Here is a 57,671-nt window from a genome sequence, read left to right as displayed (position 1 = left end):
CGTTATCAGCATTTTCCTGAGACCAGCACCCTATCAATTTTAACTTCAGGTTTGTTAGGCGAGCAGTTTTTGGGGTTAACCCCTGGTTTTATGGATGACGATATTGAGCTGTTAGCCGATGGTGATCGTATTGAAGATACCCATTCTGCCTTAGTGCTGGAAGAGTTGATTGGCCAGTTCCTTTATAGCATGGGCAAAAAGGATTAGCCTTTTAGAATAAGTAGTTGGAGTATTTTAAGATGTTTAAAGGTTTTTATCGCAGCGTAATGTTAGCCATGATAGCACTGCTTAGTGTTAATTTGAGTGTTAGTGCTCATGCAGAGGCAAGTATTGATATCGACCAGAGTAACCCTTTTACTATGGTTGAAGAGGTTGCTAACAAGACCTTTGCCCGCTTTCATCAAGATGAGAAGCTGATTGCAACGGATCCTGATCATTTAAAGGTGATCGTGACCGAAGAGTTGATGCCTTATGTTGATTATAAGTATGCCTCTTATAAGGTATTAGGTCAGTATCTACGTGATACCACTAAAGACCAGCGCGAGCGCTTTGTTGAAGCATTTAAAGGATATCTGATTTCGACTTATGCCCAAGCATTTACTGAGTATACTGACCAAACAGTAGAATATGGCAGAGCCGAAGACTTTGCCGGTGAGAAGTTTGTCAGCGTCAATATTCAGGTTGTCGAGCAGGGTCGCCCTGCGATTAAGTTACAGTTCAAGGCGCGTCGCTTAAAAGATGGCACTTGGAAAGCATTTGACTTAATTGCCGAAGGCGTTAGCTTGTTATCATCGAAGCAATCGGAGATCACCAACCTTGTGCGTCAGCAAGGGATCGAATCAGTGATTAACTTGCTGAAAGAGAAGACAAATCAGCATATTGATTTGGACGCTAACGAGAAAAAAAGCTAGTGGCCACATTTAAACAGCAAGGGGATAATTGCAGCGTATCGGGTCGTTTAGATCAGGATGCGGTGATCCGGCTGTGGAGTGGTCGAAGCAATATTTTGGAGCCAGATACCGCATGTTTGCAACTCTCTGGTATTGAATATTGCGACAGTGCTGGTGTGGCGTTTTTACTGGAGTTAGTCAGTATATTTGCCGCCAAAGGGGCGACTTTGAAGTTAATATCGCCTTCAGAGCAGCTTAAGAAATTTATTATATTATATGATTTAAACGACTTCTTTATTGAAGAAGCTAAGTAAGGTGAATAGTTCCATGGAATGCAAAGAAATTGAAACCATCCTTTTAGACGCGCTTTCTTTAGAGGAAGTTAAAGTGACCCAAGAGGGGACACACTACAAGATTGTTGCTGTAGGTGAGTGCTTTGACGGCATGGGACGAGTGAAGCAACAACAGACAATTTACGGCCCATTAATGGATCGCATTACTAGCGGTGAGTTACACGCTATTACGATTAACGCATTCACGCCAACACAATGGAAGCGTGAAAAAGTCTTTAATATGTAATCGCGGATTTAGAGAGTTAAAGTGGATAAATTAAAAATTGAAGCAAGTGGTGCACTTGCTGGAAACGTGGTTATCTCTGGCGCTAAAAATGCTGCCTTGCCAATTTTAATGGCGGGCGTGCTGGCCGAGACTGACTTCAATGTTTCTAACGTACCAAACCTAAGAGATGTGAACACCAGCTGTGAGCTACTGCGCTGCTTGGGTGCTGAAGTAACCCGTTCTGGCACTGATAAAGTGTGTATCTCTACCACCAATCTAAATGAATTTTGTGCGCCGTATGAGTTGGTAAAAACCATGCGCGCATCGATTCTTATTCTAGGCCCTCTACTTGCACGCTACGGTACTGCCGATGTGTCTCTGCCGGGTGGCTGCGCCATTGGTGCACGTCCTGTTAACTTGCACTTGCAAGGTCTTGAGCAGATGGGCGCCAAGATTGAGGTTAAAGAAGGCTATATCAAAGCACGTGTTGACGGTCGTTTGAAAGGCGCGCATATCTTTATGGATATGATCAGCGTTGGCGCGACGGAGAACTTGCTAATGGCTGCAGCACTGGCCGATGGTGAAACCATTATCGAAAATGCTGCCCGTGAGCCTGAGGTCGTAGATTTGGCTAACTGCCTAATCGCAATGGGTGCCAAGATTGAAGGTGCGGGTACCGATACCGTGCGTATTCAGGGCGTGGAGTCACTGCAAGGCTGTGACTACCAAGTGATGCCTGACCGCATCGAAACCGGAAGTTTCTTGGTCGCTGCGGCTGTGACGCGCGGTAAAATCCGTTGCACTAAGGCTGATCCTAAAACCCTTGAGTCTGTGCTGGCTAAGCTTGAAGACGCTGGCGCATCGATCACAACGGGTGATGATTGGATTGAGCTTGATATGCAGGGTAAACGTCCTAAAGCGGTAAACATCAAGACTGTAGCTTACCCAGGTTTCCCAACCGATATGCAGGCGCAATTCTGTGTGCTTAACGCACTCGCCGAAGGCACCGCAACCATTACCGAAACCATTTTCGAAAACCGCTTTATGCATGTTCCTGAGCTTAGCCGCATGGGCGCAACCATGGAGCTTGAAGGTAATACCTGTATCATCCATGGCATCGAGAAGCTTAACGGTGCGCAGGTGATGGCAACGGATCTACGTGCGTCAGCAAGCCTTGTGATTGCAGGTCTTGTGGCTGAAGGAACGACGATTGTTGATCGTATCTATCACTTAGACCGTGGTTATGAGCATATTGAAGATAAGTTTAAAGGCTTAGGCGGACACGTCGAGCGTGTTAAGTCGTAACGTTTAAGCTGTTTTAATGAAGAGCCATTTGAGTTTTAAACTTAAATGGCTTTTTTGTTTTATGAGCTAGCGCAAGTTACAGCCTAACAAAATAGGAAGCAGATCAAATCATAGCTCGGAGCCAGATGTTATGTTGGCGATATGCCTGTTTTTGTGACTTTCAATATCTACCTTTTTTACGGCCTCGTGTTTTTTTCGATGGGCTGCGTAGTGGTATTTCGAAATTTTCGCTACAGTCAATTAAAAGTAGCCCCAACGCTTTGGGCGCTCGCGGTGTTTGGTTTCTCCCATGCTTTTCATGAGTGGTCTGAGCTATATGTACTCATTTTTACAGACCATATCACCCCCCAATATCGCCTGCTGACCCAGTGGCTCTGTTTAGCCAAGTTATTTTTATCTTATGCCGCCTTAATGGTATTTGCCTGGCAGATTTTAACCATCACCAATAAGCGTCTAGCGCATATCGGTCACGGTGTAATTATCACTCTGTTACTGTGCTATGCCTACCTAGTGATCCCCGATCTTCATCACCTCGCGGTTAATCAAACCGGTTTCGAAGAGGCCAGTCAGTTCACTCGGATATTGATAGGGTTTGGCAGCGCGATGCTAGCTGGAGTGGGAATGGTGGTCTACGGCAACAGCTTGCGCCAAGAAGAGCATAGCTACGGACTTTACTTTGCTCTCAGCGGTGTCGGTCTAATGGTTTATGGCGTGCTTTCTGGGCTAGTGCCGACAGAGTACCACTATAGCGTACCAATCTATCGAACATTGGCTGGTGGAGTCATTTTAGTTGCTCTATTTAAGGCGCTTAAAGTATTTGATCTAGAGAAGGAGCAAAAGACTGCCGCTAAACTGAAACGTGCTATCGAGGCAGATAAGTACAAGGCGATAGGCCAGTTAGCAATGGGAGTCGCTCATGAGATCAATAACCCTCTAGCATCGTCCACTTTAGCGCTGGATCTGTGGGAGCGAAAACATCCTCAGCTGTCGGATTCAGAAGCAAACTACCTAAGCCGCGTTCGCTTGGGGATTGAACGCGCATCATCGATTAGTAAAGAGCTACTCAGTTACGCAAGGCCCGCTTCGGGTAAGCGCTGTTTTGTTGCTCTGAGAGAGGTTTTAGACTCCGGTGTGAAGTTACTGTCACACCGCACTAAGCAGTATAATATTCAGTTGGATTGCAGTGAAAATATCGTCTTATATGCCGAGAGAATCAAACTAGAAGAGTTGTTCATCAATCTTCTGTGTAATGCTATTGATGCATCACCGACGAATAGTTCGATTATCGTGAGTGCGACTCAGGATGAGCATAAAGTCAGTGTGTCTATAGAGGACTCTGGTTGTGGTATGAGCCAAGTAGAGTTATCTCGCGCAACAGAATTGTTTTATTCGACTAAGGCTGTCGGTCAAGGTACGGGGCTGGGTTTGGCGATTTGTGAACAGATAGTCACACTACATAATGGCAAGATGCATATTACGAGTAGTAAAGAGAAGGGCACTCGTGTGGAACTCACTTTTTATCGGGAGCAGCATTGATGATCACTATTCTATTGGCGGAAGACGACGTTGAACTTAGGCTAAATATGGTTGAGATTCTAGAGCTTGAGGGTTTTAGTGTCACCGCTGTTGAAAGCGCGGAAGCCGCAATAAGGGTGAGTGAGAAGCAGCATTTTGATATAGCACTGATGGATCTACTGATGGCGGGCATGACAGGGGTTGAAGCTATCTCGAACCTGAGGCAAAACCAGCCGTTAATCGCCGTTATAATTATTACCGCCTATGCCACCGTCGATACTGCTGTCGATGCGATGAAAAAAGGCGCAGATAGCGTGATGACTAAGCCCTTTAAAAGTAACGAGCTCATCGTCACCATAAGGCGTAGCCTCGCGGAAAAACAGCTGTTCAAGAGTCGCGTCGATCTCGACCCCGATTTAGTCTACAGCGCACTGGCTAACCCTTATCGACGTAAATCCCTTAAAGTTTTGGCAACGCATAAGGCTGTTAAGTTTATGGACTTATGTCGTTTAGTTGAAATTGAGGATCATACAAAGTTTAATTTTCATCTGCGGCAGTTAAAAAAGGCAGGCCTTGTTATGCAAAATGAGAACAAGCTCTACATTTTGACAAATACAGGCCAACATGTGTTAACAAATCATAACATTTCTCAAGACTGAATATTCTATTTAAACAGTGCGTTAGCTCATGGTTGATAACTATAGTTCACAACTTTCCGGTAGCCGTGAATTCTAGTTATCTATCTCTTTAGTGGTAACTCTTCAATACTTGAAACATGTCCATAGAGGCATATCAATCGCCACTCCTTGCAACGTTGGCGATATGAATAGCAATGTTGAGGATGAACTTATGAACGCACACATTCCATGTAAAAAACTACTGCTTGCCAGCATGATAACCATGTTGGCCGCTTGTGGTAGCGACAATGATGACAATACTAATTTACCTGAAGTAAACACTCCCCCTGTGGCAGTCGCTGACTTTGCCAATGTCTTAGCTCAAGAAGTGGTAACAATTGATGTGCTCGCCAATGATACGGATGCCGATGGTGATGCATTAACTATCGTTTCTGTTGACTCCGGTAGTGCCGTGATCAAAGAGGGTAAGGTTGACTTTACTGCTGGCACAGAGGTTGGAGAGGTGCAGTTTAACTATACGATAACCGATGGCACCGATGAGGCATCAGCTGTCGTGACTGTGACCGTTGAGGCACAGCCAGTGCCAGAGCCACTAACTTATGTTGGCAGCGCCGCGTGTGCGGGTTGTCATAGTGAGCAACACAAGACATTTGCTAAGACTGGCCATAACTTTAAGATCCAGAAAATTGCTAACGGAGAGCAACCCACTTTCCCCTATACCCCTGAATCAACTATTACTGGGGCCATTGATCTACTGCAGTTTGCCGGACCCGATGAAGATGGTACGACAAACAACGATCTTGGCGCACCAACGAGTTATAGCGATGTCACTTATGTTGTTGGTGGCTACCACTGGAAGATGCGCTGGTTAGATGCCGATGGCTATATTGTCACAGGTACCAATGTGCAATATAACATTCGCAATAGCGACGGTGAGTTGAATATCCCTGAGAATCACCTTACTGATCCAGATGTGATGGGGAACTACAAAACGGGTGACTTTAATTACCAGTATAAGTGTGGTAATTGCCATACTACAGGCTGGAAACGCACCACCGAAGATGACGATACACGTAACCTAGATCGTCAAGATGATCTACCTGGCATGGGCGGTACCTTTGCCGAGCAAGGCATCCAGTGTGAAGCCTGTCATGGCGCCGGTAGCGATCATATTAAGGCTCCAAGTAGCGCTAATATTACTAAAATAGCCATGGCTCGTACTACTGAAGATTTCCTAGCCGAAGATATGGCGTTTGGTAAAGCGGTGACTTGTGCTGAGTGTCATACTCGTGATGGAGAGAAGGATTATCCAAAGTATGTGAGCGCCTATAACGCAGCCTTCCCTGATGGTAGCCAAGTGGGTGGACGCATTATCTCAAGTGGCGGCCTATCTAAGCATCACCAGACTGCCGATGAAATTCTTGGTGTGGTTCCAGAAGCTCACGGTAGCTATCAAGCGGGTGACGAGATCGGTCCTAAAAAGAACATGAGCTGTACAACTTGTCATGACTCTCACAAGTCAACGGTGAATCAAGATAGTAGCGACGGCCTGCATGCAGGAGCAGTGAAAGAGTGTACTTCATGCCATACTGGTGATTACAAGAAAGAGTTCACAGTTGGATTACATGAGTTTGTCGCTGAATGTACAGATTGTCATATGCCAAAGCTTGCCAAGAGCGCAGTGACTCATCTAGGAAAAGACGGTACAACAGCCTTCGGTGATGTGAAGTCTCATCTATTCACTATCGACTTAGACCCAGCGGCTAAGCAGTTCACTGACGATGGTAAGTTCCAGATGCCTTGGGCTACTGCGCAGTACTCCTGTGGCGAGTGTCATGCGGATTCCGCTGGCTATGTAGAGAAGCTGCCTGGTGGAAAAATGCATAAGTAAGAAATATGCTTATATTTAACTAGTCCCTCCCGACAAGCCGCGCTAAGTTTCCGTTAGCGCGGTTTTTTATGGGTAAAGTACTGAGTTACTTACTGCGAGAGTGAATAAAGTTTAATCTGAAATAGCTGTGTGATGATGAACCGTTTGTTAAGGTCAGGCTAAACCAGTAAGGGAGAGTTTTATGACATTATGGATGAGAGTCACTATTTTAGTTGGATTAATCAGCGCGGCGATAGCGTGTTATTTGGCGGGAATGGCAAAAGGAGCTACAGGGCTGCTGGTACTTGGAGTATTACTTGAACTCGCCTTTTGGGTTGGCCTAATCAAGCAAAATAGCAGGTCCTAGGGAAGGTTAAAAAAGGTCCTAGGAGCTAGGGAAAGCAGGAAAAGCTAAGACGGTACAGCTAAGACGGTACAGCAAGGCTGGTGCTAGAAAAGTCGCTCTAGTTGAGAGAACAAGCATTAAATGAAAAGGGCAAAACAGCTGATACTGTTTTGCCTCTTCGCGTTTTATGTTTTGCTAGCGCCAACTAACATTTAGGCCTATAACCGAGAAAGCTTTGAGGCTAGAGCGGACTGCGTCCTGCGATATAATCAAAAGTGGTGCTCAGCTCTTATCTTTCAGCCTTTGCTTTTCCGTCTTTTACCGTCTTAGCTTGTATCGTCTTTTTCGTCTCAGCTTTTCCTAAAACCTAATTATAATGAACCGGCTTCTCGGCAATAACTACAGGCACTTCAAAGGATTTACCATCACGAATAACCGTCATCATTACCTTCTTTCCTGGCGTGGTTTCGGCAATTCGATCCATTAGCATCTCTACACCAGGAATCGATTCCCCTTCATACTTAGTGATCACATCTCGGGGTTGAAGTTTAGCCTGTGCTGCTGGACCATTACGGTCAATACCAGTAATGACTACACCCGTTAGATCCGGTAAGTTTAAGATTTGTGCCATAACAGGGCCTACGGCCTCACCGCCAATACCAAGGGCACCACGAATGACTCGGCCATTCTTTATTAGTTTCCCCATAATGCTATGGGCTAGCTTAATTGGAATAGCAAAGTTAATACCGTGCCCACCACCTTCGCCACCAACTTGAAAGGCTGCGGTATTGATACCAATAAGCTGGCCAGTGGTATCAATCAATGCGCCACCAGAGTTGCCGGCATTAATCGCGGCATCCGTTTGCAAGAAATCTAGATAGCCAGAACTTAAACCGTTACGTCCAGTTGCGCTAATGATCCCCTGAGTAATCGTTTGCCCTAGATTGTATGGATTACCAATTGCCAGAACGACATCACCTACACGTGCAGGTATATCTAAACTGACAGGCACAACAGGAAGATTGTCACCTTCAACTTTGAGTACGGCTAAATCGGTTTCAGGATCGGAACCAACCACTTCAGAGGTGAACTTTCGACCATCTTGCAAAGCAACGACGATTTCATCGGCTTTCTTGATGACGTGGTAGTTGGTGAGTATGTAGCCCTCTGAACTCATTATCACGCCAGAACCAAGGCCTTGAAGAGAGCCGGGATTTAAGGGTTTAGATTGGTCTATGCTCAGGCTATAAATATTGACGACAGCAGGTGCTGCTCTGCGTACTGCTTTCGAGAAAGAGAGCTCGTTGCTGCTTGTCGAAACACTGCTGGTGATGCCATTGGTTAAGCTCTGGCCTGTAATGAGTGGCAAAACCAAAATAATAACTGCAGCCATGATAAGGCCAAAAAAAATGGCTTTACCGACATATATAAGAGTGTCTTTAATGATCATGTCTGAGAATAAATGCTGAAAAGATGAATTATATTAGCATGATTGTACTGGCTTGTACTTAATCATGGTAATGCGTTTTAAATTCCAAAAAGATAGCCAAGCACTATATGACTCGGCTACCAACTTAGTATTTGGTTATCGTTATCTCAAGGTACTGTTATCTCAGAATTAAATAAAGACTTGTGTTATCACGCTTAATCTTGAGCGCTACCGAACCTTTTTGATCTTCGAGTGCGGACTTGAGTGCTTTTAGGTTGTTAACCTTAGTCCGGTTGACGCCAACAATCACATCACCCTTGATTAAACCACTTGCCGCCGCGGGTGAGCCTTGAGCGACATCGGTAATTTCAACACCGGAAGAGTCGCTTGTCTCAAGTTTCGCTCCTTGCAGCATTGGATGCACGGCTCCAGCTGCAGCCTCGGCAGATTGAGTGGATTCACCAAGAGTCGCGGTTACAGTTTCTTCGTCTCCATCACGAATAAGGCCAAACTCAACTTTAGAGCCTGCGCCCATTGTTGCGACTTTTGCACGTAATTCTTGGAAGCTTTTAATGCTACGGCCATTAACACTAACGATAATATCACCGACCTTTATCCCCGCTTTATCTGCTGCGCTGTCAGGCATGACTTCATTAATAAAACCACCATGCTGAGTTTCGATGCCGAAGCCTTTAGCTAGTTCGTTAGTGAGATCTTGCCCCATGACACCGAGTACTCCGCGGCGCACTTCACCATGCTCGACAATCTGCTGAACTAAGTTATTCACCATATTGGCTGGAATAGCAAAGCCGATCCCGACGTTGCCGCCACCTGGTGCAACAATCGCGGTATTAATGCCGATAAGCTCGCCGTTGAGGTTGACTAGTGCGCCACCTGAGTTACCGCTGTTAATCGCAGCATCGGTTTGAATAAAGTTTTCTAACATCTCGATGCCAAGACCGCTGCGTCCCATGGCACTGACTATACCTGAGGTGACGGTTTGACCTAGACCAAATGGATTACCAATGGCGACGGCAAAATCACCGACTTGTAGCTCGTCGGAATCGGCGCGCTTAAGTGCCGTTAGGTTTTTGGCTTTTATCTGCAATAAAGCAATATCTGATTCGGCATCGGTACCAATCAGTTTCGCTTCGACCTCTCGGCCATCGTGTAAGCCAATAAGAATTTCATCTGCGCCTTCAATCACGTGATTGTTAGTGACAATATAACCTTCTTTGGCGTCGATGATGACTCCTGAACCTAGCCCTTTAAATGGACGTTCTTGAACTTGTTCGCGCGGAGCATTAGGTCCAAAGAAATAGCGGAAAGCATCAGGTACCTTCTGTTTAGAAACATGGGTACCAGAAACTGCTACGGCAACAACTGCAGGAGTCGTCTTTTGTAGCATAGGAGCTAAGCTGGGCAGCTCTTGTCCGCCTACGGCCAAAGGAATCGCAGCTTGTGATACTGCAGGGGCTAAAGTTAGCGTTGCGCCTAGTATGGCTGCTGAAAGTATGGATAATTTTGTCTTCATTTATATAATGCTCCAATTCTTCAAAACTAATTTGAATGTCTTCTTATATCGGGGCTGCTGCGCTAGGCATCCATCATAAGTAAGCGATTTCATTCATTATTGATTCGGACTCAAGTGAGTATCAAAAAGTTCATCAATTATTAATAAAGGTTAATTTATCCTCTTTTCATTAAGTGGGGATCGGCTGTTGCTCCTTGAGCTCTTCAGCTATTTCATCTGGCTTTTCTGAGGCCTGGACCTTCAATTCTGGTAGCTGTTTTTCTGTTACCGGATAAGTAAATGAATTTGCTGATGCGTTCCACTGCTGATTGACCCTGTTTAACTGCGCTGTTAGCTCTGCTAGTTGCTTATAATGGTCGTCGAAGTGATCTGACACCTCTTGCTTATACTGGCTGAGCTCAAGTTGAGTTTGCTCTAGCTGCTCATTATTGTTTTTATGCCGATTGTTTTTGGCTAATAAAGTATGGCCCACGTAGCCAAATACGCCACCAATCACAAATGCGGCAAGGGTTAATGCCCACTCCATATAGACTCCTAAATATACTTATATGTTGCTGATAGCGCCAAATATACATTGCGCCTTTGTAGCGTGGTACTATTTACTTAAAAATTCACTAAAAATAAATCGTTTAACGGCTCAATATTTAGCTGAGTTAAGCAGGTTTGTGTATCTGCTACAAATATTGAATAATTTATGAGGCTGAGCCAAAGATACATCGGGGCTTGGTAGCGTGGTAGTATTTACTAAATAAAGCATTAACTAAAAAATAATTCGTCAAACGGCTCATATTGAGCTGATTTGTGTGTATACCCTACAAGTAGAGAGTGATTTACGTGTCGCAATTAACTCCCTGGCAGCATTATCAGCAAGATTTAACTCGAGATGATTTTTCACCTGACGCAGCGCAAGAGCAAGCTGTAAAACAGTTACAGCGTGTTTATGATGAGCTAATTGCTTTAAATGATAATCAAGGCAAGAGCAGCAAACTGTTTTCTATATTTAGTAAGAAGCCTAAGCAATCAGTGCAAGGTCTCTATCTTTGGGGAGGCGTTGGTCGTGGAAAAACTTATCTAATGGACACGTTTTTTGATGCGCTGCCGAGTAAGAGAAAGCTGCGGGCGCATTTTCACCGCTTTATGCATCAGCTGCATATCGACTTAGCGGAGCTTCAGGGGCAGCGAGATCCACTGGTCATCATTGCCAAGAAAATGGCAGCGCAATATCAAGTTATCTGCTTTGACGAGTTTTTTGTTTCCGATATCACCGATGCTATGCTGCTGGGCACCCTGTTCGAGTCACTTTTTGCCGAAGGCGTTGCACTCGTTGCAACCTCAAATATTATTCCTGATGAGCTTTATCGTAATGGTTTGCAGCGTGCGCGATTCCTGCCTGCGATAGCGGCAATCAATAAACACTGTGATGTCTTAAATGTTGATTCAGGTGTCGATTACCGCTTAAGAACCTTAGAACAAGCTGAAATTTTCCATTCGCCACTCGATGTGAAAGCAGAGCAAAATCTAAAAGAATACTTTGATAAGTTAGCACCAGAATCAGAAGTGTCGACTCAAGGCCTAGCAATAGATGGTCGTGTTATTGAGATCCGTCAACAGGCTCAAGGCGTTTTGCTCATCGACTTTAGAGCCTTGTGCGATGGCCCAAGAAGTCAACGTGATTACATGGAAGTTGCTAGACTTTACCATACAGTACTACTCAGCAATGTTGAGCAGATGGGCGAGCACTTAACGGGTGATGATATTGCGCGTCGCTTCTTAGCTATGGTGGATGAGTTTTATGAGCGTAATGTTAAATTGATTATCTCATCGGCGGTAGCACTAGAAGATATTTATACCGAGGGGCTGTTGAGCTTTGAGTTCAAGCGCTGTCGTTCAAGGCTAACGGAGATGCAATCTCATGATTATCTGTCTTTGGAACATATTCCATAGAATTAGACTAAAAAAATAGGTGATTTTTAACTCAGCTTTGTCTATAATCCGCAACCTGCCCTCGTTATCCACCAATTAGGTGGAAGTTGTAAAGCCTAATTCTTTGCTCGAAGGGGCGGGGAATGGCATTTTTTGTGTTTTTGCCAATGATGGCATAAGCATGTGAGACAGAATTTTAACATTGGGTTTTTGTAAATGAAGACTACTTTTACTGCTACACCAGAAACAGTCACTCGTGATTGGTTCGTCGTTGACGCCGAAGGTAAAACTTTGGGTCGTATCTCTACTGAAATCGCTTCACGCCTACGCGGTAAGCACAAGCCAGAGTATACGCCTCATGTAGATACTGGTGACTACATCATCGTTATTAACGCTGATAAAGTTGCTGTGACTGGTAACAAAGCCAAAGGCAAAGTTTACTACTCACATTCAGGTTTCATCGGTGGCATTAAGCAGATCACTTTTGAGAAGCTACAAGCTCATAAGCCTGAAATGATTATCGAAAAGGCTGTTAAGGGTATGCTACCTAAAGGTCCATTGGGCCGTGCCATGTTCCGTAAGCTTAAAGTTTACGCTGGTACAGAGCATAACCACGCTGCACAACAACCTCAAGTTCTTGATATCTAAACGGGATTATAGCAATGGCTGCAACTCAATACTACGGCACTGGCCGTCGCAAAACATCTACTGCTCGCGTATTCGCTAAAGTAGGTACTGGTAACATTATCGTTAACAAGCTACCTCTAGACGAATACTTCGGTCGTGAAACTTCTCGTATGGTTGTTCGTCAGCCTCTAGAGCTAGTTGAAATGACTGACAAGTTAGACATCATGGTAACTGTAAAGGGTGGTGGTAACACTGGCCAAGCAGGTGCAATCCGTCACGGTATTACCCGTGCGTTGATGGAACTTGACGAGTCTCTACGTCCTTCTCTACGTGCTGCTGGTTTCGTTACCCGTGATGCTCGTAAAGTTGAGCGTAAGAAAGTTGGTCTACGTAAAGCACGTCGTAAGCCACAGTTCTCTAAGCGTTAATTTTCGCTTTCAGAATTCAAAAAGCCCAGCTATATGCTGGGCTTTTTATTGCCTGAAATTTATATCAATAGCATTAAGAATCTGTTCATTCACAGATTTGAAGCCCAGCCTCAAGCATTTCACTTCTGCTTTGCATTGACTCAAACGGGAATAACCACTCTGTTGTCCATGCGCCAATTTTGCCTCTTCATTTTTTATAAATTAATATCTAGGTTAAAACACGTTAAGTCATAGCCTTTCTAAGGCACTTTAGAGGTTATACTCATCACATATTTAATGTGATGAGTATTAGTTTGATAGCTTGTCCTCAGAGCGTTTTTGATTAGCTTTAGTGCTTTGTTTAGGTTTTATTCGCTGGATTGTTCACCCTAAGGAACACTTTGTTATGTCTTTTGAGCTAATCATGCTTTCGTTGGGTCTAGTGTTAATTATTGAAGGAATTGGGCCACTTTTGTTTCCAAATCGTTGGCGGGCTTATTTAAAGGAAATTTCCAATCAAAATCAGCAGCTTTTGCAGCGGTTAGGTGGTTCTTTAGTCACAGTTGGTGTGGTGTTGTTGATTATTTTTTCATAAATTACTTGCCTATAGCCCCTATAGATCTGCTAAAATCCCGTTTTAACCACTACCGTGCAGCAAATAATGGGCAAAAACGTTGTAGTTCTCGGCACCCAATGGGGTGACGAAGGAAAGGGTAAGATAGTCGATCTTCTTACCGAACAGGCTAAATATGTCGTTCGTTACCAAGGTGGCCACAATGCGGGTCATACTCTAGTAATCGATGGCGATAAAACCGTTCTTCATCTTATTCCATCAGGGATCTTACGCGATAATGTTAAGTGCATTATTGGTAACGGCGTGGTGCTTGCACCCGACGCTCTGATGACAGAAATTAACATGCTTAAAGAGCGTGGCGTACCTGTAGAGGAACGTTTACTAATTTCTGAAGCATGTCCTCTGATCTTACCATTCCATTGTGCTCTTGATGTGGCTCGCGAAAAAGCGCGTGGCAATAATGCAATTGGCACAACGGGTCGCGGTATTGGTCCAGCATACGAAGATAAAGTGTCTCGTCGTGGTTTACGTGTAGGCGATCTGTTTGATGCAGAATTGTTTGCTACTAAGCTAAAAGAAGTGATGGCTTACCATAACTTCATGCTGACAGAATACTACAAGTGCGAAGCTGTTGATTACGAAGAGACATTGAAAGATGCTCTAGCAATTGCTGATTACTTGAAGAGCATGTGCACAGACGTGTCAGAGTTACTTGATCAGGCACGTAAAGCTGGCGAACCAATTCTATTTGAAGGTGCTCAAGGCACGTTACTAGATATTGACCACGGTACTTATCCGTTCGTAACCTCTTCTAATACTACTGCCGGTGGTGTTGCAACAGGTTCAGGATTTGGTCCACGTCATCTAGATTACGTTCTGGGTATCATGAAGGCATACACCACTCGTGTTGGTGCAGGTCCTTTCCCAACTGAATTGAAAAATGAAATCGGCGACTACTTAGGTACTAAGGGTCACGAATTCGGTGCGACTACTGGTCGTAAACGTCGTCCAGGTTGGTTAGACGTTGTCGCAATGAAGCGCGCAGTTCAAATCAACAGTGTTAGCGGTTTCTGCTTAACTAAACTAGACGTTCTAGACGGCCTAGAAGAAGTTAAGATCTGTGTTGGCTACCAGTATCCAGATGGCACTGTAGCAACAACGACTCCTCTAGCGGCTGAAGGTTATGAGAAGGTAACACCTGTTCTTGAAACTATGCCTGGTTGGAGCGAGACAACTTTCGGTGCGACTTCTGTAGAGCAATTGCCACAAGCGGCATTGAATTACATTAAGCGTCTTGAAGAGTTGTTAGAAACGCCAATCGATATTATCTCAACGGGTCCGGATAGAAACGAGACCATGATTCTAGTGAATCCGTTTAGTTAATAATAAGAGGCCGCAATTAGCGGCCTTTTTATTGCCTTGTCTATAAATGAGAGGCTAGCTCAAGAAATACGTTATACTGCCGATGACATAAAATAGAGTATATTCAAGTTAGCCTATACTGTCGGTTACTTGATAAAGCGATATTAGACTAACCCTATTGTCATTGAGAATCCTTATGCTGCGTTATGTATTGATTGTAATTTTGTCGATATTATCTCTACCAAGTTTTGCGACTCCTAAGGCTGTTGATATTTATACTCAGGAGCAACTGGTAGATCTGATTCGAACTAAACGCTATTTAACCCAAGTTAAGGGCGATGATTGTCAGATAGTGCAGGATATTGAAGCAAGGGCTGAGGTACTAAACCAGCCTTTGTATCAGTATCTTTGGGCGGAAATGCTCAACTATGGGATCTGCGTAAAGGCCAATCCGCCGCGTGGGATCTCTATGTTAAAAACCTCTGCCGAGCAGGGGAGTGCTGAAGCCATGGTTAGAATGGCTGAGTATTATCACGATGGTAAGTTTGTCATCGAAGATAAACAACGCGCTGTGCAATATACATTGCCAGCTGCCGCGACGGGCGATTTGCCTGCGCGGATGATGTTGGTTCGGTTATTTGGTGAGGGCTATGGTAGTCCTCGTGATTACGAAGTGGGCTTTCATTGGTTATACAATGAAGTGTTTAGCGATGAAGCCACACAAGCCGAAGCAATTAATTTGTTAAAGGTGTTAGAGGCAAAGATGCCGCCCAGCGCAGTCGCTAGGGCAAAGAAAGAGCACCTTAGAACGCAACAATAAGCATGGTCTAGAGATGGCCATGTCACTAATTTGGAAAGTGAATGATACAAGATCCGCATATTAAGCGTGAGCAAGAAAAATACGAAAACCCTATTCCAAGTCGCGAGTATATTTTAGATTACTTGCGCTCACAAAAGTCCCCGTTAACCCGAGAGCATATTGCTACTGCTTTAAAAATTGAAGGTGAAGAGCAACTAGAAGCTATTCGTCGTCGCCTGCGTGCGATGGAGCGTGATGGTGAGTTAGTCTTTACCCGTGGCCAGTCATATGGCTTGCCAGAGAGAATGGACCTGTTAACTGGTACTGTGATTGGTCACCGAGATGGCTTTGGATTTCTAAAGCTAGAAGAGGGAGGGGACGACCTTTATATCAACAACCGTGACATGCTGATGTATTTCCACGGTGACAGGGTCCTTGCACAAAAAGCGGGCGTCGATCGTAAGGGTCGCCGTGAAGCGCGTATTGTACGTTTGGTAGAAGAGCGTAACGCCGCATTAGTTGGTCGCTTTCATCTAGATGCTGGCATGGGCTTTGTGATTGCCGATGACCGCCGCATCACGCAAGAGATTTTAGTTCCGGAAGAAGATCGCAAGGGCGCGCGCCAAGGCGATATCGTGGTGCTTGAGCTGACTCGTCGACCGGGCCGTTATGTTAAAGCGGCTGGTAAAGTGACGGAGGTGCTCGGTAAAGAGATGGCTCCGGGTATGGAGATTGAGATTGCACTGCGCAATTACGATCTGCCGCACACTTGGTCAGGCTTGATAGAGAAGAAGCTGCGTAAAATTCCTGATGAAGTGACCGAGGCCGATAAAGAGGGCCGCGTCGATCTACGTCAGTTGCCGCTGGTCACTATCGATGGTGAAGATGCGCGTGACTTTGACGATGCCGTTTACGCTGAGAAGAAAAAGTCTGGCGGCTGGCGCCTGTGGGTGGCGATTGCAGACGTAAGTCATTACGTTCGTACAGAGTCGGCACTGGATAAAGAAGCGCGCGCACGTGGTAACTCGGTGTATTTCCCATCGCAAGTTATCCCTATGCTGCCTGAGAAGATCTCTAATGGTCTGTGCTCATTGATGCCAAAAGTCGATCGTTTGTGCATGGTAGCTGAGATGACTATCTCGGCAGCAGGTAAGCTATCGGGCTATAAGTTTTATCCGGCAGTGATGCATTCTCATGCGCGTTTAACCTATACCCAGGTTGCCGATATGCTTGAGGGCGGTGAGGTAAGCGATGAGCTTAAGCCAATATTTCCGCACCTGCAGACATTACAATCACTGTACCTGACATTAGATGAAACTCGCGCCGAACGTGGTGCAATTGCTTTTGAAACCACTGAAACCCAGTTTATCTTCAATGAGCAACGTAAGATCGACAAGATTGTGCCGCGCAGCCGTAATCAAGCGCATAAAATTATCGAAGAATGCATGATCTTAGCTAACGTTGCGTCAGCTAAATTTGTTAAAAAGCACAAAGGTGAAGTGTTATACCGTGTGCATGAGTCACCGTCAGAGCAGAAGCTAACCAACTTTAAAGATTTCCTTAAAGAACGTGGCTTGACGATGGAAGGTGGTTTAGAGCCTGAGCCTAAAGATTACCAAGCGGTAATGGAGCAGGTTGCTGATAGACCCGATGCTGAGCTGATTCAGGTGATGTTGCTGCGCTCAATGCGCCAAGCGACTTATACACCAGATAATGAAGGTCACTTTGGTTTGGCGCTTGAGGAGTATTCGCACTTCACGTCGCCAATCCGTCGTTACCCAGATTTGATCTTGCACCGAGTGATCCGTTACCTACTTGCTAAGCAAGAAAATACAGCATTAACCGACCAGTGGACTGCCGATGGTGGTTACCACTACAAGATTGAAGAGCTAGATCAGCTTGGTGAAGAGTGTTCGACTACTGAGCGCCGAGCTGATGAAGCGACCCGTGATGTGAATGACTGGCTTAAATGCGAGTTTATGCAAGATCACGTTGGTGATACTTTTGAGGCGGTTATTGCCTCTGTGACACATTTTGGCATGTTCGTGCGCTTAAATGACCTGTTTATCGATGGTCTAGTGCATATCTCAAGCCTAGGCAGTGATTATTACCAATATGATAATATGCGCCAGCGTTTAGTGGGCGAGGCCTCGGGTCAGGTTTATCAGATTGGTGATACGGTAACGGTTAAAGTTGCTGGCGTGAACCTCGATGACCGTCAAATTGACTTGATGATGGAAGGCGACTCTGCAGGTGGTAAACGTCGTAGACCAACTAAGCCGTTAACCGCGCGTGAGCGAGTGAATCGCGAAGGTGCAAAGCTTGGGGCTAAGCGTGAGTCTTCTAGAGGTAAAGGCGCAGAGGGTGACTCTGAGTCTAAGTCTGAGACAAAACGTAAGCCGAGTCGTTCAGGTGCTAAGTCGAGCGGCGGTAAATATAAGAGCGGCAGCAGCGCTGCAGCTAAAAAGACTAAGACAAAAGCTTCGGCAAAAAAATCTTCAGCAAGTAAAGCTAAGTCAGCCAAGCGTAAAGCGAGTAAGAAATAGATGAAAAAGCAAGATATGACCTTTGGGTTACACGCGGTTGAAGCCGTACTTAAAAACAGTCCTGAGCGTGTCATTGAGATGTGGGTGCTTCAAGGTCGTGATGACGCGAGGCTCACTCCAATTCTTGCAATGGCAGCTGAGTGGGGCGTGTCAGTGCAGTATGCTTCTCGCAAGGCGTTAGACGAAAAGTCTGACGGCGGTCAACACCAAGGTGTCGTTGCCAAGGTTAAGCCTGCGAAAATTCTTAGTGATAATGAATTGTCTGCAATGCTAGAAAAGACTGAAGTGCCTTTCTTGCTAATCTTAGATGGTGTTACCGACCCGCATAACCTAGGGGCATGTTTACGTAATGCCGATGCAGCTGGCGTACATGGTGTGATTGTTCCTAAAGATAACTCTGTTGGCTTAACACCAGTCGTGAGCAAAGTGGCTTGCGGCGCAGCAGAAGTGGTACCGCTTTATCAAGTGACTAACCTTGCACGTACTATGCGTAGCCTGCAAGAGAAGGGCATTTGGATTATTGGCGCAGCCGGTGAAGCAGATTGTGAGCTTTATCAAGCGAGTCTAACGGGTCCTCTTGCTATCGCAATGGGCGCAGAAGGCAAAGGTCTTCGCCGCTTATCGCGTGAAAGCTGTGATACTTTGGTATCGATTCCTATGGCGGGTAGCGTGTCGAGCTTAAACGTTTCAGTTGCGACTGGCGTTTGCTTGTTTGAAGCGGTGCGCCAGCGCCTAGCGTAATGAATGAGAGGGATGCGCTTCGGACTTGAGTTTTGCACTTGATTTCGGAGTTGGCATTAACTTTAAAATGCCGATAGGGTTTAACCTTATCGGCATTTTTGTAGCTATAGTTTAATAGTTGCTATAGTTTAATATTAGTTACTTTCTATAGAATCTAGCGCTAGCTTGCAGCGCACTATTCATGAGCTTGTGAGCCTCTAAGTTCTAACCTTTTACACTCTACTGGAAGGTATAGAGTAGATTAAAGGTGGTGATAGTGTCCGTCTGTTTTGAACCTTCTGGTACCACTTGAGTGTATTTTACGTTCATTCCAATCTTAAATGCCCAATCTTGAAATAGGGTGTTCTTGTAACTCATATCCAAGGTCAGTGTATTATTGTCCTCACCAGTTTCGGCGGTAAGGTCGGCATTGAGGCTAGTATATTCTTGTAGCTTCATCTCAAACTTTGCAGCTGTACGTAAGATGACATCTTTACTGGATTTTGGAATTGGTGCATCGTCTGTGGCAATAGGTAGATTATAACGATAACCGGGACCGACTTCTAAGCTCAGTTTGGTTTTCGAGGTGCTAACCGCATCGAAACCATAACCGCCAGAAATGGTTGCTATGCGGGTGTAACTACCAAATTGATCCCAGGTAAAATCGCCACGCCCAAAAAAATAACCGCCATTAACTTTATAGTTTGACTGCACTTGAAGGTCATATTTTTCTGCAGTTGTTTTTTCGTTGTCTGCAGCAAAGTACGCTTTAACCGTTCCCTCTTGCCGCGTCTGGTTAGTATCGTAAACCAATTTGGTTCTGCCGTTAAAGCTACTGGATTCGGTATTACCAGTATTGAGCTGGAAACCCGCTTCAATTTCCGCAGTCAGATCGCTAGGAGGCTCTTGGTAGTCCGGTGGCACTAAGGCGAAGGCCGCTTGTGAGAACATTAGAGCGATTACAACAAAGAGAGTTTTTAGCATTATTCTTATTCTTGGTGTTGTCTTTAGAGGGTTATTTTGTCGTAGCGACATAATACCTAGAATCAGTCTTCACGCAAACTAGATTACTTTAGCTTTTCAGCTTATATAGAGCTTATTGGGATCCACGCCCACATGTGAGGCTGGCGTGTTGTTCCACGCGAATTTTTTGCATCATGGAGCGCCATTACTAGGCTGATTAATAATTGCTTGAATTATTGCTTGAGTTTATGTACTATTCCGCGGCTTAATTCAGTCACTTTAATTAGTTCCTTGCCTCTATTAGGTCTGACTGAGCCAACAACGAGGCTAGATAACCGTAAGGAGCAAAAAAATGCGTCATTATGAAATCGTATTTTTAGTTCACCCTGATCAGAGTGAGCAAGTGCCAGGTATGATCGAACGTTACACGGGTATTCTTACCCAAGCTGGCGGTCAAATTCACCGTTTAGAAGACTGGGGCCGTCGTCAATTGGCTTACCCAATCATCGAGTTGCATAAAGCTCACTATGTTCTTTTGAACGTAGAGACTACTGCTGAAGCGGTTGAAGAACTTGAAACAGCTTTCCGTTTCAACGACGCTGTTTTGCGTAGCATGGTTATGCGTACTAAAGCTGCCATCACTGAAGCATCTCCAATGGCTAAAGCTAAAGACGAGCGCGATACACGTCGTTCATCTGAAGAGCGTGCACCTCGTGCAGAAGCTGCTGAAGAAGTTGAAGAAAGCGCTGAAAACACTGCTGAGTAAGTTTTTTTGTGACCACAAACAATTTGGTATTAGCAGGAACCATTACGCGTTCTAGGCAATTTGATAGTCCAGCAGGCATTGCCCATACGGTAGTGATGTTAGAACACAAATCGCAGCGTTACGAAGCAGGAATGTTACGCAACGTTTATTGCCAAATCCAAGTTGTGTTAAGTGGTGAACACTTTAATAGTGTTTCAAAAAATCTGAAAGCCGGCGTTGAAATACAAGTCGAAGGCTTCATTAATCTGCAACAGAGCAGAAATGGTCAAAATCGCTTGGTTTTACACGCTGAAAATGTCGAATTGAAAACTTAGGAGACTGTCACATGGCACGTTATTTCCGTCGTCGCAAGTTCTGCCGTTTCACTGCAGAAGGCGTTACCGAGATCGATTACAAAGATATCGTAACTTTGAAGAACTACATCACTGAAAGTGGTAAAATTGTTCCTAGTCGTATCACTGGTACAAACGCTAAATATCAACGTCAACTAGCTCGCGCTATCAAGCGTGCTCGTTATCTTTCTCTACTGCCGTACACTGATTTACATCAGTAATACTGCATTAATTTAGAGGAATATAAAATGAACGTTATTTTACTTGATAAAATCGCTAACCTAGGCAACTTGGGTGACCAAGTTTCTGTAAAAGCGGGTTACGCACGTAACTTCCTTTTACCACAAGGTAAAGCTGTTGTTGCTAACGCTGCTAACACTGAAGTTTTTGAAGCACGTCGTGCTGATCTAGAAGCTAAGTTAGCTGCTGACCTAGCTGCTGCTACTCAACGCGCTGAGAAAATCTCTGCACTTGAGTCTGTTGTTATCGCTTCTAAAGCTGGTGACGAAGGCAAGCTATTCGGTTCAATTGGCAACCGTGATATCGCTGATGCAGTTACAGCTGCTGGTGTTGAACTAGCTAAGAGCGAAGTTCGTCTTCCACTAGGTGCTATCCGCACTACTGGTGAATTCGAAGTTGAAGTTCAAGTTCACACTGAAGTTAAAGCAATCGTTAAACTTTCTGTTGTTGCAGAAGCTTAATAATTTGCTCTAAGCAAATGCTTTAATAAAAACACCGCCCTAATTTATTAGCGCGGTGTTTTTTTATGCCTGAAAAATAGCATTGCAGGAAAAGCAGGAAAAGCAGGAAAAGCAGGAAAAGCAGGAAAAGCAGGAAAAGCAGGAAAAGTAGGAAAAGTAGGAAAAGTAGGAATAGTTGAAACTGAAAGACGGTTTGCTGTAGGTCAGGCTTTATCCCGTGAATATCGGTCGCATTTTGTGTTGAGCTCAAGCAACAATATACAAAGCCAATACAAAAAGCTTGTTGGCATAAAAACCTATCTAGATATTGAGATGGGTTTATAAAGATGGTTCGAAGAAAAGTAGGGAGGTAGGGCATGAATAGCCGTGCAAATAAAAAAGGCATATGAGCGCTGCTCAGATGCCTTTTTGCTTTATCTATAATCGGACCGAATTAGTTGTTCACTAAGTCTAACTCTTGAATCAGATTTTGAGCGTTATCGACTTCATCCATCATCCATAGAATGTAGCGAATATCCACATGCACGGCACGGGTGATGGTTGGGTTAAAGAACCAATCTTTGGTAATCGCTTCGTAAGTTGAGTCAAAATTTAGACCGACGAGCTCACCTTTACCATTAAATACTGGTGAACCTGAGTTCCCCCCCGTGGTATCGACGCTTGATAGGAAGTTTACTGGCACGGAACCAAAGCTCTCAGGCTTATCTAAGCAGGAGAACAGACGACAAATCCACGAGGCAGGATCTTGATAAACGGTTTCAACAGCATGGCTGCCGTATCGTTTAGCTTCAATGGCCTCTAACAACTTAGCTGGCGCGTTAAACGGCTCTTCGCCTGTATGCTTAGCTGTAATGCCTTCTAAGCGGGTAAATGGCTGCTTATAAAGCGCATCGGTTGACTGGTAACCATCGACCATACCGTAAGTGATCCGCAGTGTACCGTTGGCATCTGGGTATACAGGCCAGCCATTGGCTTTGTTGTAAGCAATAACGGCTTTCATGTAGTCTGGACGTGATTTCGAGAGCTTACCCGCGAGTGTCTTAGCATCCACCTCTGCCTGCATGTTTTGCGGGTACAGGGCAACAGCTAAGCGGATAAATGGGTCGGCACTGGTTTCAAAATCTGCCGCGTCGGCGTCCATCCACGCTAGGCGCTTGTCTTTGTCGGTTAGCGAGCTAAGCGCATAGAGTGCATCAAGCTTTTCGCTTAGGCCGATCTCGCTATCACTATCACCTTCATTCAACATGGCGTCTAACTGAGCTACGCGATTATCTTGGGCAAGATAGGCCTCCAAGTCTTGCATCCACAGTGTCTTGTCGACGCTAATGGCAAAGCTTGAGTCTAGACGCTTAAGGCGCGCTTTAAACATCTTCATATCGCGCTCTTGGTAGCCCTCTTCACGCTCGGCATCGCTCTTCTGTTTCTCTTTGGCTAGACGGTAGAGCTTATTCGCCGTCGATAGCAGGGTACTGCTCTGGGCATTCTCAAAGTAGTAGCGACCTTGACGTTGCAGACGCTGCTCAACCAGTAAGGTTTCAAGCTCATCAAACTGAGTTTGGAATGATTGATACTCAGCATCTTTTGCCAGCCATGCGCTAAAATCATCTTCACGGCTTTGCTTGATACCTGTGATATCGGTGGCCTTAAAACCATCTAACAAACCGTTGTACTTCTTCATACGGTTTGCCATGCCAGCTAATGTGCCTGCATACTTGATTTTAACGTCTTTATCGTTAGCGCTCATGGTTTCGATAGTATCGATACGCAGCTGATAGCGTGTCGCTAGCGTTGGATATAACCAATCGCTAGCAAACTTAAGTTCGCTGGTTAAACGGTAGCGACTAGTAGAGCCTGGGTAACCCGCGACAAATACACCGTCGCCAGCTTTTACGCCGTCTGCATTGATCTTTAAGTAGCTCTTCGGTACATAAGGCACGTTGTCTTCGGCAAATGCTGCTGGTTTGCCATCTTTACCAACGTAGGCGCGCAGGAAGGTAAAGTCGGCTGAGTGGCGAGGATATTCGTAGTTGTCGATATCACCGCCAAAGGCACCGGCGCTTTCAGGAGGCGCGTACACTAGGCGTACATCACGAATAATCAGCTGCTTAATCAGATAATATTCTAGGCCGTTGTGGAAGCTTCGCACTGAGCAGCGATAGTTATCATCGCTTTCACACTCTTTGATGAGCGCCTTGCGGTTAGCTTGGATATTTTCGTAGCGCTTGAGTGGCTCTTCGCCGATATCTTTCTTAACCTGCTCAGAGACATCGGTAACCGCTTCGGTTATATAGAGGCGCTCGTTCGGACCCGCTGTTGGCTCTTTGTCTTTACTGGTTGCTAAAAAGCCATCGGCGAGATAATTGTGCTCTTTTTTGCTGTTATATTGAATCGCTCGATAGGCGCAATGATGGTTTGTCACAACTAAGCCTTGGGGCGAAACAAAACTGGCGGTACAATAGCCGAGGCCAACTACTGCATTCATTGGGTAGCTGGTTAAGTCCGCTAACTGTTTAGCCGGAATGTCGATGCCACGTTCGCTAAGCTTATCGGCGATAGAGGGCATTTGATAGGGTTGCCATTGTCCTTCATCGGCCAATGCTACGGCTGATGGCAGCATCCCCGTCGATAGAGCGATGGCGGCAATCAATGCATTGCGCATGTTCTTTCCTTAATATTGTTATAGTGTTTTTTTAGTTGCAGGTCGTATGATGTTAAATGCCTGCTTTGTTTTACCCCAGTTTTATACCACATTTTGCTTAAACGTTGGAATTTTGGAGATTTAATGTCACAACAACGCGCCTTTAAGGGCAAAGAGAAACCAAGAGATCTTCAGATGGACGCGCTGAAGATGCCACCGCATTCAATTGAAGCTGAACAATCGGTTCTCGGTGGCTTGATGTTGGACTCTGAAGCTTGGGACAGAGTGGCTGAAGCCGTTGTAAAAGAAGATTTCTATTCTCGTGCCCACGCCACAATTTTCACCGCGATGGAATCTTTGGTTAGTGCGGGTCAACCTATTGACTTGATTACCGTATCTGAACAGTTGGAGCTTGAAGACCAACTCGAAGATGTGGGCGGTTTTGCCTATATCGGAGAGATAGCTAAAAATACCCCGAGTGCGGGTAACATCCTCTCTTATGCCAATATTGTGCGTGAGCGTGCCGTTGTTCGCGATATGATTAAAGTGGCCAACGAAATTGCCGACGCAGGTTTTAATCCAGAAGGACGTAATTCGAGTGAACTGCTCGATTTAGCCGAAACCAAAGTCTTTAAAATTGCCGAACAGCGCGCCAATGCCAACGAAGGTCCTGAAGGCATTAAGACGATTCTTGAAAAAACTGTCGATAAGATTGAAGCGCTCTACAATAACCCTACTAACGGTGTCACCGGGGTTTCTAGCGGTTTTGGCGACTTAGATAATATGACGGCAGGTTTTCAATCGGGCGACTTGATCATCGTTGCCGCGCGTCCATCTATGGGTAAAACCACCTTTGCGATGAACTTGTGTGAACAGGCGGCGCTGCATGAAGACAAGCCCGTGCTAATTTTCAGCTTGGAGATGCCTTCAGAACAGATCATGATGCGTATGTTGGCATCCTTAGGCCGTGTCGACCAGACAAAAATTCGTACCGGTCAGTTAGATGATGACGATTGGGCGCGCGTTTCCTCTACAATGGGGATCATGCTTGAGCAAGGTAAGATGTATATCGATGATGGCTCAGGATTAACCCCAACCGATGTACGCAGCCGAGCCAGACGTGTCGCCCGAGAATACGGCGGCCTGTCGATGATCATGATCGATTACCTGCAGTTGATGCAGGTGCCAGCGTTAAAAGATAACCGTACTTTAGAGATTTCAGAAATCTCACGCTCACTTAAAGCCTTGGCAAAAGAGCTAGAGATCCCTGTGGTTGCATTGTCACAGCTTAACCGTTCATTGGAGCAACGTGCCGATAAACGCCCTGTAAACTCGGATTTGCGTGAATCGGGCGCGATTGAGCAGGATGCTGATTTGATCATGTTTATTTATCGTGATGAAGTGTATAACAACGACTCCGAAGATAAAGGCACCGCTGAGATCATTATTGGTAAGCAACGTAACGGCCCTATTGGGCGTGTACGCTTAACCTTCCAAGGCCAATTCTCACGATTTGACAATTATGCGGGTCCGCAATTCGAAGAAGATTAATTATTGTCCATAAAGGCATTTAAGGACCATGATTAAATACAATAGAGCCTCAATGAGGCTCTTATTTTTAGATTAGATAGACAAGGTTACTTTTGAAACCATTCCCACGAGCAGAAATTAGTCGCCACGCATTAAAGAATAATTTGGCCAGACTTCATGAACTTGCCCCATCGAGTAAAGTGATGGCGGTTGTTAAAGCTAATGGCTATGGTCATGGCTTACTCAATGTGGCTCAATGTTTAGATAATGCCGATGGTTTTGGTTTAGCCCGCCTCGAAGAAGCATTAGCGCTTCGTGCTGGCGGTGTTAAAGCCAAGCTTTTATTATTGGAAGGCTTTTTCCGCGCAGCCGATTTAGTCACCTTAGTTGAGCATGATATTGAGACTGTGGTTCATCATGAGTCGCAAATCGAAATGCTCGAGCAAGCAGAGTTGAACAAACCCGTCACCGTATGGATGAAAATTGACTCAGGTATGCATCGACTCGGGTTTGTGCCTGATGAGTTTAAGGTGGTTTATCAGCGCTTACTTGACTGTGATAATGTCGCCAAGCCAATTAATTTGATGACCCACTTTGCCTGCGCTGATGAGCCGAGTAATCCATACACTGCTGAGCAGTTAGCGGTTTTCGAAGCGCTAACGAAAGACCTGCCAGGCGATCGCACTCTAGCCAATTCCGCAGGCGCTCTGTTTTGGCAACAAAGCCAAGCAAATTGGATCCGCCCCGGTATAGCGCTTTATGGTGTCTCTCCTGTCGTTGGAGATCTGGGGACTAAGCATGGGCTTATTCCAGCGATGGAGCTTGTGTCGCAATTGATTGCCATTCGTGACCATAAGGCTGGTCAACCCGTCGGTTATGCTAGTTATTGGACTGCTGATAAAGATACCAAGCTCGGTGTCGTTGCTATCGGCTACGGTGATGGTTATCCACGAAATGCGCCATTGGGCACACCGGTATTAATTAATGGTCGATTGGCACCTATCGTTGGCCGCGTTTCGATGGACATGCTGACCGTTGACCTAGGAGCTGATGCTAAAGATAGCGTTGGTGATAAAGCTGTGCTTTGGGGCAAAGAACTTCCAGTAGAGGAGGTTGCAGAGCATATAGGGACTATCGCCTACGAGCTTGTTACTAAATTAACACCGCGAGTCGCAGTTTGCCTAGATTGAGCAAATAAACAACTTATTCTGTAGTGGTGATTGAGGCAGGATGCCCTTTACCAGAATGAAGAACGCTTACATTGAACATTAATTTTAACTGCGCATTTATGGCTTTAGGTCTAATGTCGCCGCTGGCGTTTGCCTCCCAAGCCTCAACAGAATTGGACGATGCTCAGCGATCGGGTGAAGAAACCGTTATTATCGAGTCGGTTTCGCCGAAGGCTAAAGCCAAGCCTGAGTCTAAGCCTGAGCCTAAGCAGGCTGAAGATCAATTACCCGATTATAAAGCTGAGTTTGTAGCCGTGCCTTTTGCTTTTTCTAGTGAAAGCTTAAGTACCGCCTTTGGTGGTGCCGGTGTACTCAAACATGCCGGGCAAATTCAGTCCTCGATTTTGGGCATTGGCGTATATAGCACTAATAATAGTTGGGTAAGCTATCTGCGTTTTAATGACTACCAAATACCCTCCATTGAACAATGGTTGTTCTCGATAGAAACTTACCAGGCTCGCTTTCAAGAGGGAGTCTATTACGTGCCGTCAGAAGCGACGATTAATGGTAATACAGAGCGCGTGGTTACGCTCGGTGATGAGTCTTACACTAAGTTTCATGCCCGATATATTTTGCCAATCGGTCGCGGAAGTCAGGGTGTGTTAAACAGCCTAGGGCGTGCTAGAGGTGATATTAGTTGGAATCCACTCTATTCCGGTGTCACCAGCCTTAAATTTAGCCCCTTTACTCAGAGCCGAGAGTTAGAGGGCTTTGATTTTCTACCTGATGAAGCCAAAGGGCTTGCAGTCGAGCTTGACTGGGATAACCGTGACAACGGTAAAAATAGTACTCAAGGCGGGCAAACCAGCTTCAAGGTGACTCGTGACTTTGGTACGGGGTCGCGTAATAGTTGGACCACTTGGGAGTTTGATCAAAGCGCCTTTGTTTCTATCGACTCCAATGAATGGTTTGGTCAACAAATTCTAGCGTTTAACTTTTATTTGGCAGATACACCCACATGGACCTCCGGATCGGAAGAGGATTTGCATCGTCCGCCAAGTTTTGCCGGCGTTAGTTTAGGCGGCTTTGAACGCCTGCGTGGCTACACCAGCAAGCGCTATACCGGTCGTTCAGCCGTGCTTTATAGCGCAGAGTATCGGGTACAACCAAGATGGCAACCTTTGCAAGAGTGGCCCGTATTTAACTTATACGATATTCCTTGGTGGCAGTGGGTGGCATTTGCTGAGGCTGGGCAAGTGAGCGATGACTTTAGTGCCAGTGCATTGCATGATGACTTGAAGTGGTCGGCGGGTATCGGTGCGCGCTTTGAGGTTGAAAGCGTAGTGGTACGTGCTGAGCTGGCCTTTAGCGCTGAGTCAAATCAGTTCTGGATCATGGTAAACCAACCTTTCTAAGCTTGCCGTCGAGCTTACTAAGTTAAATGCAAAAAGGCACCTTAGGGTGCCTTTGGTTTTTGCAGGGAGATGTAACTTAGAGCTGACCTAGGGACAAGTTAGGGGCTCTATTACTGGTAAGGGCTGCGCCCTTAATCCTAGGTGGTGTTTACCTGAATGTTTCTCTTTATCGGGTAAACAGATGAGGCTCCCGAGGGCGCCTCAGACTTCTTAAGTATGCTGAATCAGTTTACTTATTGTGTACTTCCATCAACTTGGCAGGGCTATGACATACGGCGCAAGCTTCTTCTTCTGTTCCAATAATCGCATCGACCTTAACTGGTCCATAGTAACCACCATTGCTCTTAAAGTGGCTCAGCATTGCATCGCTCTCATGGCCCCAATGACAGGTCATACAAGCACCCGCATCGGCAGATGCATACATAGGTGTGCCATCGGTCTTGCTTGTTGGGAACACATAGGTACGGCCTTCGCTGGCGCGTCCTAACTCGATACCGTCGACATTACCGTTTTTATCTGTCACGTGACAAGTTGCACAGTCGGTCTTCATTACCGTACCTGAACCACCATACTTCTTATTCATATAGTGACCCGATGCCTTGTGTACCTTCCAAGCAAAACCTGCACCGCGGAACTGTTTTACGCCATCAACAGTGTCATCTTGTAAGCCTTGGTCACTGGTATGACAAGCCTCGCAGGCGACAAGGCCGTTATCTTTATGACGAATTTCAGCACTGTGACAATCACGGCACTTAGCCTCATCTAAGATAGCGCGGCGAGTCATCTCGTTACCCTTATCATCTATTGGCATATTGATACGGTGTGGCTCTGACTTGATATAGGCACTGCCTGCCACTGTATCTGATGCACAATCAATATCAGCGCCTTGCGCATCAAAACAGATACTGAAGATTGGCATAAGCTCTACAGATACACCATCTGGAATACCCATATCTTTCGCTGTAACCGTCATGACACCATTGTCAGGTAATACATGATCTGGCGATGGGTTAGTCGTTGTTGGACGAAGGAACTCAATTTCACGTGCCCACGGGCTAGAGTCGGCAGCGGCATCACCAATTGCGCCATCTTGCTCAACATTCCAAGAAACCTGTACCACTGGCGCAGTATATTTATATACCTTGTGACTTAAGCCTGAAACAATCGCGCCTTCACTATCGAGGGCTTTTGCTTCGAAACTAATAGCACCGTTTTCGACTTTTACATTTTCAAACTTCACGTCATACGCAGCAGCCGATTCGTACGGCTTATTAAACTTACGGTGGTCAACTTGGTGGCAATCTGTACAAGCAAGCTCTGGATTCTTATCTGACTTATGCTCTGCTGGTGAGTCGGTATGGCAACCGGTACACGCATTAGCGTTGGCATTAGCTAACCATAGATCTTTATCTGCAAGCTCTTCATCTTCCACGTGGCAAGTTGCGCAGTCCATAACCGGCTTGGCTGGGAACGCTGGGTAATCAAACGCATGATCGCCACCGTAGCCTGCGATGGTGTAAGGCATAGGGATGATATTACCTTCTGCATCTTTACCTTCACGGTTTTCGCCCATATGGATCGCGTGCACCATGTGCCCTAGCTCTACCGAGACAGCATTAGGATCGGTAACAAGTCCATTATGACAAGACTGGCAGTTTTCCATATCTAAACGGCGGCCACCGTGAGCCTTAAGGCTGGCAGGTTGGTGACAGCTGTAGCAAGTTTGCAGGGTGACAAGATCGCGTGTCTCAACACCTTCAGTTGCGTTCGTCGCAGGGATCCAATCGTAATGGGCGTTTTCTGCAAGCTCATGGCCAGAGTCATACTCAAATTGCATTTCGATAGCGATGCGTTGAGTCAAGGCGGGATCGAAGACGATACCTGCAGCATCGTCAGCCGTTGTAAGGTTAGTGTTGAAAGTATAAGTGTAGGTGCCGTCTTTATGATCAACTAAACAATCAGCGCAATCTTTAATTGACTCGAAACCTTGCTCGAAGGTGGTTCCTGCATCATTAGTTGCTGCATTTAATAACGAGAACCACTGTTTTAGCTCTGTACCTTCGGTTTTTTGTAACTGCGCTAGCGAGAAACGGAAGTCATGAAATTGGTTGTCAGAACTTAAACCGTATAGCCCGACACCTTGTTTGTTTTCAAGTTCAAAATCTAGGGCAATGATGCCATCGCTATAGACTGCGTTATTGATACTCGCTATCGCTTCGGCAGCCATATCAATATGCAGTCCTGAAGTGCCTGGATCTCCACCGCCACCTGGTGCACCATCTTCCCCATCCTTACCGTCTTTACCATCTGAGCAACCACCTATAAATAAAGCCGATCCAATCAGTAAAGCTATTGATGTTTTTTTTGTCATTATCATCATACATTCCTTAAAGGTAACCATTCTCGGTTACTGAAATGTTATTAATCTTGCTTGGTTTTTGATATGAAGTGGATCACTGGATGAACTCTCATCTTTGCAGCTTGATCGGCTGGTTTTGCGCTTATTTTTTGGTTTATAAGTCTGTCGTTTGGTTTGTGCTTGGTTATTATTGTTGAATGCGCAGGCCTTTTAGGTGTTACCTATAAATTTACAAAATATGAAAATGTAAATTTCATATTTTGCAAATCCTAAATTTGAATCGAACTAGATAGCTAAAATAACCAATGTGAGTCACAAAATGACGTATTAAATAATATGAAAATCACGAAAGTAAAGGCTATTTATACGTAATGCATCGTGAATGGTTTAGATTGCTTAATTAGGGATTAGCACATTACTTTGAGGGAAAATGAGCAAGTTAAGCGTTAATAGTCTATTTGATATTCAAGTCTTTGTTTTATTGTATGAGTCACTCAATGCGACAGCCGTTAGCCAAACTTTAGGTGTGCCGAGCTCTAAAATCAGCCGGAGCCTTAAGTCGTTGAGGCACTCTTTGAATGCGCCGCTGTTTATTCGTAAACAACAAGGGTTTGAGACCAGTGATTTGGCAAACGATATTTATCCCAAAATGAAGCGTATCGTTGAGCTTGCTAAACACTGTGAAAAGATCCAAGTGGGTACGGATAACTTGCGAACCCGTAAGCTGGTGATTGCTTGCCCACCGACATTATCGTTAAACCTGCTTAATCATTTACAAGCTAGGGCCCATGAAGAGCAAGACTCTTTTCTCTTTCACATTAAGCCTTGCACTAGCAATGTGGCTGAGCTTATAAAGCAGCAACATGTTGATATTGCGGTAACTTATGGTGCTTATAATACTGAACAATTGACTTCAAGTTTAATTGTAACATCAAGTAACTATGTGCTGGTTGCTAAACAAGGCCATCCATTATTGAGCCACCAACAGCCATTGGGGCTTGATGATATATTTGATTATCCATACATAAGTTTTTCAGGTAATGAGATCAACGATGTGATTGATCCGCTGGAGTGCTATGCCTTAGATGTCGAACGCAAATTGAAGTTAGTTGTGAAAGTTTGTTTTTTAGCGGATCTCATGCTGCAGTTAGAGCAGAGTGATGCAATTGCGCTTTTAAGCCATATGGATGCCGTTGAGTTTTTATGTCAACGAGGCAATATTGGTGCATTAAAATTAGAGAAAAGCTTATGTGAATCGATTAATCAAAGAAGTGGTTGCGACCATTATTATTTGACACAGATGCGTAAGAACACAACTTCCCCTAGCTGGATAGGCGAGGAGATTCATCGTTATATTCAAGCAAATATAACCTCAGATAGTGAAGGCTATAATGAAGATATTAAGTAGCGTTAGTCTTTCTAGCATAGAAATATTTTGCCAACTTTATATTAAAAATAGTACCAAAGAAGTGGCTCTTACACTGGGGACCTCACAGCCTAAGGTGAGTCGTGCCTTAAATGCACTAAGAGATGTATTTGATGATCCATTATTTATTCGTACGAATAATAAAATGATGGCCACAGAGCTTGCGCATAGTTTGTATCAATCATTTTCAGATATTTTATCTTGTGCTGGCGAAGTTGAAACTGATGTTATTAATAGTCTCTCTACGCCTGAACCGCAAATAGTCATTAGTACAGTGCCTCAATTGGAAATCGGTTTAGCTCAGCAGGTTATTGAAGAGGCTGATAACAATAGTGTCAGCGACAGTATTCCGATATCCACCGTTGCCTGGTCTGAGAGAAGTGAGCAGCAATTAATTGATGGTGAAATTGATGCGGTAATTTGTTTTAAGCCCTCAACTAGAAAAGAGTTGTTATCAAAGTCAATTATCCAGCATCGAGGTGGTTATCTTATCGCCCGAGCTGGGCATCCTATTTGGGATTCACCAACGATTGATAACATGATTGATTACCCCATAGTGAAGCTGGTGACGATGCCATTCCCTGCCAATAAATCTCCTATCAGTGTTTATGCAAAAATCAAGGGTAAGCCGATGCAGACCTATGCTACGGCTCCAGATTTAGGCAGTGCCGCAAGTAGTTTATTAAATTCCAATGCCTTTATGATAGTTGGTGTTAAAAGTGCGGTGGGTTTTTTAGCCAGTATTAACGGGCTCAAGGCGTGTAAAATGGAATACGCTGAGGATCAGTTTTTACTGAAAGGCTTCTCCCATCCGACTGTTTATTTATGGCTCAAACGGGCTTTAGATGGCAAGGTACAGACTCCATTGTGGCTTCAGCGAACGCTGGAATCCTATATTGTTAAATCTCATAAATAGCCATTACTTATCTATGAACTGCTAAACATTCCCAGCGGGGCTTTCTTCTAACTCGAGATGTAGTGCTATAATGCGCCATTATTACGCTTCAGCAGTTTTCTCCTCCTTTGTATAGTCCGCTCTTACAGTGGTAGCTATCATGGCTTGGACAGTGGAGTGAGAGTTTTACTAAATAGATACTCCCCCTTAGATTTCGGTGAGTAAAGTCATTATAAAGAGTTGGATAAATAGTTTATGTCAGTTAGACCAATCAACCGCACCTTCTCAATCGCTCCCATGCTGGATTGGACCGACAGGCATTATCGTTATTTTGCTCGTTTGATGTCTTCGCAGGTGCTGCTATATACCGAAATGGTAACGACTGGCGCTATCTTGCATGGACGCGGTGATTACCTCGCTTATAACCAAGAAGAGCATCCACTCGCATTGCAACTGGGTGGATCAAATCCAGCCGATCTAGCGGCTTGTGCCAAGCTCGCTGCCGAACGGGGTTATGATGAGGTTAACCTTAATGTGGGTTGCCCATCGGATAGAGTACAGAATGGTCGTTTTGGTGCCTGCCTAATGGCTGAGCCTGAACTTGTTGCCGAGTGTGTGTCGGCAATGAAGCAAGTCGTTGACATCCCTATTACGGTTAAAACCCGTATCGGCATTGACGAGCAAGATAGCTATGAGTTTTTAACTCAGTTTATCGATACTGTTAAAGCGGCGGGTTGTGAGGAGTTTACCATTCATGCTCGTAAGGCATGGCTCCAAGGCTTAAGTCCAAAAGAGAATCGCGAGATCCCGCCATTAGATTATGAGCGTGTGTATCAACTTAAGCGTGATTATCCGCAGCTGAACATCAGTATCAATGGTGGCATTAAAACGCTAGAAGAGTGTCAAACACACCTGCAGCACCTTGATGGCGTTATGGTTGGCCGCGAAGCTTACCAAAACCCATATATTTTGGCTGAAGTCGATCAAAAGCTATGTGGTATAGATACGCCAGTAATAAGTCGAGATGCTGTTTTGGAGAAACTACTTCCTTATATAGAGAAACATCTACAGCAAGGTGGCCGCTTAAATCATATCACTCGCCACATCATAGGCTTGTATCAAGGTGAAGTGGGTTCGCGTGTATGGCGTCGTTATCTAAGTGAAAATGCCCATAAACAAGGCGCTGGAATTGAAGTGGTAACTCAAGCTAGAGCCGAAATGAACGGCATTGTGAGCTTATAGTTACTTTGTTTAGTGAAATTCACCAGAGCATGGTGAGTTTCACTAATATCTTTTATTGTTTAAATATTGCTCTGCCATTCACTATTCCCATCTAGAGTTATTCTTCTTTAAAAACATGCTGTTATTTCATTCTGGCAAAGTTGGCACACTGCTTGTATTAGTTCTTATGTAATTTAGAGAAAGATGTAATTAGCTTCTCTGTAATTAAGAACTCAATTTAAGAACTATGCAATTAGGCCAAACTCGAAAAGGAATCCATTATGTTTAACTCTACTGTATTAAAAACCGTTAAAGCTTCGGTATTCACTGCTCTACTTCTTGGTACAAGTGCGACCGTCCATGCTGAAACCTCTCTTGTTAGTGATGTAGCTAATAATATCGAGCAAAATATTTCTGCTCAGATGCAAGATATGATGACAAAGGCTCAGACAGAGTTAAGTCTTTCTATTCAAGCTCAAATGTCTGAAATGTTGTTTGATATGGCAAGTGAAGAGCAAGTTACTAACGAGCAACTTGCCGCTGAAAACAAAGATCAGCCATTAGTGACTAGTGCGGTAACTAAGGATTAATTATGTTGTTCTTAGCTCAGTTTATGGCTCTGTTGCTATTGCCCGTTGTTAGTCTAGTGATGTTCGCCTGTTTGGTGTGTTCATTAGAGTGGCACAAGTTAGAAGATTAATCGAAAAGGGAGTTAATCATGGTTGATTTTGTAGAACGTTTAAAAGACCCACGCTCATTAGTCTGCGGTGTTAGTGCGGCGATGGCCGATAAGTTTGACTGGTCTTGCATGTGGACCCGAGTGGTTTGCGCTGTAGCGATATTTTGTAATCCAGCGATGGGCTTGCTTATCTATTTTGTATTAGCTTTAGTGCTGCCTAAATGGGAAAAGCCATGTTAATGCAGACGTATAAAATAATGAGAAAGAGGAAAATTGAATGAGAGTGCTAACTCCCTTGAAATATATCGCCTCAGTTCGTGCTCAAGCACATTGTCAATCTCAGGTAATAATACCAATGAAACACGGATGCTAAAAACAACGTCTAGCATCCGTACTCAATGTCTTATACGAGACAGTATTAACGATTTAAAAACGCAGCAAACTTTGCTTTAGCTTCATCACTTGCAAGCCTAGCCTCAAACTCTATGAGCTCTTTTTCCATCTGTGCCCGCACCGCTTCTTTGTTATAGCGGATCAACTTCTTGGTCGACTGCAGTGAAATAGGTGGTAGAGCCGCTAATTGATGAGCACGCTTTAAGGCATATTCAAAAATAGCCTCACTTTCTACAATATCGTTAATGAGTCCGTATGCATGTGCTTGAGTGGCATTAAAGCTTTCACCTAGCAGTAAAAGCTCGCTTGCTCTTGTTTGTCCGACAACTTGAGGTAGTAACATACTCGCCCCCGCCTCAGGAACTAAGGCTAGCTGTACGAAAGGTAGTTGAAATTTAGCGCTGTTATCGGCATAAACTAAATCGCAATGTAGCAACATGGTCGTGCCTATTCCTACCGCAGCTCCAGTTACTGCGGCAACCACAGGCTTTTTAAGATCTAATAAACAGAAAAGGAAGCGAAAAGCCGGGTGTTCGCCACCTAAGCTACTATTTTGTAAGAAGTCAGCGACATCGTTACCCGAAGTAAAGCAATCTGCTTGACCGCGAAACATAAAGGCTCGAATTTCATTGTCCGACTCACCTTGGATAAGGTATTCTGTTAGTTGTGTATACATTTGTAGGTTAAGCGCATTACGCTTATCCGGACGATTAAACGTAATAATACGTACCCCATTATCGTCCCTAACCTGAATCGTGCTCATTCGTTATGTCCTCATTTTACGAATTGGGTTTACATGGAGTTTAAGACATTGAAGCTAATATTCAAACAACTGTTTAACCTTGGCATTTTAAGCTGTTTGTCCTTTACTGCTTATGCGCAAGTGGTACTCGTTGATGGTTATGTGCGCGCCATGCCTGCAACCGTGCCGAATAGCGCCGCATATATCACCATTGAGAATCACGGTGATGCGACTCGATTAGTCGCCGTCGAAGCGTCATTTGCTAAAGAAGCACAGTTACACACTCTGATTGAAGAGGGGGGCATGATCAAAATGCGCCAAGTTGATGGCTTTGATATAGACTCTCATGGGAGTCTAGTGCTGTCAGAATCAGGAAACCATATTATGTTAATGGGGCTAAACTCTCCGTTAGTTATCGATTCTAGCGTTGATATGACGCTTAAGTTTGCCGATGGAACAGAGCAAAAGATTAGCTTACCCGTTAAGAAACAAGCAGAGCAAAGCGATAGTGCTCACCAGCATCATCACCACTAAGGAGCAAGTCAAATGCAAGTGACATGGAAGAAAATCTTAGCAGCCGTTATTGTTGTTTTCTTGATTGGCTATCTAATTAGTGTCTGGTGGAGTGTAGAGCCTGACCCTATTGAGCAAAATGCATATAATCAACAAAGTGTCGACAATGTTATTGGTTATGCAACAACCAGCGCATTGATTTTGACTATTGAAGCTCTGCTAGATAAGCCTGGAGGTTGGCTTTCAAATGATGTGACGCCACCATCGATCTTCATGGACAACATGCCTGCGTTTGAGTTTGGAGCCATTGAGCAGACGCGAGATTTGGCGCTAATTATGCGTAAAGAGTTCAGCCGTTCCCAGTCGCAATCTAGTGCAGACAAAGATCTGTTAGCGGCACATTCAAAGCTTAATATTGAGCATACTAGTTGGTTAGTACCTAGCGCCGAGAGTGAGTATCGTGACGCAGTAAAGCTACTTAAGCTTTATCGCGCTCGTATGATGGCCACAGAAAACCCTGACGCGCAGTTTTACGCTCGTGCCGATAACTTAAATGAGTGGCTTAAAGAGGTGCAAAAGCGCCTAGGCAGCATGTCACAAAATCTGTCTGCAAGCGTGGGGCAAGAGCGTCTAAATACAGACTTATCAGGTGATAGCGCCGCAAGACAATCAACACCAGGGGCTGGCGCCCAAGAGATTAAAACTAGCTGGTGGAAAATCGATGATGTTTTCTATGAGACTCGTGGTGCCACATGGGCATTGCTGAATTTTATGAAGGCGATCGAAGTCGATTTCGCCGATGTATTACAAAAGAAAAATGCTCAGGTGAGTCTGCGTCAGATTATTCGTGAGCTAGAAGAAACACAACAACCCATTTGGAGCCCGATGATCCTTAACGGTTCAGGTTTTGGGGTTGTCGCTAATCACTCTTTGGTGATGGCGAACTACATCTCCCGCGCAAATGCTGCGGTTATCGATCTAACTAACTTATTAACTCAAGGTTAACTATGAAAAAGACGTTATTGGCGTGTGCACTATTAAGTTCATTAGTGGGCGCTTCTGCTCAAGCTGCAACCGTTGTCGGGTTTAAAATTGGTGGCGACTACTGGAAAGCTGATACCAATGGTACTTTTGCTGAAAAGGGTCAACCACAGCAAGAGTTTAACTATGATTCATCTTCGCAGGGCAGTATCTGGGTAGCTGTTGAGCATCCAATTCCGCTTATTCCAAACGTTAAGATTAGACAAAATAGCTTAGAAGCCGATGGCAAGATGAGCGGCGCTGATTTCAACTATAACGGTCATAACTTTCAGGGCGACGTAAACAGTACTACAGATCTTAGCAATACCGATTTTGTGCTTTATTACGAGATCTTAGATAACGATATCGTTGCGCTTGATTTAGGTGCAGCTTACAAGAAGATGGACGGTAAGTTCCGTGTTGCCGATGCTGGTCACCCAGAGACTAAAAATATCGATAGCGGTATCGTCATGGGTTATATCGACGCACAAGTTGGCGTTCCAGGTCTTGGCCTATACGGTTTTGCCGATGTGATGATGGGCGTCGATGAGTCAAGTGTATACGACTACTCATTGGGTCTTGGCTGGAACTTCGATGGTGCAGCACTAGATTACCGTATTCGCGCGGGTTACCGTGACTTTAAGTTTGACGTAAACGGTTTCGATGGCGTAACCGCTGATATGCAGTTTAAAGGTTACTTTGCTGGTGTTGAACTAGTATTCTAATTCTTGCTTAAGTAACACATAAAAAAAACCGCCATTTGGCGGTTTTTTTATATGTTTAACAACAAGGCTTACTTAGTCACTGCTGGAGCTGTAAGGCCGCTGTTAATTGAGGCAACATCATCTTCGTTCAAGGTGCCCGCAGCTTGCTTAAGCGCTAGAATTGAGTTGATATAGCCATAACGCGCATCAGAAAGCTTACGCTTTGAATCATATAAGTTACGCGTACTGTTCAATACGTCAACGATAGTACGGGTACCCACTTCAAAACCCGCTTCGGTAGCCTGTAATGCGCTCTGTGAAGAGATCACTGATTGTTCGTAAGCACGAATAGAGCTGATAGATGCACCGACGTTGTTAAAGTTATTGCGTACATTTTTAACCACTTGGCGGTGTGTCTGCTCAAGTTTCGCGCTTGCTTCTACATACTGGTACTGTGCTTGGTTAACACGCGAAGACACTTTGAAACCTTCAAAGATAGGAATGCTTAGTGTTACGCCAACCGTACCGTTATCAAAGTCATTTCCTGGCTCTTGCTCAATACCTTTGTTATAACCGGCATTCAAGCTCAGTGATGGCATATGGCCAGCTTTGTAAAGCGTGATAGTCTCTTCAGCGATATCTTTACCGATACGCGTTGTCATCAAGTCAATGCTGTTGGTTTCTGCGATCTTAATCCAATCAGTTGAAGATGCAGGTGCAACCGCTGTTGCTGAAAAGCGATTCATATCTAGGATATCGATCTGCTTATGATCAATACCTGTAATTTCACGCAATGCTTCATAGCTATTAGCAAGGGTGTTTTGACTTAGAATTTCTTGCGCGTTAGCTAAGTCATACTGAGCCTGTGCTTCGTGTACGTCAGTAATCGCCGTCAAACCTACAGCAAAACGTTGTTTAGTCTGTTCTAGCTGACGTCCAATCGCACGCTTTTCTGCGCCTTGAAACTCATAGTCATCCATGGCGGTTAACACGTCAAAATAAGCGTTAGTGACACGGATAATCAAGCTCTGTAGCGACGATGCATAAGCTGAGTCTGCTTGAGAAGCGGCTTTTTCGGCTAGGCTTAAGCCTACCCATGCGCTGTGATCGTAAATCACTTGGTTAAGCGTAATGCCGCCAGTAATACCGCTAGAGTCAGCACTTGGGTCATTCCATGCTTTGTCGTAACCGACATTAGCACTGATGGTTGGTAGTAGTGGCGCACGGTTTTCTTCAATCTGTTCATACAAAGCATCACGTTGAGCTTGAGCTTGTAGCACAATGGGATCACTGGTCAATGCTTGTTGATATATTTGTAGAAGGTCATCAGCATGAGCTGCTTGTGCGGTAGCTGCAAGTGTTAGTGCGGCACATAGAGAACGGATTTTGAATTTCATTTGCTGTCCTTTTAGACAAAATTCTCCACGGAGGAGCGAATTTAACTTGTTATGTTTAGCCATGCCTTACCTATAACAAAAAAGTAAGACGGTTTGCGCTTCCCGACGCTTCCCAATACATCTAAACTTAGTGGGTTAAATAATAAAAACCTACAAATTCTAAGTCAACTCGGAAGTGTAACAGTTTTTAATCATTATGATTAGTACTGCTTTCATCATAGTATTAATATTTTTGTGTGAGTTGATTGTGGTATGAAAACCTTTATAAACAACTATGTTTAGGATTGGAAATGAACAGCACATTTAATCGTGATGACGTGAAACTTTTGAGCAAAAATACCTTATTTAAAGGTTTTTTTAAGATGGATGAGTACCGCTTTAAACACCGATTGTTTAATGGTGGCTGGAGTGATGAGGTGTCACGTGAGGTATTTGAACGTGGCCATGCCGTGGTTGTCTTACCCTACGACCCCATTTCGGATCAGGTGGTATTGATTGAGCAGATCCGTATTCCCGTACTTGAAAGTGGTAAAAACCCTTGGTTACTCGAACTCGTGGCGGGGATGATCGACAGCGGACAGCTTTCGGCCGATGTTGCCCATCGTGAGCTTAAGGAGGAGGCCGGCTTGCACGCGCAACAATTAACGAAAGTGAATGAATACTTCTCAAGTCCGGGTGGAGCCAGCGAGCGTTTTGACTTTTATTGGGCTAAGATCTGTGCCGCAGAGGCAAAAGGGGTTCATGGCTTAGAGCATGAACAAGAAGATATTCGAGTTCATGTATTGAGCCGAGAGCAAGCCTATCAAATGGTGGTATCGGGGCGAATTGATAATGCGTCTACCGTAATAGGCCTGCTTTGGCTGCAATTAAATTATCAAGATATCATTAAGCTGAACGGTTAGAAGTAAACAGCCTTAGTGGTGAAATGAAGTTAGAAAGAGTTGGAACTGAGCCGTGTCAAAAGTCGTCTTTGCAAGAAAAAATAAGTATCAGCCTAATGTGAGTCAGTTTTTGGCGCTTTGTGGGCGTAACTATATGCATATTCAACGCTGGCTAACCCTTGAACCTTGTGAGGGGGAACAGTGGCGGGTAAAAGGCGAATTTGGTCAGTTAGATGTTTGCTTGTTAGAAAATACTCGATATACCCAATTAGTGCAGATTTCACGCTGCGTAGGCAGTCATGACTGGCTAACGACTCCAAAAGTTTCGGTGCGCATTTACCATGATGCTAAATTAGCAGAAGTGTTAACTAGTCAACAGATTTATCAATTGCGACCAGTGTATGATTATCCAAATATGCATATGCATCATCGAGATGAAAAGTACCAAGTCAATGCTTTTCTAGAAGAGTTATTAAAGATTGATAACTTAACTAAATTTGTTAGTTGATCTGATTATTGGGTAATTAATTTGCTAAAAGCGGCTATCTCTTATTCGATTTCTGAAGCTAAGAGTGTGAGAATCGTGCAAGTCACAGATCCTCACCTGTTTGCCGATCCCGAAGCTCAGTTACTCGGAGTTAATACCGCTCAAAGTCTTGGCGCTGTGCTTAACACCATATCTGCTGTCAACTACCCCGCAGACTTCATGCTTGCGACTGGGGATATCAGCCAAGATTACTCAAATGAGTCATATCACAGCTTTGTCGATGCTATTTCTCCATTAGAGATCCCTTGCCATTATCTTCCAGGTAACCATGACGACCCACGGATCATGAGCCTGCATATGCAAGGGCCTAAAGTGTTTGGCCAGAAGCGTATCTTAGCGGGGAACTGGCAGATCCTTATGTTGGACTCAACGGTAAGGGGTCGCCCAGGTGGCCACATGTCCGACGCTGAATTAGACTTGATCGATAGTGCTATTGCAGCCGAACCTGAACGTCATACGTTACTGGTGATGCACCATAATCCGATTCTTGCCGGTTGTAATTGGCTTGACCAGCACTGTATGGATAATGGCAGCCATTTCATTGAAAAGGCTGCGCAGTACCCCCAAGTAAAAGGTTTACTTTGGGGTCACATCCATCAAACTATCGATACTGAGCATAAAGGGCCGCACGGTGCACTTAAATTGATGGCAACGCCATCTACCTGCATCCAGTTTAAGCCCAAGTCTCCTTATTTTGCGCTCGATGCTCAGCAACCGGGGTACCGTTTGCTGGAGCTTAAATCCGATGGTAGCATTCTGACCAATGTTTACCGGGTACCTGGCGAAACATTTTCACCCGATAAAGATGCTGGCGGTTATTAGATAAGAAAAACCGCAGTGTGAGGAAGTATGCTGCTATATATACATGGATTTAATAGTTCTCCCCTCTCCGACAAAGGTTTGGTTACCGCGCGCTTTATTGCAGAGCATCACCCCAAGCTGAAATTTCAACAGCCTCAACTGCCCTGTGAGCCGCTAGAAGCGATGGCGCTATTGATCGATGTAGTTGAAAAAGCCAAAGCAGATGGTGAGTCACTCACCTACATTGGTTCTTCGCTAGGTGGGTATTTCGCGAGTTATTTAGCTGAAACTTACGGTGGACGCGCAGTTTTAATTAATCCTGCGGTAAAACCGTTCGAACTGTTTGATGAATTCATTGGCACTCAGTACAATCCCTATACGGATGAGACCTACCAAGTTGTTGCTGAACATAAGCAAGACGTCGCGCGCTACAATACGCCCGCAATATTAAATCCAGATCGCTTTTATGTACTATTACAGACAGGCGATGAAGTGCTCGACTATAAACAGGCCGTGCAGAAATATCACTGCTGTAAGCTCTTAATAGAACCAGGTGGCGACCATAGCTTTATCGGCTACGAGGACCAACTTGCTTCTATCTGTGAATATCTGTTTTCTTGACAAATAGACCCGTAGGGCCGCAACATGGCCTGAATAACAAAAAAATATGTGTGCCATGACAAACCAATACACCTCAGATGCTATTGAAGTCCTAAATGGACTCGACCCTGTAAAACGTCGCCCCGGTATGTATACCGATACTTCGCGCCCGAACCACTTAGGACAGGAAGTCATAGATAATAGTGTCGATGAGGCATTAGCCGGGCACGCCAGCCGTATCGACGTTATTTTGCATGCCGATAACTCCTTAGAAGTCACCGATGACGGCCGTGGTATGCCTGTCGATATTCACCCTGAAGAGGGGATCCCAGGTGTCGAGCTTATTTTAACTAAGCTGCATGCGGGCGGTAAGTTCTCCAATAAAAACTATCAGTTTTCAGGTGGTCTTCACGGTGTGGGGATCTCAGTTGTAAACGCGCTTTCAAGTCGTGTTGAAATAACCGTGAGACGTAATGCCGAAGTCTATGAGATGGCTTTTGAGCACGGTGAAAAAGTTGAAGACTTACATGTAACGGGCACCTGTGGCCGCCGTAATACGGGTACCAGCGTTCATTTCTGGCCAGACCCTAGTTACTTTGATTCTGGTAATTTCTCAATTAGTAAATTGACCTATTTACTAAAAGCCAAAGCGGTACTTTGCCCCGGCCTGCGAATTAAATTTGTTAATAAACAAACTAATGAAACCCAAGAGTGGTTTTATGAGAGTGGTTTAGAAGATTACTTAAAATCGTCTATCAATGGTGTGCCTACACTGCCTGAAGTACCGTTTGTTGGTAGCTTTGCTGGCAATCTAGAGGCGGCGGATTGGGCGATTACCTGGTTGCCAGAAGGTGGCGACTATCTAAATGAAAGTTATGTAAACCTTATTCCAACACCGCTTGGCGGTACGCACGTAAACGGCTTTAGGCAAGGTTTGCTTGAGTCTATGCGTGAGTTTTGTGAGTTCAGAAATTTGATGCCGCGTGGCATTAAGTTAACGCCTGAAGATATCTGGGATCGCAGCACCTTTATCTTATCGATTAAGATGCAAGACCCACAGTTTGCAGGCCAAACCAAAGAGAAGCTATCAAGCAGGCAGTGTGCTGCGTTTGTATCGGGTATCGTTCGCGATGCATTTAGCCTCTGGTTAAACACCAATACTGAGCAAGCAGAAGCCTTAGCCGATATGTGCATTAACAATGCACAAAAGCGATTAAAAGCAGCCAAGAAAGTGGCGCGTAAGCGTATTACGTCTGGCCCAGCACTGCCGGGTAAGCTAACAGATTGTAGCGGTCAAGACCCGATGCGAGGCGAGCTATTCTTGGTGGAGGGTGACTCTGCGGGCGGTAGTGCCAAACAGGCTCGCGATCGCGAGTTTCAAGCGATTATGCCGCTGCGCGGTAAGATCTTAAATACATGGGAAGTCGATGCTTCTCAGGTACTGGCATCGCAAGAAGTACATGATATTTCGGTTGCGATTGGTTGCGACCCTGATAGTGCGGATATCTCTGAGCTGAGATACGGTAAAATCTGTATCCTTGCCGATGCGGACTCGGATGGTCTGCATATTGCGACACTCTTATGTGCGCTATTTATGAAGCATTACCGGGTGCTGGTGGAGCAGGGACATATTTATGTCGCTATGCCGCCGCTGTTCCGTATCGATATTGGTAAAGATGTGTTCTACGCCCTCGATGAGGCTGAGAAAAACGGTATTCTAGACAGAATCACCGCAGAAAAACGGAAAGGAAAAGTCCAAGTAACACGATTCAAGGGATTGGGTGAGATGAATCCACTGCAATTACGTGAAACCACTATGGACCCAAATACGCGTCGATTAGTGCAATTAACCATAGATGATGCCGATGATACAATGGCTCTGATGGATATGCTTTTAGCCAAGAAACGCTCTGGAGACAGAAAAACTTGGTTAGAGGCTAAGGGTGATATTGCCCAGCTCTAATCGGCAGTTTGAGATGAATGATTATAATCAGACAAAAGAATAATAATGACGTTTGAAAACTATCGAAATCAAATAGCTGTTGGGATGTCGCTGCTTTGCGCTCACTTTATATTTAGCTGTAGCACTTTAGCCGCCGAACCTGTGATGATCACAGTATCGAAAGGCTTTGGGTTAACCTTATATGCCTCCGATCTCGGTGATGCTAAGCAGCTTGCGGTTGGCGATAAGGGCACCTTATTTGTTGGCTCCTATCGAGACGGTACCATTACCGCCTTGGTCGATGCTGACAACGATGGTCGGGTCGATAAGCGTTATTCGATCGCCAAGGGGCTAGATTATCCTGAAGCGATCGCCTTTCATGATGGTGCGTTATATGTTGCAGAAAAGGAGCGCATCTTACGCTTTAACCAGGTTGAGTCCCGACTAAAAAGGCCGGGACGTCCGAAAGAGGTTTATGACCGCCTACCGGGTAATAGTAAGAAGAGTCGCCGCGCCATGCGTTTTGGTCCCGACGGCCTGTTATATATTGCCATAGGAGCCCCCTGTAACGTCTGTGAATCTGAAGCGCCCTATAGCAGTATTTTAGCGATTGATGTGGACACTGGCGCCAGCGAGCAAATAGTCAGTGGCGTCAGGAAGGTACTGGCCTTTGATTGGTCAGTCGAAGATAAGCAGCTTTGGTTCGCTGATAATGGCCGTGATTGGATGGGCGATAACCTGCCACCGGATGAGATCAATAAAGTCGAACGCAAGGGGAGCCACTTTGGCTTTCCCTATATTCATGCTACCGACATTATAGAACCTGCTTATGATAAGCCTAAAAACTTAAAAGTCGTTGCTCCTAGGTATGAATTGCCAGCTCATGTTGGCGCTAAGGGGCTTCACTTTTATCGTGGTAAACAGTTCCCTGAGCGTTTCCATAATCAGATGTTTGTTGCCGAAAACGGTTCATGGAATCGTTCAAGTAAAGTCGGCTATCAAGTTGTCATGCTAGAAATCAAAGATGACCAAGTCATTAAAAGAAGTACAGTAGTCAGTTTTCTAGACGGAGAGTTCCCCGTCGCAAGACCATATGCATTGGTCACGGCGCCCGATGGTGCTATGTATATTTCTGATGACCTAAAGGGCAACATATACCGTTTGTTCTATAAAGATTCAGCAAAAAATCAGTCACAGGATAATGATTAATGAGTGATGCGATAGATTTAAGCCTTGATGGTGTTGAGCAGATGCCTCTACGCCGCTTCACGGAAGAGGCATATCTGAACTATTCCATGTATGTGATCATGGATCGAGCATTGCCACATATTGGTGATGGACTCAAACCGGTTCAGAGACGGATTATCTATGCCATGAGTGAGCTGGGTTTATCGGCTCAATCTAAACATAAGAAGTCGGCGCGTACAGTCGGTGACGTGCTTGGTAAATATCACCCTCATGGTGATAGTGCCTGTTACGAAGCGATGGTATTGATGGCGCAGCCATTCTCATACCGTTACCCGTTGGTTGATGGCCAAGGAAACTGGGGCGCACCGGACGATCCCAAGTCATTTGCGGCGATGCGTTATACCGAAGCAAGATTATCTAAGTTTTCAGAAGTGCTACTTAGTGAGCTCGGTCAAGGTACTGTCGATTGGGGCGTCAACTTTGATGGCACCATGAAAGAACCTTTGGTACTGCCTGCTCGTTTACCGCATATTTTGCTCAATGGTATTACCGGTATTGCCGTTGGTATGGCAACTGACGTACCGCCGCATAACGCCAAAGAGTTGGTGGGCGCGTGTGTTGAGTTACTGGATAACCCTAAAGCTGATTTAGCACGTTTGATGGAGTTTGTGCCAGGCCCAGATTATCCGACAGAGGCTGAGATTATTACGCCTGCGGCCGATATCACTAAAATTTATCAAACGGGTCGAGGCTCGATTAAGGCTCGCGCTGTTTATACCGTAGAGAACGGTGAGATCGTCATTACCGCACTGCCGCATCAAGCCAGTAGCGGCAAAATTTTAGAACAGATCGCCAGCCAAATGCAGGCAAAGAAGTTGCCGATGGTGACAGACTTGCGTGATGAGTCAGATCACGAAAGCCCTGTGCGTATGATCATTGTTCCGCGCTCGAATCGTGTCGACTGTGATCAACTGATGGCGCATCTATTCGCGACAACAGATTTACAAAAAAGTTATCGTGTTAACTTGAACGTACTTGGCCTAAATGGGCGTCCGCAAGTTAAAGGCTTACTCGAATTATTAACTGAATGGCTTACGTTCAGAATGACAACGGTTAAGCGCCGTCTGGAATATCGACTAGATAAGATTTTAGCGAGACTACATATTCTAGATGCCTTGATGATTGCATTTTTGAATATTGACGAAGTGATTGAGATCATTCGTTATAACGATGATCCCAAAGCGGAGTTAATCTCTCGATTTGCATTATCTGATAAGCAAGCTGATGCCATTCTTGATTTGAAATTGCGTCACTTAGCCAAGCTTGAAGAGTTTAAGATTAAGGGTGAGCAAAGTGAGCTTGAAGCAGAGCGTGATAAGTTACAATTATTACTAAGTTCTGAGCGTCGCATGAAGACGCTGATCAAGAAAGAGCTTATCAAAGATGGCGAAGATTATGGCGATGAGCGCCGCTCACCACTGGTTGAGCGTACAGAGTCAAAAGCACTCACTCAGCAAGAACTGGTCGCAGTAGAATCTGTCACAGTTGTACTATCAGAGAAAGGTTGGGTGCGTTGCGCTAAAGGTCATGAGGTTGACGGTCAAAGTTTATCTTACAAAGCGGGCGATAGCTTCTTACGTTCAGCGCAGGGGCGCAGCAATCAACCTAGCGTGTTTATTGACACTTCCGGCAGGGCATTTGCCACCGACACCCATACCTTGCCGTCAGCGCGATCTCAGGGAGAACCTATAACGACTAGGTTCAATTTAGCCCCAGGCACAACAATGGAGCATTTGTTATTGTCTGATGACGAGCAATGCTACCTATTAGCGTCCGACGCGGGCTACGGCTTCATCTGCGCCAACAAAGACATGGTGTCGCGTAATAAGGCGGGTAAGGCGCTGCTAAGCTTACCTGCGAATGCTAAGGTGTTGCTGCCGCAGAAGGTGGATAAGTCAAAACCACAGTCGATATTAGCGATCACCAATGAAGGGCGTATGTTGCTGTTCTCTCTCGATGCGTTACCTCAGCTTTCTAAAGGTAAAGGCAATAAGATCATTGGGATCCCTGGCGAACGTGCTAAAAATCGTGAAGAGTTGCTATTGCATTTGAATGTGATACCAGAAGACACGGCTGTAACCCTGTGGGCGGGTAAGCGCAAGCTAACCTTAAAGCCAAGTGACTTGGAGCATTACCGTGGTGAGCGTGGCCGCCGTGGTGCTAAGTTACCGCGTGGTCTGCAGCGTGTAGACAGCGTTGAGCTTGGTGACGGTGAGCCCGTACTCTAATAGCGTTACGATATAAAAAATGCAGCCAAGTGGCTGCATTTTTTATTGAAACTCGGTGTGCTTATTAAGACTAAGCCACCTCGTAATAGTTAGGCTCGATATCCACTTGTCTTTGGATGATCTGAGTTGCCATTTTTGCACACTTTCCACATTGATCCGCTACGCCAAGACGCCTTCTAACATCGGCTAATGAAGCATCACCTTGGCTAACAGCTTCTTTGATTTGTGTATCGGTGATTGCATGGCAAAGACAAACGTACATGAAATATCATCTCAAAATCGAATATGGTTCGAAGTATAAATGAAAATGATTCTCAGTGCTAATAACGGCTTGGTATAAATATTGGTCATTTCGTCTAAGCCAGTTATTAAAAAGCGTGCTTAGCTCACATTGTTGTGATGATTGCCGTGCTGCTCATATTTTGTTCATCATTAACTCGCTAGTAACCACGCTCAAAGTGCACTCTATGAGACAGTTTTTCGCCTTTGAGCCACTTGTGAAAGTTTTCGGCAAAAATCTCTACCACTTGTTCGGGAAAACTGGGCGCTGCGATATGTGGCGTAATAATGACATTATCGAGGGACCAAATAGGGTGCTCTTCCGGCAGAGGTTCTTGATTAAATACATCAAGAATGGCTTGTTGCTCTGGATGGCTTATTAATTGTAAATAGAGAGCATCTAGGTCAAGCACATCACCGCGGCCTAAATTAAATAGTACGACCTCTTCTTTTAGCAGCGACAAGGTGTGCTTGTTTAGTGCGCCTCGAGTATCGGGTGTGCTAGGTAGGATACTGGCAACTGCATCGGCCTGCGGTAAATAGCGAGTAAGGTTGGCTAAGGTATCTACCTTATCAAAACCTATGGTGGGTTTTGCACCTCGATTAATACCAATGACATGCATACCAAAATGCTTAGCTGTTTGGGCGATATGTTTAGCAATGGAGCCTGTCCCTAGCAGTAACAAGGTTTGCCCTTGCAATGTCTTAAAGCTGCCTGGTAACCAAACCTTTTGATCTTGCTGAGTGCGATATTTTCTGTGCTCTCTTTGGTAAGCCAGCAGGTAACCAAACAGATATTCACTCATTAGCGGGCCGAAAATGCCGCGTACATTAGTGAGCTCATAGTCTTTGCGCTGTCTAGGTTTAACTAAGGCATCGACGCCGGCGAAAGTTGATTGCATCCATTTTAAATTGGCCGCATGCGGAAGTAGTGGAGCAGCTAGTTTTGGCTCGGCTAACCAGATATCGGCATTGAAAATACCTTGGGGATCATCATCTAAAATAAGCGTATTCGGTAGATGGCACGAACTTAATAGTTGACGATAACGCTCATTTTCTCTGGTGAGCAATAGTAGCTTGTGTCCCATACTAACTCCCTATATTCTACATTTACAGCTTTTTAACTTGCTTGGGCAATGTCGAATATAATATCTAAGGTTATTGAATTTCTTAACTATTTAGGGGCACTTGTCACCCCTTGGCTAGCTGAGGTCTCGATGGCAATTATAGCCTGTTGTTTGGTTGTATTTGGTGCTGATATCAATCGTTTTTTACGTCGCTACCTTGCGGGGCGCTCTTTTTTGCTGCGCACACTCATTTTCGTCATCGTCAATGCATTTGGCTATGGGTTGATAATTATCCATTTAAGCCCTTTGTTGGCGCAATATATGGCTAAAATACCGCCACACTGGTTATTTGTTTTGGTTGTGACTGCTTTCTTCGCCATAGGTAGCTGGGCGCAACGCAATAGACAAGTTTAAGTCGTTAATTTCAGTGTAGTTTGTTTTATTTAATTTGGGCAACTTGTCGGTATTGGCTTGCCGATGAAAGCAGCTTCAATGGCTGCTAATCTTGGCTGATATGAGCAATTGCGCGATCCGGATAGTTCGTGAATATTCCATCGACCCCCATCTGCTTTAGCATATCGAGATCATCAAGGTTATCTACCGTGTAAACATACACCTTAGCACCTCGGCGATGAGCATCATCAATCATCTCTTGAGTGGTAAAACTTAAGCCTAAATGAATGGAGTAGGCATCGAGTTGACTGACGATGTGTGCGAGTTCCAGTGGTATACCTTCGATTAGCGGGGCTACATTTGCATCTGGGTAGCGCTGTTTAAACGACGCCAAGAAGGGGTGGTTAAACGATGAGATCAGTAATTTATTAGCATCATAACTAAGATCTGAGATCAGTTTAGGATAGAGCGAGATAAATGCTTCAAGGCAAGCCAGCCCCTTTAATTCTATATTGACTAAAGTATTGTGTGGCTTTAGCAGGCTTAATACTTGGATTAAGCTCGGGATTGGCTCTCCATCAATGGTTATCTGGCTTAATGCTTGCTTAGTGTACTGCTCGATAAGACCCTCCCCTGAGCTCTTTGGCTCAAGGCGTCTATCGTGAAAAACATACAGCTCATCTTCAACTAAGTGCACATCGAGCTCAACCGCGGTAGCGCCGAGCTCAACAGCTTTAGCAAAGGCTGCAAGGCTATTTTCTGCCACATAACCGCTGGCACCTCGGTGAGCAAAAATCATCATAACGGGTTCTCAGTTGTTTTTTGTTTAGGTTCTTAACAAGCTTTGTACGTCTTTACTCTGACTCGCAGACAGATGTACTTCAAGCTGCGGATAGGCTAGCACTAAGTCATTCTCACGTAGCTTCTTGCTGATCTGCTTGTGCAGCTTATGCCTTAGTGGCCAGCGAGCGCCCATGTCTTTGGCATAGGCTCTGACTTCAAAGTCTTGGGTGTGTTGACCAAAGCCTGCAAACCATACTTCTGGCTCTGGAGAGAGCAGGGCATCGTCACACTCTTGTACTGCTTGGTAAAGTGCCGCTTCAACACGTGCAGGATCTGAATCTCGGGCAACTGAAACATAAACGATAACGCGAGTAATAGGATCTGAAAGTGACCAGTTAATGAGCTGTTCGGTAATAAAGGCCTTGTTTGGTACGATGATTTCCTTGCGATCCCAGTCGATAATCGTAGTGGCGCGAATTTGAATTTTACTCACTGTGCCAGTGAGATCGCGGATGGTGACGGTATCGCCAATACGCACCGGTTTCTCAAACAGAATGATCAGACCAGAGATAAAGTTCGCGAAGATCTCCTGCAGACCGAAACCTAAACCAACAGAGAGGGCGGCGACCAACCATTGTAGTTTAGACCATTCCATCCCTAAGGTTGAGAAGCAGCCAAGCACGCCAAACATCACCACTAAATAGCGGCTGACGGTGGTTAATGCAAAACCAGTTCCCTGACTGAGATCTAGTCTTTGCAGAATCGTCAGCTCGATAAGTCCGGGTAGGTTGGTAGCTATCATCATCGAGAAGCCAACAATAATCAGTGATAACAGTAGAGACTTAAGGGTGATAGGGATCTGCTGTTCAATACCGTTGACCGTGGTATTACTCGACCATAGAGTAACGCCGTCAAGCAGTGAAAACAGCGCGGTGTGGGTTTGAGTCCATAGGCCAACAATGCTGGCGAGAAATGCCAGCAGTAATAATGAACGTACTAGACCCAATGACTGGCTAGATATCGTCTCTAGATCGACTATTGGCTCTTCGTAAGTATCGCCTTGTTCGTTGACGCTTACTTCACCTTTCTCACGTTGTGCCAGCACTTCTGCACGCTTGGCCTTGGCTCGCTCGAAGGCGATACGGCGACGTTCAATTAACATCCAACGCTTGATTAAGTTAAACAGCAGTAAGAAGCCCAGACCAAATATCAATGATAATTGTAGCTGTAGGAACATCTGGAATGCGGTGTAGTAGTAGCCTTGGAAAGCCAATACCGCACAGGCGAGTGGCATGATAATTAGCATGGCCCACAGCAGCTTTTGAAGCAGTTTCTTATTCTTACTGTGATCGGCGGTATTTTCTTTGTTAGATAGGCTGAGCATATCTTTGTAAAACCAAAACAGCATCAAACAGAAGATAATAAATGCACCACGGCCGAGACTGTTGCGAACTAGAGAGGTATCAATCACTTCGGTAAAGGCCATGATCGCTAAGAACGGCGCCGCCATTATGGTGAACTGTCTAAAGCGTTCCTGCCCTGAGCGAACAATACTTTTTGGCGACTTAAAGTGGTTAATCAATAAGCCTCTGTCCAGCGCCAGTAGGTAGATAAAACGATAAAGTTGATAGAGCAGGCCGAGCGCCATGATCCCCATACCGATGGCGGAGACGAAGTTATGGCTCGATAGATAGAAGATCCCGCCAGCTAACACGATAGGTAGTGGTTTGAGTAGACTATAACCTAGCGAGTTGATCAGTACATGGAATGTATAGATAAACTTATCTTGAGTCACATTGCCGACAAAAGGCAGTTCACGGCGCATCGCCGATTTAAATTTCGGTGTCAAAATATCTTGAGCGATGATGCTGAGCACAAACAGTATTAGCCACCATGACCACAGGTTGCCCTGTTCATCGAATGAGCTCTGCATTTGACCCCAAGGGGCTTGCTGTAGCATCCACTGAATGCTCTGGTGAAGATCGGTGATCCATAGGCTACCGATACTGTTCGCATTGGGTACCCAGAATAGGTGTTCGTTGAGTGTGCTTTTAAGTGTTAGATATTGCTGGTTTAGCTGCTCATAGCTCACTCTAAGATCGGCAAGTTCACTTAAGTATTGATCATAACTCTGTAGCAGTTGTTGCAGCAGCATGCCTTGAGAGGATAAGAGCTTAGCTTGCAAGGAGTTATCGGCACCAATTGAGGTGACTTGCTGACTATTTAGGGTTTGTGCCTGTTCTATCTGGTAGCGGGCGAGCCGAGTATTGGCTATTTCACTCTGCACAGGCTCTTGATTTGGTGGCTTAGGTAGCGCTTGCAGCATCTGCAGGAAGCGCTCACCAAAGGCCGAATTTAGCTTAATCCAGCCGATCTGCTGTTGGATTGTGGTCAGCTGTTTGGCCTGAGCTTGGTATTGGGCTTCGGCTTGTTCCTGCTGTGTAAGGGTAAGGCTGATTTTATGATTCAGCTCTTTTAATTTCTCACCATAAATTAAGTTACTATCGCTAAGCTCTTGTGCGATTGGGTCGTGGGTTTTATCACCGGGTAATAAACTGCCTGCAATAGCCGCTTCGGTGCGCGCTTGTCTCTGTATAACGATCTCTTGGTTCAAGCGCTCAATTAACAGTTCCTGTTGAGCCAACTGTTCACGTACTAATTTGAGTTGCAGCTGGTTTAAGTCAATCTCTTTTTGACTACTCGCCAATAGTGCTTCGAGTGTTTTGACATCTTGCTCATAGAGGCGTCCTTGAGCAATTAAGAGCTGATTATTAATGGTTTGTTCTTCACCAATGCGAATTTTTTTATGTTTCTGTAATGCAGCACGGGCATTAACGAGTGCATCGGGCAACTCGCTATGGGACTTGATTAGCGCATTTATTTTTTGGCCTAAGCTTATTTCAACATCTTTTAGTTCCGATAAACGCAGATAGGCGAGTGAAGCCTGCTGGTTGATATCCTGTTGGTCTAAGTCGCGAGGTGGCTGTTGTGCATCTTCTATTTGGCTTAGTAAGTTTTGCTTATGTTTTGCATAGTTACTTATTAGTTCGCGCGCACTATTTTCTGTCAGGACTAAGTCATGGATCTTGTCTTCGAGTAGGCCGAGCTGCTCTTGTGGTGTCGACTCGCTGTTGGTAGGCGTGAGCCCTAGACGCTTATCAATTTGAAGTGGCGAGTTAGCACTAGCCGATAAAGCGAATAGACACAGAAGAAGCAGTAAAAAACGATGCATGATAAGAGTATGAATAAGGCAAAAAGGAGATGTTCATATTAGCCAAGTTAGCGTGATAAATAAATCGCTCTATGCACTCTTTTTTGCTCTATTTAACTTATGGTTTTGCTGCGTTTCGAACAATGCGGTAGCAACGACCAGTGTTCCGCCAATAACGGTTTTTAGTGCAAGCTCTTCGCCGAGCAGCATTAGGGCTAACATGGCACCATAAAAAGGTTGCAGGCAGGAGACTAGTCCAACCGTTTTTGCACTTAGGAGCCTTAATGCTGAGGTAAATAGCGCATGGGGAACAGCAGTAAAAACCACTCCTAGTAAAATAATCAACCACCATACATTTTGCTCGATGCTGCTTAGCTCTACGTTTAGCCAAGGGGCTAAAAAGAACACCGCAACCGAGGTCTGATAGAACATGGCTTGTTTGCCACTGTAGGCGGTGAAGTAGCGTTTATGCAGTAGGTTTCGAGCGGTAAACAGAGCGGCGGATAAAATGCCGATAGCAATACCTAAGGTGACATCATTACCTAGACTTGCCTCAGGGATCAGCAGTGACACGCCAATGAGCACCACTATGCCACTGATGACATCGGACAGCTTGAGTTTCGTCTTGGTGACAATGGGTTCGACCAAGACCGTCATGACCGGATAGGTAAAGAAGGCGATCATGCCAATGGCAACTGATGAGAGTTGCATCGAGGCAAAGTAGGTGACCCAGTGCAGGCTGATGATGATGCCAAGGGCTATAGCGATAAGGTAGTCTTTGCCTGCGTTTAACGACAGTCGTTGTTTGCTAAGTTTGACTATTAACGCTAGCACTGTGGCTGCTACGACGCAGCGCAACACAGTGATATCGAGTGCACTAAGGGGAATAAGCTTTGAAAATAAAGCGGTACCACCGAAAAGTAGTACCGCGAAGTGTAGTTCTAACAGCCCTGTCTTTTTATTGTCCATTCATACCTTAGAGATTAGTCTTCGATTTTTGCAAAAGCTTGACCCATACGCGTCACGCTTCTTGGCTCTACTCCATCAGCAAATTCGTCGAGAGCATCTTTAGCGAATAACATCACTACAGTGCTACCTAGCTTAAAGCGACCCATCTCTGCACCTTTCTCAAGGGTCAGTGCATTAGGACCTTCAGTTGGGTAATCCCAAGTAAATACTTTTTTGCCTGTTGGTGGTGTGACTGTACCCGCCCAAACGGTTTCGATACTTGCCACAATCGTAGCGCCAACTAATACCATGGCCATCGGGCCGATTTCAGTTTCAAAAATGGCGACAACACGTTCGTTACGAGCAAATAAGCCTGGCACGTTTTCAGCTGTTAACGGGTTAACAGAGAAGAGCTCACCTGGTACATAAGTCATCTTAGACAGGGTGCCTTTGATTGGCATGTGAATACGATGATAGTCTTTTGGTGCTAGGTAGATTGTGGCAAAGTCGCCGCCTTCAAAACGCTTAGCATCATCAGCCTGATCACCTAGCAATGCAAGTGAAGAATAATCATGTCCTTTAGCCTGAAAAATACGGCCTTCTTTGATCGGGCCGAGTTGGCTAACTGCACCATCAACAGGGTGAACGATGTAGTCATTGTCATCACATAGTGGACGAATACCTGGCTTTAGTGCACGGGTAAAAAAGTCATTGAAGCAGCTATAGGCTGTAGCTTCTGGCTCTGCGGCTTCACTCATATCAATCTTATATTGCTTGATAAACCAGTTAATGGCAGCAGTAGTGACAGAGCCCATTTCTGCTGCGGCAAGCTTGCCTACAAGGCGAGAAAGCAAGTGCTTTGGCATAATATACTGTAGGGCAATTTTAACTTTATCCAATTTGAATATCCTTTAATCTTTCACCTACTTTGAGGTGCTATCTATTTTATAAAACCAGCGAGCTGTTGTACGACATAAATTATCGTAGGAAAACAATTAATCTTAGCTATTCACTGATTTGAATCTACTTGCTTAATTAGCGGGTCGTGACTACTCGTCAGGACCTGCTCTAAAGTGACGAGCGTGTCTTTGCTCGTCTAAGCTGGCGATAATACGGTGGTAATTATTGTATCTGTCTTCGGTGATCTCACCTGCTTTATAAGCTTCGGTAATAGAACAGCCTGGATCGTTTAGGTGTTTACAGTCTCTAAACTTACAAGTGCCTAAATAATCCCTGAATTCAATAAAGCACCAGCCGACTCGGTCAGCGGGTAAGTGCCATAGCGCGAATTCACGTACGCCCGGTGAGTCAATCAGATCACCGCCAGTGGCTATATGAAGTAGCTTTGCGGTGGTCGTGGTGTGCTGACCTAAACCTGAGTTTTGAGAAATGTCACCAGTAATCAGTTCTGCGTCTGGCATCATGGCATTAATCATTGAAGATTTACCAACACCTGATTGACCCACGAACACGCTTACTTTGCCATCCATCAGAGAGTGTAATTGCTCGACACCTTCGCCAGTTATGCTGCTTACGCAGTAAACTTGATAGCCAATGGCTTTGTAGCGTTCAAGCGCAGCATCGATTTCAGGCGCTTCTTCAGGCGTAATTAAGTCAACTTTATTTAAGATGATGACAGGCTGGATGCCAGTGTCTTCAGCTGCAACTAAATAACGATCGATGATCTGGGTCGTAAAAGCCGGCTGTGTTGAGGTGACAATCAAAATCTGATCGATATTTGATGCAATGATTTTCACGCCATCATAAAGATCCGGGCGTGATAATAGCGAATGTCTTGGATGAACAGCCTCTACAATGCCTTCGATACGACTCGCTCCAGACTCACTGGTCAGCGCTAGACGGACAATAACTTTATCACCGGTGACTAGACTTTTAATATTGCGTCTAATATTACAGCGGGCAAGGTGGCCTCCATCTGTCTCGACGTCAGCGTGTTGGCCGAAGCGGGAAATAATGGTGCCTTGCTGCTCAGGGCCTAACGTACTGTCTTGTAAGTCAGTCGTTTCACCCGCATCGTGGCTCTGTAATTTCTTTTTTTGGTTGGTCCGCATTCTGCGTAATTGACCATGGCTTAGCGGTTTCTTTTTGCTCACGTATTAGTCTTCAATGATAAAGGTGATTTTGTGTTGCTTAAAAAAGCAGTATGATACACGGTCTTAAACAAAAAAGCCTGAATTTAGGCTAACAGGAATAACGGGTCGCTTTATGGCTATAGATGAAAACAATCTGATTTGGGTCGATTTGGAAATGACAGGACTTGATCCTGCCGTTGATAAGATTATAGAAATGGCCACAATTGTGACAGATAAAGAGCTTAATATTATAGCGCAAGGGCCAGTTATTGCTATTTATCAGTCTGACGAACAGTTAGCATTGATGGACGATTGGAACCAAAAACATCATGGTGAGTCTGGTTTAGTTGACCGCGTTAAAGCGAGTACAACTAATGAAGAGCAAGCAATAGAGCAGACTATCGCTTTCTTATCTCAATATGTTCCAGCGGGTGTTTCACCTATGTGTGGTAACAGCATTGGTCAAGATCGTCGCTTCCTAAATCGTTATATGCCAGCACTTGAAGATTACTTTCACTACCGAAATATCGATGTGAGTACAATTAAAGAGCTTGTTCGCCGTTGGGAGCCATCAGCGATGGAAGGCTTTGTGAAGAAGAACACTCACCAAGCATTGCAGGATATCGAAGAATCTATCGCCGAACTGCAGTTTTATCGAGCGAAAGTATTTAGAATTTGACCAATCAGTCAGTTTATTTGCAAGAAGGGGTTGCAGAGTAGGAAAATTCTCATATAATGCGGCCT

56 protein-coding genes (1 of these 56 cut by a window edge) are annotated in these 57,671 nt (G+C 44.9%); 41 read left to right on the top strand and 15 right to left on the bottom strand.

Features of this window, described 5'->3' with window-relative positions; translation table 11 throughout:
- The 9 genes from mlaD to SHAL_RS23345 all read left to right on the top strand — a co-directional run.
- Window positions 1-207: the 3' portion of an outer membrane lipid asymmetry maintenance protein MlaD gene (mlaD, locus tag SHAL_RS19110; RefSeq protein WP_012278754.1), read on the top strand. Its footprint begins 264 nt before the window's first position; only the last 207 of its 471 coding nucleotides appear in the window; the start codon falls outside the window, past its left edge; its stop codon occupies window positions 205-207.
- Between the two features lie 32 nt (window positions 208-239).
- Window positions 240-911 carry an MlaC/ttg2D family ABC transporter substrate-binding protein gene (locus SHAL_RS19105; RefSeq protein WP_012278753.1) on the top strand — a complete coding sequence of 224 codons (672 nt, stop codon included), beginning with the start codon at window positions 240-242 and terminating at the stop codon, window positions 909-911.
- A complete protein-coding gene (locus tag SHAL_RS19100) occupies window positions 911-1,204 on the top strand; it encodes an STAS domain-containing protein (protein WP_012278752.1) in 294 nt (97 codons plus the stop codon). Before SHAL_RS19105 ends, SHAL_RS19100 begins: the two co-directional genes overlap by 1 nt.
- A gap of 13 nt (window positions 1,205-1,217) precedes the next feature.
- Window positions 1,218-1,469, top strand: coding sequence for a BolA family protein (locus SHAL_RS19095; protein ID WP_012278751.1), 252 nt, complete (start codon window positions 1,218-1,220; stop codon window positions 1,467-1,469).
- A gap of 21 nt (window positions 1,470-1,490) precedes the next feature.
- On the top strand, window positions 1,491-2,753 hold the full coding sequence (gene murA / locus SHAL_RS19090) for a UDP-N-acetylglucosamine 1-carboxyvinyltransferase (RefSeq protein WP_012278750.1): 1,263 nt from the start codon (window positions 1,491-1,493) through the stop codon (window positions 2,751-2,753).
- Window positions 2,754-2,894: 141 nt separating this feature from the next.
- Window positions 2,895-4,289: a sensor histidine kinase gene (locus tag SHAL_RS19085; RefSeq protein ID WP_012278749.1), complete on the top strand. Its 1,395-nt coding sequence runs from the start codon at window positions 2,895-2,897 to the stop codon at window positions 4,287-4,289.
- The gene (locus SHAL_RS19080; protein WP_012278748.1) at window positions 4,289-4,927 is read left to right on the top strand and encodes a response regulator; all 639 of its coding nucleotides are present in this window, start codon (window positions 4,289-4,291) and stop codon (window positions 4,925-4,927) included. The genes SHAL_RS19085 and SHAL_RS19080 overlap by 1 nt, the downstream gene beginning before the upstream one ends.
- A 190-nt stretch (window positions 4,928-5,117) precedes the next feature.
- Window positions 5,118-6,797, top strand: a complete 1,680-nt coding sequence (locus tag SHAL_RS19075; protein WP_012278747.1) for an Ig-like domain-containing protein — start codon at window positions 5,118-5,120, stop codon at window positions 6,795-6,797.
- Window positions 6,798-6,978: 181 nt separating this feature from the next.
- Complete coding sequence (locus SHAL_RS23345) at window positions 6,979-7,143, top strand: hypothetical protein (protein ID WP_190273612.1); 165 nt, start codon at window positions 6,979-6,981, stop codon at window positions 7,141-7,143.
- A gap of 346 nt (window positions 7,144-7,489) precedes the next feature.
- Here SHAL_RS23345 and degS read toward each other — a convergent pair whose 3' ends face one another.
- The 3 genes from degS to SHAL_RS19060 all read right to left on the bottom strand — a co-directional run bounded on the left by degS (window position 7,490) and on the right by SHAL_RS19060 (window position 10,611).
- Window positions 7,490-8,572 (bottom strand): outer membrane-stress sensor serine endopeptidase DegS, encoded by a 1,083-nt coding sequence (gene degS, locus SHAL_RS19070; RefSeq protein WP_012278746.1) that lies wholly within the window; start codon window positions 8,570-8,572, stop codon window positions 7,490-7,492.
- A gap of 157 nt (window positions 8,573-8,729) precedes the next feature.
- Window positions 8,730-10,085, bottom strand: coding sequence for a Do family serine endopeptidase DegQ (gene degQ, locus SHAL_RS19065; RefSeq protein ID WP_012278745.1), 1,356 nt, complete (start codon window positions 10,083-10,085; stop codon window positions 8,730-8,732).
- Window positions 10,086-10,254: 169 nt separating this feature from the next.
- Window positions 10,255-10,611 (bottom strand): ZapG family protein, encoded by a 357-nt coding sequence (locus SHAL_RS19060; RefSeq protein WP_012278744.1) that lies wholly within the window; start codon window positions 10,609-10,611, stop codon window positions 10,255-10,257.
- Window positions 10,612-10,919: 308 nt separating this feature from the next.
- Here SHAL_RS19060 and zapE point away from each other — a divergent pair, with 308 nt between their 5' ends.
- The 8 genes from zapE (at window position 10,920) to rlmB (ending at window position 19,064) form a co-directional block, all read left to right on the top strand.
- Window positions 10,920-12,029 (top strand): cell division protein ZapE, encoded by a 1,110-nt coding sequence (zapE, locus tag SHAL_RS19055; RefSeq protein WP_012278743.1) that lies wholly within the window; start codon window positions 10,920-10,922, stop codon window positions 12,027-12,029.
- A 195-nt stretch (window positions 12,030-12,224) separates the two neighbouring features.
- Window positions 12,225-12,656, top strand: coding sequence for a 50S ribosomal protein L13 (gene rplM / locus SHAL_RS19050; protein ID WP_012278742.1), 432 nt, complete (start codon window positions 12,225-12,227; stop codon window positions 12,654-12,656).
- A 14-nt stretch (window positions 12,657-12,670) separates the two neighbouring features.
- Window positions 12,671-13,063, top strand: coding sequence for a 30S ribosomal protein S9 (gene rpsI, locus SHAL_RS19045; RefSeq protein WP_012278741.1), 393 nt, complete (start codon window positions 12,671-12,673; stop codon window positions 13,061-13,063).
- Between the two features lie 385 nt (window positions 13,064-13,448).
- Complete coding sequence (locus SHAL_RS19040) at window positions 13,449-13,637, top strand: DUF2065 domain-containing protein (protein WP_041416121.1); 189 nt, start codon at window positions 13,449-13,451, stop codon at window positions 13,635-13,637.
- Window positions 13,638-13,703: 66 nt separating this feature from the next.
- Window positions 13,704-14,999: an adenylosuccinate synthase gene (locus SHAL_RS19035; RefSeq protein ID WP_012278739.1), complete on the top strand. Its 1,296-nt coding sequence runs from the start codon at window positions 13,704-13,706 to the stop codon at window positions 14,997-14,999.
- A gap of 175 nt (window positions 15,000-15,174) precedes the next feature.
- Window positions 15,175-15,798: a tetratricopeptide repeat protein gene (locus SHAL_RS19030; RefSeq protein WP_012278738.1), complete on the top strand. Its 624-nt coding sequence runs from the start codon at window positions 15,175-15,177 to the stop codon at window positions 15,796-15,798.
- A gap of 41 nt (window positions 15,799-15,839) precedes the next feature.
- Window positions 15,840-18,323, top strand: coding sequence for a ribonuclease R (rnr, locus tag SHAL_RS19025; protein ID WP_012278737.1), 2,484 nt, complete (start codon window positions 15,840-15,842; stop codon window positions 18,321-18,323).
- Window positions 18,324-19,064 (top strand): 23S rRNA (guanosine(2251)-2'-O)-methyltransferase RlmB, encoded by a 741-nt coding sequence (gene rlmB, locus SHAL_RS19020; RefSeq protein ID WP_012278736.1) that lies wholly within the window; start codon window positions 18,324-18,326, stop codon window positions 19,062-19,064.
- A gap of 219 nt (window positions 19,065-19,283) precedes the next feature.
- On the opposite strand, the gene SHAL_RS19015 is transcribed toward rlmB, so the two are convergent.
- Window positions 19,284-20,027, bottom strand: a complete 744-nt coding sequence (locus SHAL_RS19015) for a DUF481 domain-containing protein (RefSeq protein WP_041416119.1) — start codon at window positions 20,025-20,027, stop codon at window positions 19,284-19,286.
- A 331-nt stretch (window positions 20,028-20,358) separates the two neighbouring features.
- Here SHAL_RS19015 and rpsF point away from each other — a divergent pair, with 331 nt between their 5' ends.
- From rpsF to rplI, 4 genes are read left to right on the top strand one after another with little or no spacing between them, the layout of a single operon-like run.
- Window positions 20,359-20,772 carry a 30S ribosomal protein S6 gene (gene rpsF, locus SHAL_RS19010; protein WP_012278734.1) on the top strand — a complete coding sequence of 138 codons (414 nt, stop codon included), beginning with the start codon at window positions 20,359-20,361 and terminating at the stop codon, window positions 20,770-20,772.
- Between the two features lie 8 nt (window positions 20,773-20,780).
- On the top strand, window positions 20,781-21,086 hold the full coding sequence (priB, locus tag SHAL_RS19005) for a primosomal replication protein N (protein ID WP_012278733.1): 306 nt from the start codon (window positions 20,781-20,783) through the stop codon (window positions 21,084-21,086).
- Between the two features lie 11 nt (window positions 21,087-21,097).
- Window positions 21,098-21,325 carry a 30S ribosomal protein S18 gene (gene rpsR / locus SHAL_RS19000; protein WP_005497284.1) on the top strand — a complete coding sequence of 76 codons (228 nt, stop codon included), beginning with the start codon at window positions 21,098-21,100 and terminating at the stop codon, window positions 21,323-21,325.
- A 27-nt stretch (window positions 21,326-21,352) separates the two neighbouring features.
- Window positions 21,353-21,805, top strand: a complete 453-nt coding sequence (rplI, locus tag SHAL_RS18995) for a 50S ribosomal protein L9 (protein ID WP_012278732.1) — start codon at window positions 21,353-21,355, stop codon at window positions 21,803-21,805.
- A gap of 433 nt (window positions 21,806-22,238) precedes the next feature.
- Here the strand turns inward: rplI and SHAL_RS18990 are convergent, their stop codons facing one another.
- On the bottom strand, window positions 22,239-24,464 hold the full coding sequence (locus tag SHAL_RS18990) for a S46 family peptidase (RefSeq protein WP_012278731.1): 2,226 nt from the start codon (window positions 24,462-24,464) through the stop codon (window positions 22,239-22,241).
- 123 nt (window positions 24,465-24,587) lie between these two features.
- Here SHAL_RS18990 and dnaB point away from each other — a divergent pair, with 123 nt between their 5' ends.
- The 3 genes from dnaB to SHAL_RS18975 all read left to right on the top strand — a co-directional run bounded on the left by dnaB (window position 24,588) and on the right by SHAL_RS18975 (window position 28,557).
- Window positions 24,588-25,994 (top strand): replicative DNA helicase, encoded by a 1,407-nt coding sequence (gene dnaB / locus SHAL_RS18985; RefSeq protein ID WP_012278730.1) that lies wholly within the window; start codon window positions 24,588-24,590, stop codon window positions 25,992-25,994.
- A gap of 92 nt (window positions 25,995-26,086) precedes the next feature.
- Window positions 26,087-27,163, top strand: coding sequence for an alanine racemase (alr, locus tag SHAL_RS18980; RefSeq protein WP_012278729.1), 1,077 nt, complete (start codon window positions 26,087-26,089; stop codon window positions 27,161-27,163).
- A gap of 98 nt (window positions 27,164-27,261) precedes the next feature.
- Window positions 27,262-28,557: a BamA/TamA family outer membrane protein gene (locus SHAL_RS18975; RefSeq protein WP_012278728.1), complete on the top strand. Its 1,296-nt coding sequence runs from the start codon at window positions 27,262-27,264 to the stop codon at window positions 28,555-28,557.
- 229 nt (window positions 28,558-28,786) lie between these two features.
- Here SHAL_RS18975 and SHAL_RS18970 read toward each other — a convergent pair whose 3' ends face one another.
- On the bottom strand, window positions 28,787-30,928 hold the full coding sequence (locus SHAL_RS18970; RefSeq protein WP_223296213.1) for an OmcA/MtrC family decaheme c-type cytochrome: 2,142 nt from the start codon (window positions 30,926-30,928) through the stop codon (window positions 28,787-28,789).
- A gap of 418 nt (window positions 30,929-31,346) precedes the next feature.
- On the opposite strand from SHAL_RS18970, the gene SHAL_RS18965 reads away from it, so the two are divergent.
- From SHAL_RS18965 to SHAL_RS18945, 5 genes are all read left to right on the top strand, one after another.
- The gene (locus SHAL_RS18965; RefSeq protein ID WP_012278726.1) at window positions 31,347-32,324 is read left to right on the top strand and encodes a LysR family transcriptional regulator; all 978 of its coding nucleotides are present in this window, start codon (window positions 31,347-31,349) and stop codon (window positions 32,322-32,324) included.
- Entirely contained in the window at window positions 32,308-33,258 is a 951-nt protein-coding gene (locus SHAL_RS18960) for a LysR family transcriptional regulator (protein ID WP_012278725.1), read from the top strand. Before SHAL_RS18965 ends, SHAL_RS18960 begins: the two co-directional genes overlap by 17 nt.
- Before the next feature lie 234 nt (window positions 33,259-33,492).
- Window positions 33,493-34,479 (top strand): tRNA dihydrouridine(20/20a) synthase DusA, encoded by a 987-nt coding sequence (gene dusA, locus SHAL_RS18955; RefSeq protein WP_012278724.1) that lies wholly within the window; start codon window positions 33,493-33,495, stop codon window positions 34,477-34,479.
- 260 nt (window positions 34,480-34,739) lie between these two features.
- Entirely contained in the window at window positions 34,740-35,048 is a 309-nt protein-coding gene (locus SHAL_RS18950) for a hypothetical protein (protein ID WP_012278723.1), read from the top strand.
- 128 nt (window positions 35,049-35,176) lie between these two features.
- The gene (locus SHAL_RS18945; RefSeq protein ID WP_012278722.1) at window positions 35,177-35,377 is read left to right on the top strand and encodes a PspC domain-containing protein; all 201 of its coding nucleotides are present in this window, start codon (window positions 35,177-35,179) and stop codon (window positions 35,375-35,377) included.
- Window positions 35,378-35,555: 178 nt separating this feature from the next.
- Here SHAL_RS18945 and SHAL_RS18940 read toward each other — a convergent pair whose 3' ends face one another.
- Complete coding sequence (locus tag SHAL_RS18940) at window positions 35,556-36,293, bottom strand: enoyl-CoA hydratase-related protein (RefSeq protein WP_012278721.1); 738 nt, start codon at window positions 36,291-36,293, stop codon at window positions 35,556-35,558.
- A gap of 33 nt (window positions 36,294-36,326) precedes the next feature.
- Here SHAL_RS18940 and SHAL_RS18935 point away from each other — a divergent pair, with 33 nt between their 5' ends.
- The 3 genes from SHAL_RS18935 to SHAL_RS18925 are packed head-to-tail and all read left to right on the top strand — an operon-like array spanning window position 36,327 to window position 38,530.
- The gene (locus SHAL_RS18935; protein ID WP_012278720.1) at window positions 36,327-36,806 is read left to right on the top strand and encodes a copper chaperone PCu(A)C; all 480 of its coding nucleotides are present in this window, start codon (window positions 36,327-36,329) and stop codon (window positions 36,804-36,806) included.
- Between the two features lie 12 nt (window positions 36,807-36,818).
- Window positions 36,819-37,790, top strand: coding sequence for a DUF2333 family protein (locus tag SHAL_RS18930; RefSeq protein ID WP_012278719.1), 972 nt, complete (start codon window positions 36,819-36,821; stop codon window positions 37,788-37,790).
- A gap of 2 nt (window positions 37,791-37,792) precedes the next feature.
- Window positions 37,793-38,530, top strand: a complete 738-nt coding sequence (locus SHAL_RS18925) for a TIGR04219 family outer membrane beta-barrel protein (protein WP_012278718.1) — start codon at window positions 37,793-37,795, stop codon at window positions 38,528-38,530.
- A 68-nt stretch (window positions 38,531-38,598) separates the two neighbouring features.
- On the opposite strand, the gene tolC is transcribed toward SHAL_RS18925, so the two are convergent.
- Complete coding sequence (tolC, locus tag SHAL_RS18920; RefSeq protein WP_012278717.1) at window positions 38,599-39,906, bottom strand: outer membrane channel protein TolC; 1,308 nt, start codon at window positions 39,904-39,906, stop codon at window positions 38,599-38,601.
- 290 nt (window positions 39,907-40,196) lie between these two features.
- Here tolC and nudF point away from each other — a divergent pair, with 290 nt between their 5' ends.
- The 7 genes from nudF (at window position 40,197) to parC (ending at window position 48,153) form a co-directional block, all read left to right on the top strand.
- Entirely contained in the window at window positions 40,197-40,808 is a 612-nt protein-coding gene (gene nudF, locus SHAL_RS18915) for an ADP-ribose diphosphatase (protein ID WP_012278716.1), read from the top strand.
- 52 nt (window positions 40,809-40,860) lie between these two features.
- Window positions 40,861-41,295, top strand: coding sequence for a DUF1249 domain-containing protein (locus tag SHAL_RS18910; protein ID WP_012278715.1), 435 nt, complete (start codon window positions 40,861-40,863; stop codon window positions 41,293-41,295).
- Window positions 41,296-41,316: 21 nt separating this feature from the next.
- Window positions 41,317-42,156: a 3',5'-cyclic-AMP phosphodiesterase gene (gene cpdA / locus SHAL_RS18905; RefSeq protein WP_012278714.1), complete on the top strand. Its 840-nt coding sequence runs from the start codon at window positions 41,317-41,319 to the stop codon at window positions 42,154-42,156.
- 27 nt (window positions 42,157-42,183) lie between these two features.
- Window positions 42,184-42,756, top strand: a complete 573-nt coding sequence (locus tag SHAL_RS18900; protein WP_012278713.1) for a YqiA/YcfP family alpha/beta fold hydrolase — start codon at window positions 42,184-42,186, stop codon at window positions 42,754-42,756.
- Between the two features lie 55 nt (window positions 42,757-42,811).
- The gene (parE, locus tag SHAL_RS18895) at window positions 42,812-44,698 is read left to right on the top strand and encodes a DNA topoisomerase IV subunit B (protein ID WP_041416591.1); all 1,887 of its coding nucleotides are present in this window, start codon (window positions 42,812-42,814) and stop codon (window positions 44,696-44,698) included.
- A gap of 84 nt (window positions 44,699-44,782) precedes the next feature.
- On the top strand, window positions 44,783-45,886 hold the full coding sequence (locus SHAL_RS18890) for a PQQ-dependent sugar dehydrogenase (RefSeq protein ID WP_223296297.1): 1,104 nt from the start codon (window positions 44,783-44,785) through the stop codon (window positions 45,884-45,886).
- Window positions 45,886-48,153 carry a DNA topoisomerase IV subunit A gene (gene parC, locus SHAL_RS18885; protein WP_012278710.1) on the top strand — a complete coding sequence of 756 codons (2,268 nt, stop codon included), beginning with the start codon at window positions 45,886-45,888 and terminating at the stop codon, window positions 48,151-48,153. The genes SHAL_RS18890 and parC overlap by 1 nt, the downstream gene beginning before the upstream one ends.
- A 70-nt stretch (window positions 48,154-48,223) precedes the next feature.
- Here the strand turns inward: parC and SHAL_RS18880 are convergent, their stop codons facing one another.
- Together SHAL_RS18880 and SHAL_RS18875 are read right to left on the bottom strand one after the other, a co-directional pair.
- Window positions 48,224-48,415, bottom strand: coding sequence for a bacterioferritin-associated ferredoxin (locus SHAL_RS18880; RefSeq protein WP_012278709.1), 192 nt, complete (start codon window positions 48,413-48,415; stop codon window positions 48,224-48,226).
- A gap of 178 nt (window positions 48,416-48,593) precedes the next feature.
- Entirely contained in the window at window positions 48,594-49,520 is a 927-nt protein-coding gene (locus tag SHAL_RS18875; RefSeq protein ID WP_012278708.1) for a D-2-hydroxyacid dehydrogenase, read from the bottom strand.
- A gap of 48 nt (window positions 49,521-49,568) precedes the next feature.
- Between SHAL_RS18875 and SHAL_RS18870 the strand changes: the two genes are divergently transcribed.
- Window positions 49,569-49,913 (top strand): DUF3392 domain-containing protein, encoded by a 345-nt coding sequence (locus SHAL_RS18870; RefSeq protein WP_049763890.1) that lies wholly within the window; start codon window positions 49,569-49,571, stop codon window positions 49,911-49,913.
- A gap of 85 nt (window positions 49,914-49,998) precedes the next feature.
- Here SHAL_RS18870 and SHAL_RS18865 read toward each other — a convergent pair whose 3' ends face one another.
- The 5 genes from SHAL_RS18865 to rsgA form a co-directional block, all read right to left on the bottom strand.
- Window positions 49,999-50,694, bottom strand: coding sequence for a glycerophosphodiester phosphodiesterase (locus tag SHAL_RS18865; RefSeq protein WP_012278706.1), 696 nt, complete (start codon window positions 50,692-50,694; stop codon window positions 49,999-50,001).
- Window positions 50,695-50,718: 24 nt separating this feature from the next.
- Window positions 50,719-53,907 (bottom strand): mechanosensitive ion channel domain-containing protein, encoded by a 3,189-nt coding sequence (locus SHAL_RS18860; protein ID WP_012278705.1) that lies wholly within the window; start codon window positions 53,905-53,907, stop codon window positions 50,719-50,721.
- A gap of 69 nt (window positions 53,908-53,976) precedes the next feature.
- On the bottom strand, window positions 53,977-54,855 hold the full coding sequence (locus tag SHAL_RS18855) for a DMT family transporter (RefSeq protein WP_012278704.1): 879 nt from the start codon (window positions 54,853-54,855) through the stop codon (window positions 53,977-53,979).
- 14 nt (window positions 54,856-54,869) lie between these two features.
- Window positions 54,870-55,733, bottom strand: coding sequence for an archaetidylserine decarboxylase (gene asd, locus SHAL_RS18850; RefSeq protein WP_012278703.1), 864 nt, complete (start codon window positions 55,731-55,733; stop codon window positions 54,870-54,872).
- A gap of 150 nt (window positions 55,734-55,883) precedes the next feature.
- Window positions 55,884-56,948: a small ribosomal subunit biogenesis GTPase RsgA gene (gene rsgA, locus SHAL_RS18845; RefSeq protein WP_012278702.1), complete on the bottom strand. Its 1,065-nt coding sequence runs from the start codon at window positions 56,946-56,948 to the stop codon at window positions 55,884-55,886.
- Between the two features lie 112 nt (window positions 56,949-57,060).
- On the opposite strand from rsgA, the gene orn reads away from it, so the two are divergent.
- On the top strand, window positions 57,061-57,606 hold the full coding sequence (orn, locus tag SHAL_RS18840) for an oligoribonuclease (RefSeq protein ID WP_012278701.1): 546 nt from the start codon (window positions 57,061-57,063) through the stop codon (window positions 57,604-57,606).
- Window positions 57,607-57,671 lie beyond the last annotated feature (65 nt).

The sequence above is a fragment of the Shewanella halifaxensis HAW-EB4 genome (assembly GCF_000019185.1).
In the GTDB taxonomy this organism is placed as follows: domain Bacteria; phylum Pseudomonadota; class Gammaproteobacteria; order Enterobacterales; family Shewanellaceae; genus Shewanella; species Shewanella halifaxensis.
This window is presented reverse-complemented; position numbering and strand designations above follow the sequence as displayed.

Coding starts and splice junctions, on each gene's coding strand:
- SHAL_RS18925 (WP_012278718.1), top strand. CDS start 37,793: ATGAAAAAGACGTTATTGGCGTGTGCACTATTAAGTTCATTAGTGGGC.
- SHAL_RS18880 (WP_012278709.1), bottom strand. CDS start 48,415: ATGTACGTTTGTCTTTGCCATGCAATCACCGATACACAAATCAAAGAA.
- SHAL_RS18860 (WP_012278705.1), bottom strand. CDS start 53,907: ATGCATCGTTTTTTACTGCTTCTTCTGTGTCTATTCGCTTTATCGGCT.
- SHAL_RS19080 (WP_012278748.1), top strand. CDS start 4,289: ATGATCACTATTCTATTGGCGGAAGACGACGTTGAACTTAGGCTAAAT.
- SHAL_RS19015 (WP_041416119.1), bottom strand. CDS start 20,027: ATGCTAAAAACTCTCTTTGTTGTAATCGCTCTAATGTTCTCACAAGCG.
- SHAL_RS18890 (WP_223296297.1), top strand. CDS start 44,783: ATGTCGCTGCTTTGCGCTCACTTTATATTTAGCTGTAGCACTTTAGCC.
- degS (WP_012278746.1), bottom strand. CDS start 8,572: ATGATCATTAAAGACACTCTTATATATGTCGGTAAAGCCATTTTTTTT.
- SHAL_RS18865 (WP_012278706.1), bottom strand. CDS start 50,694: ATGATGATTTTTGCTCACCGAGGTGCCAGCGGTTATGTGGCAGAAAAT.
- SHAL_RS18970 (WP_223296213.1), bottom strand. CDS start 30,928: ATGACAAAAAAAACATCAATAGCTTTACTGATTGGATCGGCTTTATTT.
- SHAL_RS19095 (WP_012278751.1), top strand. CDS start 1,218: ATGGAATGCAAAGAAATTGAAACCATCCTTTTAGACGCGCTTTCTTTA.
- SHAL_RS19040 (WP_041416121.1), top strand. CDS start 13,449: ATGTCTTTTGAGCTAATCATGCTTTCGTTGGGTCTAGTGTTAATTATT.
- SHAL_RS19030 (WP_012278738.1), top strand. CDS start 15,175: ATGCTGCGTTATGTATTGATTGTAATTTTGTCGATATTATCTCTACCA.
- SHAL_RS18960 (WP_012278725.1), top strand. CDS start 32,308: ATGAAGATATTAAGTAGCGTTAGTCTTTCTAGCATAGAAATATTTTGC.
- SHAL_RS19075 (WP_012278747.1), top strand. CDS start 5,118: ATGAACGCACACATTCCATGTAAAAAACTACTGCTTGCCAGCATGATA.
- orn (WP_012278701.1), top strand. CDS start 57,061: ATGGCTATAGATGAAAACAATCTGATTTGGGTCGATTTGGAAATGACA.
- SHAL_RS19035 (WP_012278739.1), top strand. CDS start 13,704: ATGGGCAAAAACGTTGTAGTTCTCGGCACCCAATGGGGTGACGAAGGA.
- SHAL_RS19085 (WP_012278749.1), top strand. CDS start 2,895: ATGCCTGTTTTTGTGACTTTCAATATCTACCTTTTTTACGGCCTCGTG.
- SHAL_RS18855 (WP_012278704.1), bottom strand. CDS start 54,855: ATGGACAATAAAAAGACAGGGCTGTTAGAACTACACTTCGCGGTACTA.
- SHAL_RS18940 (WP_012278721.1), bottom strand. CDS start 36,293: ATGAGCACGATTCAGGTTAGGGACGATAATGGGGTACGTATTATTACG.
- rnr (WP_012278737.1), top strand. CDS start 15,840: ATGATACAAGATCCGCATATTAAGCGTGAGCAAGAAAAATACGAAAAC.
- SHAL_RS19060 (WP_012278744.1), bottom strand. CDS start 10,611: ATGGAGTGGGCATTAACCCTTGCCGCATTTGTGATTGGTGGCGTATTT.
- rplI (WP_012278732.1), top strand. CDS start 21,353: ATGAACGTTATTTTACTTGATAAAATCGCTAACCTAGGCAACTTGGGT.
- parC (WP_012278710.1), top strand. CDS start 45,886: ATGAGTGATGCGATAGATTTAAGCCTTGATGGTGTTGAGCAGATGCCT.
- dusA (WP_012278724.1), top strand. CDS start 33,493: ATGTCAGTTAGACCAATCAACCGCACCTTCTCAATCGCTCCCATGCTG.
- SHAL_RS18945 (WP_012278722.1), top strand. CDS start 35,177: ATGGTTGATTTTGTAGAACGTTTAAAAGACCCACGCTCATTAGTCTGC.
- SHAL_RS18930 (WP_012278719.1), top strand. CDS start 36,819: ATGCAAGTGACATGGAAGAAAATCTTAGCAGCCGTTATTGTTGTTTTC.
- rpsF (WP_012278734.1), top strand. CDS start 20,359: ATGCGTCATTATGAAATCGTATTTTTAGTTCACCCTGATCAGAGTGAG.
- SHAL_RS18975 (WP_012278728.1), top strand. CDS start 27,262: ATGGCTTTAGGTCTAATGTCGCCGCTGGCGTTTGCCTCCCAAGCCTCA.
- rlmB (WP_012278736.1), top strand. CDS start 18,324: ATGAAAAAGCAAGATATGACCTTTGGGTTACACGCGGTTGAAGCCGTA.
- parE (WP_041416591.1), top strand. CDS start 42,812: ATGACAAACCAATACACCTCAGATGCTATTGAAGTCCTAAATGGACTC.
- SHAL_RS18950 (WP_012278723.1), top strand. CDS start 34,740: ATGTTTAACTCTACTGTATTAAAAACCGTTAAAGCTTCGGTATTCACT.
- SHAL_RS19105 (WP_012278753.1), top strand. CDS start 240: ATGTTTAAAGGTTTTTATCGCAGCGTAATGTTAGCCATGATAGCACTG.
- degQ (WP_012278745.1), bottom strand. CDS start 10,085: ATGAAGACAAAATTATCCATACTTTCAGCAGCCATACTAGGCGCAACG.
- SHAL_RS23345 (WP_190273612.1), top strand. CDS start 6,979: ATGACATTATGGATGAGAGTCACTATTTTAGTTGGATTAATCAGCGCG.
- SHAL_RS18875 (WP_012278708.1), bottom strand. CDS start 49,520: ATGGGACACAAGCTACTATTGCTCACCAGAGAAAATGAGCGTTATCGT.
- SHAL_RS18935 (WP_012278720.1), top strand. CDS start 36,327: ATGGAGTTTAAGACATTGAAGCTAATATTCAAACAACTGTTTAACCTT.
- rpsI (WP_012278741.1), top strand. CDS start 12,671: ATGGCTGCAACTCAATACTACGGCACTGGCCGTCGCAAAACATCTACT.
- dnaB (WP_012278730.1), top strand. CDS start 24,588: ATGTCACAACAACGCGCCTTTAAGGGCAAAGAGAAACCAAGAGATCTT.
- SHAL_RS18990 (WP_012278731.1), bottom strand. CDS start 24,464: ATGCGCAATGCATTGATTGCCGCCATCGCTCTATCGACGGGGATGCTG.
- rpsR (WP_005497284.1), top strand. CDS start 21,098: ATGGCACGTTATTTCCGTCGTCGCAAGTTCTGCCGTTTCACTGCAGAA.
- SHAL_RS18900 (WP_012278713.1), top strand. CDS start 42,184: ATGCTGCTATATATACATGGATTTAATAGTTCTCCCCTCTCCGACAAA.
- tolC (WP_012278717.1), bottom strand. CDS start 39,906: ATGAAATTCAAAATCCGTTCTCTATGTGCCGCACTAACACTTGCAGCT.
- SHAL_RS18870 (WP_049763890.1), top strand. CDS start 49,569: ATGTCGAATATAATATCTAAGGTTATTGAATTTCTTAACTATTTAGGG.
- rplM (WP_012278742.1), top strand. CDS start 12,225: ATGAAGACTACTTTTACTGCTACACCAGAAACAGTCACTCGTGATTGG.
- SHAL_RS18965 (WP_012278726.1), top strand. CDS start 31,347: ATGAGCAAGTTAAGCGTTAATAGTCTATTTGATATTCAAGTCTTTGTT.
- nudF (WP_012278716.1), top strand. CDS start 40,197: ATGAACAGCACATTTAATCGTGATGACGTGAAACTTTTGAGCAAAAAT.